General features: G+C 62.8%; 59 protein-coding genes (1 of these 59 cut by a window edge). 29 read left to right on the top strand and 30 right to left on the bottom strand.

Annotated elements, in window-relative coordinates:
- Positions 1-113 precede the first annotated feature (113 nt).
- Entirely contained in the window at positions 114-944 is an 831-nt protein-coding gene (locus M1D87_RS11730) for an AraC family transcriptional regulator (RefSeq protein ID WP_123084370.1), read from the top strand.
- A gap of 49 nt (positions 945-993) precedes the next feature.
- Here the strand turns inward: M1D87_RS11730 and M1D87_RS11725 are convergent, their stop codons facing one another.
- The gene (locus M1D87_RS11725; protein WP_061550749.1) at positions 994-1,479 is read right to left on the bottom strand and encodes a glycine zipper domain-containing protein; all 486 of its coding nucleotides are present in this window, start codon (positions 1,477-1,479) and stop codon (positions 994-996) included.
- A 199-nt stretch (positions 1,480-1,678) separates the two neighbouring features.
- The gene (locus tag M1D87_RS11720) at positions 1,679-2,374 is read right to left on the bottom strand and encodes a DUF2238 domain-containing protein (protein ID WP_123084372.1); all 696 of its coding nucleotides are present in this window, start codon (positions 2,372-2,374) and stop codon (positions 1,679-1,681) included.
- Between the two features lie 218 nt (positions 2,375-2,592).
- Here M1D87_RS11720 and M1D87_RS11715 point away from each other — a divergent pair, with 218 nt between their 5' ends.
- A complete protein-coding gene (locus tag M1D87_RS11715; RefSeq protein ID WP_123084373.1) occupies positions 2,593-3,792 on the top strand; it encodes a zinc-dependent alcohol dehydrogenase in 1,200 nt (399 codons plus the stop codon).
- A gap of 297 nt (positions 3,793-4,089) precedes the next feature.
- Here M1D87_RS11715 and M1D87_RS11710 read toward each other — a convergent pair whose 3' ends face one another.
- Positions 4,090-4,323: a PLD nuclease N-terminal domain-containing protein gene (locus M1D87_RS11710; protein ID WP_047932459.1), complete on the bottom strand. Its 234-nt coding sequence runs from the start codon at positions 4,321-4,323 to the stop codon at positions 4,090-4,092.
- A gap of 186 nt (positions 4,324-4,509) precedes the next feature.
- Between M1D87_RS11710 and M1D87_RS11705 the strand changes: the two genes are divergently transcribed.
- The 8 genes from M1D87_RS11705 to M1D87_RS11670 all read left to right on the top strand — a co-directional run bounded on the left by M1D87_RS11705 (position 4,510) and on the right by M1D87_RS11670 (position 8,693).
- Entirely contained in the window at positions 4,510-5,013 is a 504-nt protein-coding gene (locus tag M1D87_RS11705; RefSeq protein WP_013972207.1) for a CinA family protein, read from the top strand.
- A gap of 22 nt (positions 5,014-5,035) precedes the next feature.
- Entirely contained in the window at positions 5,036-5,542 is a 507-nt protein-coding gene (locus M1D87_RS11700) for a hypothetical protein (RefSeq protein WP_039612825.1), read from the top strand.
- Between the two features lie 9 nt (positions 5,543-5,551).
- Entirely contained in the window at positions 5,552-5,995 is a 444-nt protein-coding gene (locus tag M1D87_RS11695; RefSeq protein ID WP_004376294.1) for a DUF421 domain-containing protein, read from the top strand.
- Positions 5,996-6,143: 148 nt separating this feature from the next.
- On the top strand, positions 6,144-6,608 hold the full coding sequence (locus M1D87_RS11690) for a hemerythrin domain-containing protein (protein WP_123084374.1): 465 nt from the start codon (positions 6,144-6,146) through the stop codon (positions 6,606-6,608).
- Positions 6,608-6,853: a hypothetical protein gene (locus tag M1D87_RS11685; protein ID WP_023661906.1), complete on the top strand. Its 246-nt coding sequence runs from the start codon at positions 6,608-6,610 to the stop codon at positions 6,851-6,853. Before M1D87_RS11690 ends, M1D87_RS11685 begins: the two co-directional genes overlap by 1 nt.
- A gap of 45 nt (positions 6,854-6,898) precedes the next feature.
- Positions 6,899-7,042 (top strand): hypothetical protein, encoded by a 144-nt coding sequence (locus M1D87_RS11680; protein WP_024086842.1) that lies wholly within the window; start codon positions 6,899-6,901, stop codon positions 7,040-7,042.
- Between the two features lie 86 nt (positions 7,043-7,128).
- A complete protein-coding gene (locus M1D87_RS11675) occupies positions 7,129-8,238 on the top strand; it encodes a mechanosensitive ion channel family protein (protein ID WP_123084375.1) in 1,110 nt (369 codons plus the stop codon).
- A 26-nt stretch (positions 8,239-8,264) separates the two neighbouring features.
- Complete coding sequence (locus M1D87_RS11670; protein ID WP_061302420.1) at positions 8,265-8,693, top strand: hypothetical protein; 429 nt, start codon at positions 8,265-8,267, stop codon at positions 8,691-8,693.
- A gap of 18 nt (positions 8,694-8,711) precedes the next feature.
- Here the strand turns inward: M1D87_RS11670 and xth are convergent, their stop codons facing one another.
- A complete protein-coding gene (gene xth / locus M1D87_RS11665; RefSeq protein WP_013972201.1) occupies positions 8,712-9,506 on the bottom strand; it encodes an exodeoxyribonuclease III in 795 nt (264 codons plus the stop codon).
- Positions 9,503-9,745: a hypothetical protein gene (locus M1D87_RS11660; RefSeq protein WP_003257678.1), complete on the bottom strand. Its 243-nt coding sequence runs from the start codon at positions 9,743-9,745 to the stop codon at positions 9,503-9,505. The genes xth and M1D87_RS11660 overlap by 4 nt, the downstream gene beginning before the upstream one ends.
- Positions 9,746-10,037: 292 nt before the next feature.
- Between M1D87_RS11660 and M1D87_RS11655 the strand changes: the two genes are divergently transcribed.
- Entirely contained in the window at positions 10,038-10,268 is a 231-nt protein-coding gene (locus tag M1D87_RS11655; protein ID WP_003257675.1) for a hypothetical protein, read from the top strand.
- 472 nt (positions 10,269-10,740) lie between these two features.
- Here M1D87_RS11655 and M1D87_RS11650 read toward each other — a convergent pair whose 3' ends face one another.
- Complete coding sequence (locus M1D87_RS11650; protein WP_038409376.1) at positions 10,741-11,355, bottom strand: hypothetical protein; 615 nt, start codon at positions 11,353-11,355, stop codon at positions 10,741-10,743.
- A gap of 912 nt (positions 11,356-12,267) precedes the next feature.
- Between M1D87_RS11650 and M1D87_RS11645 the strand changes: the two genes are divergently transcribed.
- Positions 12,268-13,056, top strand: coding sequence for a formate/nitrite transporter family protein (locus M1D87_RS11645; RefSeq protein WP_013972199.1), 789 nt, complete (start codon positions 12,268-12,270; stop codon positions 13,054-13,056).
- A 171-nt stretch (positions 13,057-13,227) separates the two neighbouring features.
- Here the strand turns inward: M1D87_RS11645 and M1D87_RS11640 are convergent, their stop codons facing one another.
- The gene (locus M1D87_RS11640; RefSeq protein ID WP_232880839.1) at positions 13,228-13,662 is read right to left on the bottom strand and encodes an FCD domain-containing protein; all 435 of its coding nucleotides are present in this window, start codon (positions 13,660-13,662) and stop codon (positions 13,228-13,230) included.
- A 294-nt stretch (positions 13,663-13,956) separates the two neighbouring features.
- On the opposite strand from M1D87_RS11640, the gene M1D87_RS11635 reads away from it, so the two are divergent.
- The gene (locus tag M1D87_RS11635; RefSeq protein ID WP_123084376.1) at positions 13,957-15,609 is read left to right on the top strand and encodes a SulP family inorganic anion transporter; all 1,653 of its coding nucleotides are present in this window, start codon (positions 13,957-13,959) and stop codon (positions 15,607-15,609) included.
- Between the two features lie 237 nt (positions 15,610-15,846).
- Here M1D87_RS11635 and M1D87_RS11630 read toward each other — a convergent pair whose 3' ends face one another.
- The 10 genes from M1D87_RS11630 to pedF form a co-directional block, all read right to left on the bottom strand.
- Positions 15,847-17,574, bottom strand: a complete 1,728-nt coding sequence (locus M1D87_RS11630; RefSeq protein WP_013972182.1) for a PAS domain-containing hybrid sensor histidine kinase/response regulator — start codon at positions 17,572-17,574, stop codon at positions 15,847-15,849.
- Positions 17,558-18,721, bottom strand: a complete 1,164-nt coding sequence (ercA, locus tag M1D87_RS11625; RefSeq protein WP_025339550.1) for an alcohol dehydrogenase-like regulatory protein ErcA — start codon at positions 18,719-18,721, stop codon at positions 17,558-17,560. The genes M1D87_RS11630 and ercA overlap by 17 nt, the downstream gene beginning before the upstream one ends.
- 89 nt (positions 18,722-18,810) lie before the next feature.
- A complete protein-coding gene (gene pqqD / locus M1D87_RS11620; protein ID WP_061302426.1) occupies positions 18,811-19,083 on the bottom strand; it encodes a pyrroloquinoline quinone biosynthesis peptide chaperone PqqD in 273 nt (90 codons plus the stop codon).
- 52 nt (positions 19,084-19,135) lie between these two features.
- Positions 19,136-19,207, bottom strand: coding sequence for a pyrroloquinoline quinone precursor peptide PqqA (gene pqqA, locus M1D87_RS11615; RefSeq protein ID WP_003253598.1), 72 nt, complete (start codon positions 19,205-19,207; stop codon positions 19,136-19,138).
- A gap of 346 nt (positions 19,208-19,553) precedes the next feature.
- A complete protein-coding gene (exaC, locus tag M1D87_RS11610; protein WP_024086835.1) occupies positions 19,554-21,074 on the bottom strand; it encodes an acetaldehyde dehydrogenase ExaC in 1,521 nt (506 codons plus the stop codon).
- A 162-nt stretch (positions 21,075-21,236) separates the two neighbouring features.
- Positions 21,237-23,021, bottom strand: a complete 1,785-nt coding sequence (gene pedH, locus M1D87_RS11605) for a PQQ-dependent alcohol dehydrogenase PedH (protein WP_024086834.1) — start codon at positions 23,019-23,021, stop codon at positions 21,237-21,239.
- Between the two features lie 162 nt (positions 23,022-23,183).
- Positions 23,184-24,122: a quinoprotein relay system zinc metallohydrolase 1 gene (locus M1D87_RS11600; RefSeq protein WP_371033693.1), complete on the bottom strand. Its 939-nt coding sequence runs from the start codon at positions 24,120-24,122 to the stop codon at positions 23,184-23,186.
- Between the two features lie 39 nt (positions 24,123-24,161).
- Complete coding sequence (locus tag M1D87_RS11595; protein WP_123084379.1) at positions 24,162-24,929, bottom strand: quinoprotein dehydrogenase-associated SoxYZ-like carrier; 768 nt, start codon at positions 24,927-24,929, stop codon at positions 24,162-24,164.
- A gap of 178 nt (positions 24,930-25,107) precedes the next feature.
- Complete coding sequence (locus M1D87_RS11590; RefSeq protein ID WP_061302428.1) at positions 25,108-25,983, bottom strand: substrate-binding periplasmic protein; 876 nt, start codon at positions 25,981-25,983, stop codon at positions 25,108-25,110.
- Positions 25,984-25,988: 5 nt separating this feature from the next.
- Positions 25,989-26,450 carry a cytochrome c-550 PedF gene (pedF, locus tag M1D87_RS11585; protein WP_013972175.1) on the bottom strand — a complete coding sequence of 154 codons (462 nt, stop codon included), beginning with the start codon at positions 26,448-26,450 and terminating at the stop codon, positions 25,989-25,991.
- A gap of 254 nt (positions 26,451-26,704) precedes the next feature.
- Between pedF and exaA the strand changes: the two genes are divergently transcribed.
- Both exaA and M1D87_RS11575 read left to right on the top strand, forming a co-directional pair.
- Positions 26,705-28,600 carry a quinoprotein ethanol dehydrogenase gene (gene exaA, locus M1D87_RS11580; protein WP_123084380.1) on the top strand — a complete coding sequence of 632 codons (1,896 nt, stop codon included), beginning with the start codon at positions 26,705-26,707 and terminating at the stop codon, positions 28,598-28,600.
- Between the two features lie 67 nt (positions 28,601-28,667).
- A complete protein-coding gene (locus M1D87_RS11575) occupies positions 28,668-29,327 on the top strand; it encodes a pentapeptide repeat-containing protein (RefSeq protein ID WP_123084381.1) in 660 nt (219 codons plus the stop codon).
- 179 nt (positions 29,328-29,506) lie between these two features.
- Here M1D87_RS11575 and M1D87_RS11570 read toward each other — a convergent pair whose 3' ends face one another.
- Together M1D87_RS11570 and M1D87_RS11565 are read right to left on the bottom strand one after the other, a co-directional pair.
- The gene (locus M1D87_RS11570; RefSeq protein WP_003257635.1) at positions 29,507-30,145 is read right to left on the bottom strand and encodes a response regulator; all 639 of its coding nucleotides are present in this window, start codon (positions 30,143-30,145) and stop codon (positions 29,507-29,509) included.
- A complete protein-coding gene (locus M1D87_RS11565) occupies positions 30,145-31,419 on the bottom strand; it encodes a HAMP domain-containing sensor histidine kinase (protein ID WP_123084382.1) in 1,275 nt (424 codons plus the stop codon). The genes M1D87_RS11570 and M1D87_RS11565 overlap by 1 nt, the downstream gene beginning before the upstream one ends.
- A 151-nt stretch (positions 31,420-31,570) precedes the next feature.
- Between M1D87_RS11565 and M1D87_RS11560 the strand changes: the two genes are divergently transcribed.
- The 6 genes from M1D87_RS11560 to M1D87_RS11535 all read left to right on the top strand — a co-directional run bounded on the left by M1D87_RS11560 (position 31,571) and on the right by M1D87_RS11535 (position 36,885).
- The gene (locus M1D87_RS11560; RefSeq protein ID WP_123084383.1) at positions 31,571-32,764 is read left to right on the top strand and encodes an ABC transporter substrate-binding protein; all 1,194 of its coding nucleotides are present in this window, start codon (positions 31,571-31,573) and stop codon (positions 32,762-32,764) included.
- Positions 32,765-32,794: 30 nt separating this feature from the next.
- Positions 32,795-33,784 (top strand): YVTN family beta-propeller repeat protein, encoded by a 990-nt coding sequence (locus tag M1D87_RS11555; protein WP_123084384.1) that lies wholly within the window; start codon positions 32,795-32,797, stop codon positions 33,782-33,784.
- Complete coding sequence (locus tag M1D87_RS11550) at positions 33,781-34,521, top strand: ABC transporter ATP-binding protein (protein WP_013972168.1); 741 nt, start codon at positions 33,781-33,783, stop codon at positions 34,519-34,521. Before M1D87_RS11555 ends, M1D87_RS11550 begins: the two co-directional genes overlap by 4 nt.
- Positions 34,518-35,309 carry an ABC transporter permease gene (locus tag M1D87_RS11545; protein ID WP_013972167.1) on the top strand — a complete coding sequence of 264 codons (792 nt, stop codon included), beginning with the start codon at positions 34,518-34,520 and terminating at the stop codon, positions 35,307-35,309. The genes M1D87_RS11550 and M1D87_RS11545 overlap by 4 nt, the downstream gene beginning before the upstream one ends.
- A gap of 292 nt (positions 35,310-35,601) precedes the next feature.
- Positions 35,602-36,162: a PQQ-dependent catabolism-associated CXXCW motif protein gene (locus M1D87_RS11540; protein ID WP_061550777.1), complete on the top strand. Its 561-nt coding sequence runs from the start codon at positions 35,602-35,604 to the stop codon at positions 36,160-36,162.
- A gap of 57 nt (positions 36,163-36,219) precedes the next feature.
- On the top strand, positions 36,220-36,885 hold the full coding sequence (locus tag M1D87_RS11535) for a response regulator transcription factor (RefSeq protein ID WP_013972165.1): 666 nt from the start codon (positions 36,220-36,222) through the stop codon (positions 36,883-36,885).
- Positions 36,886-37,056: 171 nt separating this feature from the next.
- Here M1D87_RS11535 and M1D87_RS11530 read toward each other — a convergent pair whose 3' ends face one another.
- The 4 genes from M1D87_RS11530 to M1D87_RS11515 all read right to left on the bottom strand — a co-directional run bounded on the left by M1D87_RS11530 (position 37,057) and on the right by M1D87_RS11515 (position 42,643).
- Positions 37,057-38,952, bottom strand: coding sequence for a PAS domain-containing hybrid sensor histidine kinase/response regulator (locus M1D87_RS11530; protein WP_039613282.1), 1,896 nt, complete (start codon positions 38,950-38,952; stop codon positions 37,057-37,059).
- Positions 38,921-40,084 carry a nitric oxide-sensing protein NosP gene (gene nosP, locus M1D87_RS11525; RefSeq protein WP_013972164.1) on the bottom strand — a complete coding sequence of 388 codons (1,164 nt, stop codon included), beginning with the start codon at positions 40,082-40,084 and terminating at the stop codon, positions 38,921-38,923. Before nosP ends, M1D87_RS11530 begins: the two co-directional genes overlap by 32 nt.
- Before the next feature lie 269 nt (positions 40,085-40,353).
- The gene (locus M1D87_RS11520; protein ID WP_421091545.1) at positions 40,354-41,538 is read right to left on the bottom strand and encodes a porin; all 1,185 of its coding nucleotides are present in this window, start codon (positions 41,536-41,538) and stop codon (positions 40,354-40,356) included.
- 217 nt (positions 41,539-41,755) lie between these two features.
- On the bottom strand, positions 41,756-42,643 hold the full coding sequence (locus M1D87_RS11515) for a MerR family transcriptional regulator (RefSeq protein WP_061550780.1): 888 nt from the start codon (positions 42,641-42,643) through the stop codon (positions 41,756-41,758).
- Between the two features lie 154 nt (positions 42,644-42,797).
- On the opposite strand from M1D87_RS11515, the gene M1D87_RS11510 reads away from it, so the two are divergent.
- The 7 genes from M1D87_RS11510 (at position 42,798) to M1D87_RS11480 (ending at position 48,303) form a co-directional block, all read left to right on the top strand.
- Positions 42,798-43,244, top strand: coding sequence for a PAS domain S-box protein (locus M1D87_RS11510; RefSeq protein ID WP_003257626.1), 447 nt, complete (start codon positions 42,798-42,800; stop codon positions 43,242-43,244).
- Between the two features lie 102 nt (positions 43,245-43,346).
- On the top strand, positions 43,347-43,769 hold the full coding sequence (locus M1D87_RS11505; RefSeq protein ID WP_015270038.1) for a nuclear transport factor 2 family protein: 423 nt from the start codon (positions 43,347-43,349) through the stop codon (positions 43,767-43,769).
- The gene (locus M1D87_RS11500; RefSeq protein WP_013972160.1) at positions 43,766-44,518 is read left to right on the top strand and encodes an SDR family NAD(P)-dependent oxidoreductase; all 753 of its coding nucleotides are present in this window, start codon (positions 43,766-43,768) and stop codon (positions 44,516-44,518) included. The genes M1D87_RS11505 and M1D87_RS11500 overlap by 4 nt, the downstream gene beginning before the upstream one ends.
- Before the next feature lie 6 nt (positions 44,519-44,524).
- On the top strand, positions 44,525-45,772 hold the full coding sequence (locus M1D87_RS11495) for an NAD(P)/FAD-dependent oxidoreductase (RefSeq protein WP_013972159.1): 1,248 nt from the start codon (positions 44,525-44,527) through the stop codon (positions 45,770-45,772).
- The gene (locus M1D87_RS11490) at positions 45,769-46,578 is read left to right on the top strand and encodes a DUF1365 domain-containing protein (protein ID WP_123084387.1); all 810 of its coding nucleotides are present in this window, start codon (positions 45,769-45,771) and stop codon (positions 46,576-46,578) included. Before M1D87_RS11495 ends, M1D87_RS11490 begins: the two co-directional genes overlap by 4 nt.
- A complete protein-coding gene (locus tag M1D87_RS11485; protein ID WP_015270035.1) occupies positions 46,553-47,815 on the top strand; it encodes an SAM-dependent methyltransferase in 1,263 nt (420 codons plus the stop codon). The genes M1D87_RS11490 and M1D87_RS11485 overlap by 26 nt, the downstream gene beginning before the upstream one ends.
- On the top strand, positions 47,815-48,303 hold the full coding sequence (locus tag M1D87_RS11480; RefSeq protein WP_123084388.1) for a DUF2878 domain-containing protein: 489 nt from the start codon (positions 47,815-47,817) through the stop codon (positions 48,301-48,303). Before M1D87_RS11485 ends, M1D87_RS11480 begins: the two co-directional genes overlap by 1 nt.
- Here M1D87_RS11480 and M1D87_RS11475 read toward each other — a convergent pair.
- Genes M1D87_RS11475 through M1D87_RS11465 form a run of 3 tightly spaced genes read right to left on the bottom strand, consistent with a single transcriptional unit; the run spans position 48,241 to position 50,511 of the window.
- Positions 48,241-48,423, bottom strand: coding sequence for a DUF2256 domain-containing protein (locus M1D87_RS11475; protein WP_082044671.1), 183 nt, complete (start codon positions 48,421-48,423; stop codon positions 48,241-48,243). The genes M1D87_RS11480 and M1D87_RS11475 overlap by 63 nt on opposite strands.
- Positions 48,420-49,946, bottom strand: coding sequence for a cryptochrome/photolyase family protein (locus tag M1D87_RS11470; protein ID WP_123084389.1), 1,527 nt, complete (start codon positions 49,944-49,946; stop codon positions 48,420-48,422). Before M1D87_RS11470 ends, M1D87_RS11475 begins: the two co-directional genes overlap by 4 nt.
- Before the next feature lie 43 nt (positions 49,947-49,989).
- Positions 49,990-50,511 (bottom strand): chalcone isomerase family protein, encoded by a 522-nt coding sequence (locus M1D87_RS11465; protein WP_054572907.1) that lies wholly within the window; start codon positions 50,509-50,511, stop codon positions 49,990-49,992.
- A 159-nt stretch (positions 50,512-50,670) separates the two neighbouring features.
- Between M1D87_RS11465 and M1D87_RS11460 the strand changes: the two genes are divergently transcribed.
- Complete coding sequence (locus tag M1D87_RS11460) at positions 50,671-51,441, top strand: SDR family NAD(P)-dependent oxidoreductase (RefSeq protein ID WP_123084390.1); 771 nt, start codon at positions 50,671-50,673, stop codon at positions 51,439-51,441.
- A 26-nt stretch (positions 51,442-51,467) separates the two neighbouring features.
- Here M1D87_RS11460 and M1D87_RS11455 read toward each other — a convergent pair whose 3' ends face one another.
- The 4 genes from M1D87_RS11455 to M1D87_RS11440 all read right to left on the bottom strand — a co-directional run.
- Positions 51,468-52,022: a helix-turn-helix domain-containing protein gene (locus tag M1D87_RS11455; protein ID WP_013972152.1), complete on the bottom strand. Its 555-nt coding sequence runs from the start codon at positions 52,020-52,022 to the stop codon at positions 51,468-51,470.
- Positions 52,023-52,275: 253 nt separating this feature from the next.
- A complete protein-coding gene (locus tag M1D87_RS11450; protein ID WP_232880825.1) occupies positions 52,276-53,634 on the bottom strand; it encodes an aspartate aminotransferase family protein in 1,359 nt (452 codons plus the stop codon).
- A gap of 69 nt (positions 53,635-53,703) precedes the next feature.
- On the bottom strand, positions 53,704-54,477 hold the full coding sequence (locus M1D87_RS11445; RefSeq protein WP_015270028.1) for a gamma-glutamyl-gamma-aminobutyrate hydrolase family protein: 774 nt from the start codon (positions 54,475-54,477) through the stop codon (positions 53,704-53,706).
- 84 nt (positions 54,478-54,561) lie between these two features.
- Positions 54,562-54,847: the 3' portion of a glutamine synthetase family protein gene (locus M1D87_RS11440; protein WP_123084392.1), read on the bottom strand. The gene runs 1,061 nt beyond the window's last position; 286 of the gene's 1,347 nt are visible here — the last part of the coding sequence; the start codon falls outside the window, past its right edge; it ends in the stop codon at positions 54,562-54,564.

The raw sequence follows: 54,847 nt of genomic DNA, 5'->3' as shown, positions 1-54,847 counted from the left end.
GGTGATTAACCAGCTTGTCGATCAAGCCTGGAGTCAATACTAGGGAAGACGACTATCCTTTCGGCTTCAGATCGTCGAATCTATGCAACCGATCGTCCAAACCTGAGCGCCCAATGGACCGACTATCGACACTGCTCAAGCACTTCAACCTGCATGCGTCCACCTTCCACCACGGTGGTTTTTGTGGAACGACCCGCTTTGATGGGCAGCAAAGTTCCGGCCACGCGCACCTGCTTCGTTCGGGTCGCCTGACCTTCAGTGACAAACGTGGTCAGCTCATGGAGCTGGCGGAGCCAAGCCTGATACTTGCGGTACGTCCGCAGGAGCATCAGTTGCTGGCGATCGAAGCAGACGAAGCGGAGTTGGTGTGCGCCACCTTGCAGTTCGATGGTGGCGCCAACAATCCGCTGACCCAGGCCTTGCCGGACTTCATCATCAAGCCGTTGGGCGAATTGCAGGGCCTCGATGGCACCCTCGAATGGCTGTTCGAAGAAGCCTTCGGCGACGAGTGTGGACGGGATGTCATTCTCAATCGGCTGTTCGAGTTGATGGTGATTCAGCTACTTCGCCATCTGATCGCCAGCCGCAGCATTGCTTCGGGGATGATGGCCGGGCTGGCCAATGCACAGCTGTCCCGTGCGCTCGTGAGTATCCATAACGAGCCACAGCACAATTGGACCGTGGCAGAGTTGGCTGACCGCTCAGGCATGTCGCGCGCGAGCTTTGCTGCGCACTTTCGCGAGACCGTGGGTATCACTCCTGCCGATTACCTGGCGAACTGGCGAATCAGCCTTGCCCAGAAACGGCTGCGCGAAGGCCGCCCCATCGCCCTGATTGCCGATGAGGTCGGCTACGAAAGCCCGTCTGCGTTGGCCCGCACCTTTCGCCGCAAGGTGGGTGCAAGCCCGAGGGAGTGGCTACAGCAGAGCACGCATGATGCCTAGCCGAGAGACCGCTGCGGCCAGCCCCGGCGATGGGCCAGTAACGCGGGGATCAGTCGTCGTAGCGGTGATTGTTGCGCCAGCCATAATGATGGCCACGGTCGTGGCGGTGACGGCGCCAGCCCCGGTCGTCGTCATCGTCATCATAATCACGGTAGCGATGCCCGCTCTCGTCATCGTATTCCCGGCCCATGTGGTTGCCCAAGGCACCACCCACACCGCCACCGGCTGCTGCGCCGATCATGCTGCCAGTGGTGCCGCCCATCTTGCGACCCACCACGTTGCCGCCAGCTGCACCCAGTGCGCCGCCAATGGCCGCCTCGCCACGGCTGTGCTTGTCGGCACCCACCGCACCACCGGCCGCGCCACCCAGGCCGGCGCCGATTGCCGAGCCGGTGCTGCCGCCGATCGACTGGCCGACTACCGAGCCCAATACTCCACCCAATGCGCCACCTATACCTGCTTCGGTATTTCCGCCTGCCGACGCAACGCCGCTCAGCAGGCCAAGTGACAACAACAGAATCGAGGAGTACTTCATTTGTGAAAGCCTCAGAGGGATACGGAGGCGATCCTGAGGCTCTGGACAGGGGCTTACAATGGAAATCCGACGAGTGACACGACTTGGAAAAATTCTCCAAGTTATTGTTTTCCCGATGGAAACTTAAGGGATTTTCAACGGTCACAGGCTGATTGCAAAAAGCCTTTCCAGTGGTGGAGAAGCCTTTTATTTCTACCCGTTACCCGTGCTCCCCCTCCAAACTCACTACCCTTCTGCCCCAGACCTTGCTTGCCCCAACCCGCTGGATCAACAAGGTGACAAGTGCACCAAGCAAAGCCAGGGCCATGTCCTTTTGTGCATCCCAAGGGTCTTGCTGGGTCGCGACAAAGGCTTGTGCCTGGTCATCACCCAGGTATTGGCCACCTATCCACTCCAGCAGCTCGTAAAGCGCCGATGTGGCGAGGACGAAGGAAACAGTACACAACGCCAACCAACCGCCTCGCAACCGGGCCTGGCGCTGGAGCAGCTCCCTGATCGGCAGGACGAACAAAAGGCCGTAACTCAGATGCACCAGACGATCGAACTGGTTGCGCTGCCAGCCCATCCAGGCATTCAGAGAGTGGTCGGTAAGCGCACGCAGCCAAGCGTCATAGGGGACTTTGGCATAGGTAAAATGCGCTCCTAGCTCGTGAATCGCCAGCATCATCACGATTGCCAGGTAAGCATGCCGAGAAAAGCGCCAATAACGGCTGGTCGCAGCCAAGGTGAGCAGAAGCGCCAGCGGCAAAACGTTTTCGAGCCACCAATCCGCACGATCAAGCGGCGCAACCCCCGAGGCAAGCATCAGCAACATGGCCGATGTCAGCAAGCCCGCGGCTTGGCGTGGCGTGGCCGAAGGGGCAAAGCTTGTTTGCAATGCGGGATTCCTGTTCATGGTTTTACGCTCGGCTTGAGCACGGTTGAGCCTCGCAGGGCAGCTAAAGTTTCCTCCGGGCGCCGGCTTCACCTGATGCCATGCCACCTCAACGACAGTTCTTCATGATGTTGGTGGGGCCAGTAGCACTGAAAATTACCGATGGATGATTCCACCTGAACTTTACCTCCCTCCTTGGCTTCCCCTGCATAGACCACCCGGACCCAGGAGATTAACCAATGAGAGCACTGACATACCACGGAACCCAGGACGTCAGGGTCGACAACGTCCCCGACCCACTTATCCAGGACGAGGACGATATAATCCTCCGGGTCACCGCTACCGCCATCTGCGGCTCCGACCTGCACCTCTACCATGGCAAGATTCCACAGACCGAGCCGGGAGATATCTTCGGCCACGAGTTCATGGGTATCGTCGAGGATACCGGCCGCGGGGTAACCAACCTGCAGGTCGGTGACCGCGTGGTGATTCCCTTCGTGATCGCCTGCGGCAGCTGTTTCTTCTGCCAACTCGACCAGTTCGCCGCTTGCGAAACGACCAACACCGGCCGTGGTGCAATCATCAACAAGAAAGGCATCCCGCCAGGGGCCGCGCTATTCGGCTATAGCCATCTGTATGGCGGTGTGCCCGGTGGCCAGGCGGATTTCGTGCGAGTGCCCAAGGCCAACGTCGGCCCGTTCAAGGTGCCTACCGCCCTGCCGGACGACAAGGTGCTGTTCCTCTCGGATATCCTGCCCACAGCCTGGCAGGCCGTCACCAATGCGCAGGTCGGCTCAGGCTCGACAGTTGCGATTTATGGCGCCGGGCCGGTCGGCCTGCTGAGCGCAGCCTGCGCGCGCATGCTGGGCGCCCAGACGATCTTCATGGTCGACGACAATGACTACCGCCTGGCGTTTGCCCGCGATGCCTACGGCGTGGTGCCGATCAACTTCGAGCAGGATGACGACCCGGCCGACACCATCATCCGCCTGACCCCCGGCATGCGCGGCGTGGACGCCGTCATCGATGCGGTCGGTTTCGAGGCCAAGGGCAGTACCACCGAAACGGTACTGACCACTCTGAAGATCGAGAGCAGCAGCGGCAAGGCGCTGCGCCAGAGTATCGCCGCGGTGCGCCGGGGCGGCGTGGTCAGCGTGCCTGGGGTCTATGCGGGTTTTATCCACGCCTTCATGTTTGGTGATGCCTTCGACAAGGGCCTGACGTTCAAGATGGGCCAGACCCACGTGCAGAAGTTCCTTCCTGAACTGCTCGAACATATCGAGGCCGGGCGTCTGAAGCCGGAACTCATCGTCACCCACCGCCTGGCCCTGGAAGAAGCGGCTTTGGGTTACAAGTTGTTCGACCAGAAACAGGACGACTGCCGCAAGGTCATCCTCGTGCCGGGCGCTGCTGCCGGTACATTGGGACCTGACCATTAGCAGGGACCCTGTGGGAGCGGCTTTAGCCGCGAACACCGGCGCAGCCGGTGCCATGCACCGCGTTGGATTCTTCGCGGCTAAAGCTGCTCCCACAGGCTACGCGGACCGCTTGCGAATTCAGTTCTTCCAGCCGACCCGATCAACGCTTGCGTTGCGTTTCATCACGAGCTGTCTTCTGCGCAGTGGAATCATGGGACGTGCCAGTTGACCCATCAGGACGCTGCGCATCATTGTCCCGTTCCTCTTCACCTCGGGTTCCGCTGCGAGGTGCCTCCGATCCTTTCTTCATCTCCCCCCCTACCCCTTGCTATGTTCAGGCGACGACGGACCGGTACCGCGTTTGATCCCACGCGGCCCAAACACGCCCCAGATGGCCAGGCCGACAATGGGCAACGCCAACAGCAACAGTGCCCACATCGCCTTCGTCACGTCGCTCTTGTCACTGCGGAAAACACTGACGATGGCCCACAGATCGAGCAACACGATGATCGCTGCAACAGCGATCCAGAAATATGTCACAGGCTCGGTCATGATCGCTTCTCCTCTGTTAGTCCGGCCGCAGCGCGAGGCCCGCACCGCCGCCCTCCTACCTAGAGGAAGCCGGCAAACGGAACAAAGTTCAGGAAGCTTTCCCCACCATTGATGGGTGGCACACAAGCAATGAACCAATCCCGCAGGAAACACGTCCACCAAAAAACAACGCACGAGTGACCGGCCATGACGACCGACCCCGTACTCGAGGCCCTTGATTACCTCAAGGCCCACAAGCTGGTACTGACCACCGCAGAATCCTGCACGGCCGGTGCCATGGTTGCGCTGTTGGCAGCAGTGCCGGGGACCGGCGAGGTTCTGGAAAGCGGCTACGTGGTGTACTCGCCAAGCGCCAAGAAACGCCTGCTCGGCGTCAGCCCACAGACTATCGAACGCTACGGCCTGACCAGCGAGGCGGTAGCCTGGGAGATGGCCCTCGGCGCATTGAAAGACAGCGACGCCACCGTCGCCATCGCCAGCACGGGTGTCGCCGGGCCACAGCCGCAGGATGGCATCGCCCCGGGCACTGTGTGCTTTGCCTGGGCCTTTGCCGGCGAGCCTTTGGCGGTATTCACACGCAGCCAGCGCTTTTTTGGCGAGCGCGCGGATGTAATCCGCCAAGGCGCGCTCTACGGCTTGTCGCACCTGGCCCATTACCACCAACGCTGGCTGCGCGGTGAGCGCGCCTGAGGGCTACGTGAGGGCTAGGTGCATGGACGAAGACGAGCTGGCTTCAAGGCACCATCCCGTCGAGGAAGACATGCGGATGCAGCAGCGGGTCTGGCGTTTCGAACGTGTGGGATGGTACGCGCTGGTGCTGGTCGTGCTGCTGGGCCTGGCCGGGCTGTTCGGCAACGGTCCGCTCAGTGACGCCCAGGTCATGAGCGACGACGGCCGGGTGCATGTGGAGTATCAGCGCCTCAGCCGCAGCGGCACCACCGACAACCTGCGCATCACGGTTCGCGGCAATGCCGGGGAGCCTGTGATGTTGCTGCTCGGGGGGACCTTGCTACGCGAAGCCAGCATCGAAACGCTGCAGCCAGAGCCGCAAGTATCGCTTTCCCATGGCAGGTCGCTCCTGCTCCAGCTTGGCACCAGCAAAGAGGGTATCGCCACCCTCTACCTGACCCTGCGCAGCGAACATGTCGGCACTCTCGAAGGTGTTGTCAGCGCCGGCCCAGGCAGCGCAGTGCGTTTCTCCACCTTTCTCTACCCGTAGGAGCGCGACATGGACTCCATTCTTCGTGCGACCGGCATGTACATCGCGCTGATGCTGCTGTTTCGCGTGGCTGGCAGGCGCTCGCTGGCAGACCTCACCACCTTCGACTTCGTCCTGCTGCTGATCATCGGCGAAGCAACCCAGCAGGCACTGCTCGGCGAAGACTTCTCGTTCACCAACGCCATGCTGGTGATCGCCACGTTGATCGTCCTGGATGTCGGCCTGTCGCTGGCCAAGCTCAACTCCAAGCGCCTGGCCCGTCTGGTCGACGGCCACGCGACACTGGTCGTGGATCACGGGCGCTTTCTCCACCACCGAATGCGGCGGGCACGGCTGACCGAAGACGACATTCTCGAGTCCGCCCGGGACAGCCAGGGAATCGAAAGCGTCGGGCAGATCAAGTTCGCCATCGTCGAGCGCAACGGCAAGATCTCGATCATCCCGCAGGAGTGACCCTGCCTGGCCGGCGCAACCTGCGCGGATTCCGGTGAGAGCCGCCTTTCGCGACAGCAGTACGCTCATCATCCGCTTTGAACCTTGGCGCGCGGCCCCTACTCCATCGAAGGCAATCGTGATTTTTTCAGCCCCGAAGAGGTGTCGCATGAACGCTATCGATTTGTTGATCCAGGACCATGAGCTGGTGAAGAAGCTGCTGGAGGAACTCTCCTCCACCACTGAGCGCGCGGTGAAAAAGCGCACCGAGTTGCTCGAACGCATCAAGCAGGAGGTAAGCATCCATACCGCCCTGGAAGAAGAAATCCTGTACCCGGCCATCAAGCAGGCAGGCGGCAAGGAAGAAGCGAAGATGTATTACGAAGCCAAGGAAGAGCACCGCACCGTCGACTCCCTGGTGCTGCCGGACCTGCTGCAAACCGAGACCGGCACCGTCGAGTTCGCCGGACGGGTCAAAGTGATGAAGGAACTGCTGGAACACCATATCGAGGAAGAAGAAAGCGAGCTGTTTCCGACCGCCCGCAAGTTGCTGGGCAAGCAGCAACTGGATGAGCTCGGCCAGGCCATGGAAGCGCAGAAAAAACTGCTCAAGGGCGAACAGCGTGCTGCGTGATGGAAGCCTGGATCGACTTTCTTGAATGGCCTGCCATGGCCCTGACGGTACTTGCCGCCTGGTGCATCGGCTCACGGCGCCCAGGCCGGCGCAAGCTGGGTTTCTGCTGCTTCATTGCCAGCAACGTGCTGTGGGCCGCCTGGGGGTGGCAGGCGCAAGCCTGGGCGCTGATCATCCTGCAGGGTTGCCTGTGCGCCATGAACCTTCGGGGCTGGAAGAAAAACACTGCCGTGGAGCCGGGCTGAACGCCCGGACACATGCCTGAAAGCCCAACGGCGAGGAGCCAGACCATGATCGACCCCAACCAACCCGACCCGTACGTGGACGAAGTACCCCACAACCCGGGCGAGCCTGTGCCTGAACAGGAACAGGAGAAGGAAGCACCCGACTGGCCCGAAGGCCAGGTGCCGCCAGAGGAGCAGTCCGACGGCTGAGGCTCACCTGGCGAGCGGCATTGCCTGCTTCGCCGGCAATGCCGCTCCACCAGTCACCCAATCCTATGGAAGGAGGCAAGTGTCTCATGAGTGATCGCATCATCGCCTTGTTCACCGATACCACACTGTTCGGAGTTTCCGTTCTCAATTTGTTGCTGGCACTGACGGTAGCGCTGCTGACGTTCGTCGTGGCGCGGGCGGCCATCAGTTTCATGCTGCATCGGGTCAGGCGCTGGTCCGAGCATGACGGCGCGCTCAGCCAGGTGCTGGCCAAGGTGCTCGCCGGGACCAGCAATTTTCTGCTGTTCCTTGCCTCGCTGCTGGTGGGCCTGAGCATGCTCGACCTGCCCGAGCGCTGGCTGACCCGGGTCGGTAGCCTGTGGTTCGTGGTCGCGGCATTGCAGATCGGGCTGTGGGCCAACCGCGCCATCGGCCTGGGCCTGAGTCGCTACTTCGCCCGGCATCGCACCGACGGCTTGAACCAGGGCAGCGCGCTGGCCACGCTGTCGGCATGGGGTGCGCGGGTACTGTTGTGGTCAGTGGTGCTACTGGCGATGCTGTCCAACCTGGGGGTGAACATCACCGCCTTCGTCGCCAGCCTGGGGGTAGGCGGTATCGCTGTTGCACTGGCCGTGCAGAACATCCTCGGCGACCTGTTCGCCTCGTTGTCCATCGCCGTCGACAAGCCGTTCGAGGTGGGCGACTTCATCGTCATCGGCCCGCTGGCCGGCACGGTAGAGCACGTGGGGCTGAAGACCACACGCATCCGCAGCCTGGGCGGCGAGCAGATCGTCATGGCCAATGCCAGCATGATCAGCAGCACCATCCAGAACTACAAGCGCCTGCAGGAACGACGGATCGTGTTCGAGTTCGGCCTGTCGTACGACACGCCAACCGAGGCCGTGAAAAAGGCACCCGCCATCGTCGAGGAAGCGATCAAGGCACAACAGCAGGTGCGCTTCGACCGTGCCCACCTGCGCGGCTTCGGCAAGGAGGCGCTGGAATTCGAGTGCGTGTATGTCGTCAAGGACCCGGGCTACAACCTGTACATGGACATCCAGCAAGCCATCAATTTCCACCTGCTCGAGCGCTTCTCGAAGGTAGGTGCAAAATTCGCCGTACCGGTACGCGCGATCAAGGTCACGGCCTTGCCAGAGGAATCGAAGCGCGGGCCTCAAAGTATTCACGTGGGGTAACCCGCCCCCGTGCATGTCAGCGCGCCATGCATTCCGTCGATTTCACGGCACGCCCGTGGGTGATCCAGGCCGAACAGAAGGTGACCAACCCGCAACGGAGTATCGCCATGAAGATCGTGAAGCCTCATTCGTTACTGCTCGCGCTGTGCCTGGGGCTCAGCGCACCTGTGGTGCTGGCAGCCACCGACCTGAACGATCAGCGTGCTCCTGGCACGCAGCCGCATGACAGCGGGCACATGAACAACCAAGGCGGAGCGACCGGCTCCGGCACGCCTGCGGATGCCATGGGGACAGGTTCCGGCGGAACCGATGGCAATGACACTGACAATACCGGTGGCGATGGCACCACCGACCGATCCGGTAGTGACCGCAGTGGATCGGAACGCGGCACCGGGACGGGTAGCGGGACCGGAGGCTCTGGTGGTTCGGGCTCCAGCGGTGGTTCCGGTAGTTGAAGGTTCGCTCGAACTGCCCTATGGCCGGCGACGCGTGCCCAGCTCGATCCAGACGGGCGCATGGTCGCTGGCCTTGGGTTCGTTACGCACCCAGGCATCGACACCAGCCCGCTTCAGGTAGGGCGCGAGCTCTGGGTTGAGCAGCAGGTGGTCGATACGCAACCCGGCGTTGCGTGCCCAGTGGTTGCGGAAATAATCCCAGAAGGTGTAAATGCGCTCGTCCGGATACAGATGGCGAATGGCGTCGAGCCAGCCTTGCTGGAGCAGTTTCTGGTAGCACGCGCGTGATTCGGGCTGCAGCAGCGCGTCCTTCATCCAGGAGCGCGTGTTGTAGATATCCATGTCGGTAGGCACCACATTGAAATCACCCGCCAGCACCGCGGGATGGCCACTGTCATGCAGCCCTTTCACATGGGCGATCAGGCTTTCGAACCAGCGGAGCTTGTAATCGAATTTCGGCCCCGGTTGCGGGTTGCCGTTCGGCAGATACAGGCAAGCCACCAGCACTCCCTGTACCGCTGCCTCGAGGTAGCGGCTCTGGTTGTCGTCCTCCATGCCAGGCAGGCCACGACGTACTTCCAGCGGTTCGCTGCCCCGTGCCAGAATGGCCACGCCATTCCACGAAGGCTGCCCTTGGTAGAGGCAACCATAACCCGCCGTTTCTAGCGCCTGGCGAGGAAACTGCTGATCCGCCGCCTTGAGTTCCTGCAGGCAGGCGATGTCGGGCTTTTCCCGCTCCAGCCAAGCCAGCAGTGCCGGCAGCCGGCTACGAATGCCGTTGATGTTGAACGTGGCAATCTTCAGCGCTTTCATGCGTCGGGGTCGCTGACATGGGCCTGCACGGCATCTTCCAGGGCGCGCACATGGGCGTCATCGGCCAATGCCTTGAGTGCCAGCCAGTCGTCCCAATCGATGGCGCCATCGTCACGCAGCGCCTCGGCGGTGCGCAGCAGTTCATGGTGGTAGGCATCCGGCGACTCACGGCGGTAACTGATGTCGTCGTATTGGGCGTACCAGGCTTCGAGCTCAGGGATGCTGCGTTCAATGCTCATAAGGGAGCCCTCACGGTGTCCTTTGCATTAAGAACCTCAACCATGCAGCGACGTTCAAATCCAACGCTGATCGCTACGTTCAATGATCAAGCGGATCGATATCCTGGATCACTGAGCATCGTTTTTCATTGAATCACCGCGCCGTCACCATTAGCTCCACAAGCAACATCTGGAGCGGGTACATGGCCTCCCCCATTTTCAACTCAATGAGACAAGGCGCTGATGTAGCGGACCTTGGCGATAGCGTTTCCATCGTTTCGTGCGCAGCCATCGACGCCCTGGGGCTTGCACCATGAACTGCGGCCCATTCTGGGTGATCGTTTTCTTCGTGCTCATCAACAACGGCTGCTCGCTGCTGGGCTTCGGTGAAGGCTCGGTGGGAGGTGTGGCGCGGAGTATCGAGTCGCGAACGGAAATCACCATCGCCACCACGCTGCAACGAGCGCAAAAAACCAATGCAGGCGGCCTGCCGCCTGACGATGGGCAGCTGCTACCGGCGATATTTCTATTGGTTCGCGCCTGACCCGTCAGCGGATGGGGCTGGTTCGCAATCTTGGTAGAACTGAAAGTCCTGAAATTTCTCGACTGCCTGTTCCGGCCCTTTCGCGGGCACGCCCGCTCCCACAGAACTGCACATAACTCATTGAATTAACCGGGACTCTGTGGGAGCGGCTTTAGCCGCGAACACCGGCGCAGCCGGTGCCATGTACCGCGTTGGATTCTTCGCGGCTAAAGCCGCTCCCACAGGGTACGCGCACTGTTTGCGGATTCAGTTCTCTACGCGACAGCGCAGCCCAAAGGACTGGGCGATCTCCCACAGAACTGCGCGGGACCTTGTGGGAGCGGGCGCGCCCGCGAAGAGGCCAGATCAGGCGACACATCACTTCAGGCCTTTACCAACCGCCAGCCGAACCGCCCAGAGGCTGCGCATGAAACGAGCTCGCCGCGAACCAGGTTTCCCGGTTCGCGGCGTAATTGAAGCGTTACTCAGGCAATCAGGTAGGAATACCAGCCAGTCGCCAGACAGGCGCCGGAACCGGTTCGGCCTGGCTGCGTTTGCGTGCCCACTGGGTCAGGGCAGCCATCATGGCAAAGCCCAGCAAGATCAGTACCGGATAGGCCAGCAGCAACTCGGTCAGCGAGTATTTCCAGGCCAGTGGGCGGCCAACACCCAGCATCGCCGCATACAACCAGGACACACCCGACAGTGCGCCGGAGAACAGTGCGAACATCCGCACGCCGAAATTAAGGTCGAGCAAGTTGCCCGCTTTGAGCAGGGCAGGCAATACATAACGATGCAACAGCATGCCATTGAAGGTCAGCAACATGACAATAATGACCTTCGCTTGAAGTTTCGGATTGGCAAAATAGTTCATACCTTTATCAAGGTAGTCAATTCCAATCACTGCGGCGCCCGTGAGCCACAAGAATATCAGGGCATTGGCCACGGACTTCTGCAAGCTCGTCATATGCTTACTGTCATGCCCGGCTTCTTTATGACCTTTCAACAAGTTCCTGACCATCTCGGCGTCACTGGCGAATACCAGGCCGATGGCAATGCAACAGGCCAATAAATGAACGTAAATTACAGACAACCGCACCAGCTCCATGGATTCTTTCTGCCCGAACAGGCTAATAATTGTATTAATCTCCACGACGTTTTCTCCACGTAATGCGTTAGCGCTAGATGACCTTGCAATAGGCGTGCGAACGATTTAATCGCAGTGGCAAAGCCAAATTCGAATCGTTAAATGAAAAAGCAGATAATTATTCAATACACACGGTGGCTCACCCGAAGAACCTCGGTTGGGCATGGCGTTGCTCCACTATTCAGGAAAAAAGAAGCCCCATGAGCATCCCTGCGATGCTAATGAGGTTGAACGTCCATAAGTTCTGGGGGAAAGGCGCGAGGTGCAATCACATTGAAGGCACCTGCTGGCAAATAGGAGTCAGCGTCACCCAAATCGTTCATTTCTCGAACAAAACGACCGACAGGCGGTACACTAAATCAAGTTAGTTAGTTTGCTAATTTTTTGTAATTTGACCGAGTGGAAAGTTTTATCGACAACTGGATCCAAACTTCGCAAGTGACTTTGAATGCTCTATTCCGCTGTTTCGCAGATCTCGGTTTCCAGATGACCGTGCCTAAAGTGCCATCAGTCAGGCCCGGCAAGCTACATTCCGATCATAACGGGCGGTCGGAAACCCGTCTGTCATCTTCAGCCTGCCAGCGGGCTCAATTTGCCCTGGGAGCCCCCAAGTGATGTTCCAGGCCTGGTTTGCCGGGAAGCAGATCCATGCGCGCTGACCTGCAAGCCTCATCGACGCGGTCTATCAGATCATCCATTCCATCGATTTGACCGCGTCAAATTGCCTCATGTAGCTTGCCGCCCTCTTCGCCGCTGGCTCAAAGGTGCGCGTTACACCTTTGCACCAGTTGCGTAGCCTACCCCCGTACTGATCAAGCCCCACCACGGCGTGCGCGCCAGTCGCGTCGCCGTCACCGTGTTCGAGTTTCCGAAATGTCCGTCAATAGCCCCACCCGTATCACCGAGCTCGTCATCGAGAGCGGCGTCAAGAAAGCCCACCTATCCACCCATGCGACACTGGTCCTGGGGTTCCTCGCAGGTGCATTCATTTCGCTAGGGTTTCTCCTGGCTATCCACGTCAGCACCATGATCCCGGTACAGTGGGCCTCGTTCGGCACACTGCTGGGCGCCGCGGTATTTCCCATCGGCCTGATCCTGGTGATCCTGGCCGGTGGCGAACTGCTCACCGGCAACATGATGAGCTTGCCCTTGGCGATGTTCGCTCGGCGTATCGGCCCAGGCGCCGTGGCGCGCAACTGGCTGCTGGTGACCGTCGCCAATCTGTTCGGTGCACTGTTCGTTGCCGGGTGCTTCGGTCACCTGCTGGGCCTGACCGAGGGGGCCTACCTGAACAAGGTGTTGGCGGCTGCGACCAGCAAGACCAACGCCGACTTCCTCCACGCCTTCGTGTCCGGAATCGGCTGCAACTGGCTGGTGTGCCTGGCAGTGTGGCTGTCGTATGCCAGCCGTGAAATGAGCGGCAAGATTCTCGGCATCTGGTTCCCGATCATGGCGTTCGTCGCCATCGGTTTCCAGCACGTGGTAGCCAACATGTTCCTGATTCCGGCAGCGATCTTTGCCGGCTACCTGAGCTGGGGGCAGTTGGTGGAGAACCTGATGGCCGTGTTCCTGGGGAATGCGGTGGGTGGGGCGATCTTCGTGGGGTTGGCGTACTACGTGTCCTACGGTGTGCCTTCGCAGGAAGCGTGCGAGGTGCAGTGAGGCATTGCGGTCAGGCACGCTTGTGCAGGTGATGTGCGCTGCACAAGCCTGCTTGACCGTTCGTCACTATCCTTGGGCCACGCAGGGCGACACGATGTTCGGCCGGATGCTGACGGCGGTCATGTCATCGCCGACTCAATGGAACCCGGACGGCGATCAAGGCATCCGCCATCAACCTTGGGCCAGCGACTTGCGCTCCAACCACTCCACCATCAACTCCCCCCATGCAATATCCGCTTGCAGGGCCGCCTTGGCCTTTGCCGAATCGCGCTTGCGCAAGGCTTCGAGTACTTCGAAGTGCTTGTGCTTGGCGCTGGCCAGTTCCGCTTTGGGCACTTCGGCATGGAAGGTGCTGAGCAGCGGCCCCATCATCACCCACATGTTCTCCAGGGTCTTGAAGATCACCGGCATGCGTGCGGCGGCAATCAGACCGAAGTGGAACTCGCGGTTGAGCAGCGAAGCCTGTTTATAGTCGGTGAACGGTTGGCTCACCACCACACTCGGCGCCGCCGGAGCACTCTCCTGCGCCTGCGGGCCACAGCCGACCAGCAATGCCGCCAGCGACAAGGCGAACAGCGCCCTTTTGCCCGTTACGGGCAGTTTCACGTTCATGATCTCCATAACCGGCGTCATTTCCTGAAGGCGTGGGCGTTGAGGGAATGGTTGCGCTCGACGAATGCCGACGACTCCTCGGGCGAATTCTTGGGAATTGCGGGGGCAAGAGAAATAGCGCCGCGAACAAATCAATATTGTGCACTGTTCACGAATATGAACGCTTGAGGGTGCAGATGCCGCGCCTGCCCTGCTCCGCCTCGTTCAGCTCGATCAGTTCGTTCAGAGGCACAACAGGCCCATGGCATGCTAAATACTATGTGCATGCACCTTATCAAGGAGCCTGCAATGATCGCGGTTCGCGAAGCCTGGAACGCCGGCCTGTTCAAGCGTGAACACTGGATGCGCAACCTTGTCTCCGGCCTCATCGTCGGGGTTGTTGCGCTGCCCCTCGCCATGGCCTTCGCCATCGCTTCCGGGGTCAAGCCGGAGCAAGGCATCTACACGGCGATCATAGGCGGGCTGCTGGTTTCCTTGCTGGGCGGTAGTCGATTACAGATCGCCGGACCGACCGGGGCCTTCATCGTGATCCTCGCCGGGGTGACGGCGAAGTACGGAGTGGAAGGCCTTCAACTGGCCACGATGATGGCTGGCGCCATACTGCTGGTGCTTGGCATTACCCGCCTGGGTGCAGTCATCAAGTTCATTCCCGACCCGGTGATCGTAGGTTTCACCGCCGGCATCGGCATCATCATCTGGGTTGGGCAATGGCGTGACTTCTTCGGCCTGCCCGAAATCGAAGGTGGGCACTTCCACGAAAAACTGTGGCATCTGTTGCTAGCCCTGCCGGACCTCCACATTGCCACGACGCTGCTCGCGACATGCAGCCTTGCTTTGCTGATCCTGGCCCCAAGGCTGCCCGTGCTGAAACGCCTGCCCGGGCCACTGGTAGCCATGGTGTTCGCGACGCTGGTCCAATCCCTGTTTCATTTTGACGGTGTGGCTACCATCGGCACCGCCTTCGGGGCTATCCCACAAGGTTTGCCGTCACTGACCTGGCCCGAAGTCTCCCTGGCGCGGGTGATCGAACTGATCGGGCCAGCCTTTGCGATCGCCATGCTGGGGGCCATCGAATCGATGCTCTCTGCTGTTGTCGCCGACGGCATGGCAGGGACCAGGCACGACTCGAACCAGGAACTGATCGGCCAAGGGGTCGCCAACCTGGTAGTGCCGCTGTTCGGGGGCTTTGCCGCCACAGGTGCCATTGCCCGGACAGCGACCAACATCCGCAATGGTGCTACCGGGCCGTTGGCCGGCATCATCCATGCGCTGACACTGGTACTGATCATTCTGTTCCTGGCGCCCCTGGCGTCGAACATTCCACTCTGCGCACTGGCAGCGATCCTGTTCGTCGTCGCCTACAACATGAGCGAGCTGAAGCATTTCAAGCGCATGCTGCAGCGCGCACCGCGAGCCGACATCGCCATCCTGCTCGTCACCTTCACCTTGACGGTGTTCAGCGACCTGGTGATCGCCGTGAATATCGGCGTCATCCTCGCCATGCTTCAGTTCATGCGCCGCATGGCATCGTCCGTCGAAGTCCAGCAGGTAGTCGAAGAGGAACTGGCCAATGAACTGCACAGCAACGGCCAGAAATCGCTGCCCCCCGGCGTGCTGGTGTACACCATCGAAGGCCCGCTGTTCTTTGGCGCCGCTGAAACCTTCGAGCGCGCTCTGTCACAAACGCATACCGACCCTGAACTGCTGGTAATTTGCCTGAAGCGGGTGCCCTTCATGGATATCACCGGGCTGCAGACCCTGGAGGAAGTGATCCAGCAACTGCATGAACGCCAGATCGTTGTGAAACTGTGCGAAGCCAACGGCAAGGTGCTTGGCAAGCTCGAAAAGGCCGGAATCTTGCGCCTGCTTGGCCCCGGGCACTATCACCAAACGCTCGGTACCGCCCTGCTGGAGGCAAAGGCACCGGCGGCACACAACTGATTTGTGATCCACCAGCAGTAAAGCGGCGTTATTCTTGTCCAGTCGCTTGTATTGAAAGGCCATACAGAGTCCCATTTCAGGAACAGCCACCTGGCACTGCGCGCCCCCCCCCTGTAGGAGCAGCCTTGTGCTGCGAAGAGGCCGGTACAAGCAACAGATATGCATAATCAGTACGGGCCTCTTCGCAGCACAAGGCTGCTCCTACAGAGGTACGCGCAAGGCCATGGGGTTGAGACTTCAGCCCAGCAACTGGCTCAACACCGCACGCAACTTCCCCGGTTTGACCGGCTTGTTCAGCAACGGCGCACCGAGCTTGTTCAAGGAGCGTCGGCACTGATCGCTGCGGTCGGCAGTGATGATCACCGCAGGAATGGCGGCGCCGAAATGTTCACGCAAGTGCCTGACCACCTCGCAGCCGACAACACCGTGGTCCAGGTGAAAGTCCGCCAGGATCAATTCCGGTGCCCGCCCCTGCAAGGCCAGCAAGGCCCCGGCCTGGTCGGTCGCGGTAACCACTTCGCAGCCCCACTGCCCGAGCAGCGCGCCCATGCTCTCGAGGATGCTCACTTCGTTGTCCAGTACCAGCAGGCGGCGGCCCGGCAACGGGTTGCCGGCGCCAGGCTGCGGCGCGGCCTGGTGGATAGGCAGCGGCATGGCTTCGCCGATCGGCACGTCGATACTGAACATCGAGCCACGCCCCGGCCATGAACGCACCTCGACGCGATAGCCGAGAATCTTGGCGATCCGCTCGACGATCGCCAGCCCCAGCCCCACACCCTTGCGATCGGCGGCACGGCCTACGTCAAGTTGGTTGAACTCGAGGAAAATGGCCTGCAGCCGATCGGCCGCGATGCCCCGCCCGGTATCCCACACCTCCAGGCGCAAGTGATCGCCGCGGCGCCTGGCGCCCAGCAGAATCCTGCCCTCATCGGTATAACGGCAGGCGTTGCTGAGAAAGTTGCGCAGGATACGCGTCATCAGCCGCAGGTCGGTGCTGATGGCGTAGTCGGCAATGCGCGCACGCAACTTCAGGCCTGCCGCATCGGCCACCGTGCGGAACTCCGAGACCAGTGGCCCGAACAGCTCGTCGAGGCGGTACAGCGCCACGTCCGGCTTGACCGCCGCCTGGTCGAGCCGGGAAATGTCCAGCAGGTCGGTCAACAGGTCTTCAGCGCCCTCCAGCGCCTGATGGGTACGCTCCACCAGCCCTTTTTCCGCTTCTGGCAGCGGTCTTTCGCGCAAGGTCGAGATCAGCAGCCGCGCTGCATTCAGCGGTTGCAGCAGGTCATGGCTGGCGGCAGCGAGGTACTTGTCCTTGCTGCGGTTGGCGGTTTCCGCGGCGTCGCGGGCATCGCGCAGGGCGCGGGCGATCTGTTTGCGCTCGGCGATCTGCTGTTGCAGGTTGCGGTTGGCCTCCAGCAGCTCATCGGTACGGGCAGCCACCCGTTGCTCGAGCTCGTCATTCAGTTGCTGCAGGCGCTGCTGGGCCAGCTTGCGTTCGGTGATGTCGGCGACAAACCCTTCCACCAGCCCTTCCTGACCTGGCTTGAGCAACAGGTTCATCAACACATCAAGGTGGCTGCCGTCCTTGCGCCGCAAGCGGGTTTCATAACCGTGCAGGCTGCGTTCACGGGCGAGGGTCGCGGTGATGGCGTGCAACTCTTCGGCCCCGCCGACAAACAGGTTGGCGGCAAGGTCCGTCAGCGGAAACAGCAACGCTTGCGGGTTGTCGTAACCGAGCATGCGTGCCAACGCCGGGTTGGCGGCACGCATGCCGTCTTGCAGGCTGGCCTGGAAAATCCCGTGCACGGCGTTTTCGAACAACCATTTGTAGCGGTTGCGCTCAGCCTCCAGTTCGTCCAGGCGCGCCGCCAGCTCCGGATAATGGCTCTTGCGCGCCGAGTGGTCGCCCAGCCCCAGCAGCCCGGCCAGCGCCCGTTGCTGCTCGTCAGAGGGCCTCGCCATAGACCACCTCGACATCACGCTGGCTCGACGCACGCGGGTTGGTGAGGATGCACGGGTCGTCCATCGCATGTTGCGACAGGAACGGGATATCGGCCGTGCGCACCCCATGCAGGCCCAAGGTTTCGTGGAAGCCGATGGCATGCTTCAGGGCGATCAGGTGCTCCACCAGGCGTGCGCAGATCTGCCGGTGGTTGAGGCCGCGGCAGTCGATACCCAGCACTTCGGCAATCACCTTGAAACGCTCCGGTGCCGAGCTGTAGTTGAACGCCACCACGTGCTCCACCAGCACCGCATTGCACAGGCCATGCGGCAGGTCGAGGAACCCGCCCAGGCTGTGCGACATGGCGTGGACCGCACCCAGGATCGCATTGGAAAACGCCAGCCCCGCCTGCATGCTGCCCAGCATGATCTTCTCGCGCAGGGCAATATCGGTGGGGTTGGCGATCATTTCCACCAGGTTGCCGTTGATCAGGCGCATGGCCTCCAGCGCATGGGGGTCGGTCAGCGGGCCGTGGCCGGTGGAAACGAAGGCTTCGATGGCATGCACCAGCGCGTCGATACCGGTGCAGGCCGACAAGAACGGGTCCATGCTCAGGGTGGTTTGCGGGTCGATCAGCGACACGTCCGGCACCACCGCCTTGCTGACGATGGAGAACTTCATGCGCTCCTGCTGGTTGGAAATGATCACGAACTGCGACACGTCCGCCGAGGTGCCGGCCGTGGTCGGGATCAGGATCAGCGGCGGGCTGGGCACGCGGATCATGTCCACGCCTTCGAATTCGAGGATGCTGCGCCCGTGGGCGACCACGATGCCGATGGCCTTGCCGCAATCCATCGGGCTGCCGCCGCCGACCGCAACGATCACATCACAGTGGTTTTGCCGGTAGATCTCGGCGCCAAGCATCACCTCTTCCACACGCGGGTTGGGCGATACGGCGCTGTACAGGCAGTAGTCGATGCCCTGGGCCTGCAGGCTGGCCTCCACGTCCGCCACCCAACCGGCGGCAATCACACCGGGGTCGCTGACCACCAGCACCTTGCGCGCACCGAAGGTCTTGGCGTAATTGGCGACATTATGCCGGCAGCCGGCACCAAAGATGATCTCGGGCGAAACGAACTTGCGAAGCGGGCTGAAACTCTGGCTCATCGGGAAGCCTGTTCTTATTGTTCTGGAAGGTAACCGCCAGCGTAAAGCATCCCGCAGCGAAAGCAACCAGACCAAAGCCTGGCCACGGCTCATTCGATCCAGTACTTGGCACGGGCCACCTCCAGGAACGCCAGGATGTCCTCGTCCAGCCCCGGCACCCCGGGGAAGCGCTGTGCAAGGCGGTCGATAACCGCCGCCACGCTGCGCCGGCCGTCCAGCAACTCGAGCACCCAGCCGGCACTGGCATTGAGTTCGATGGTGCCCTCCGGGTACAGCAGCACATGGCAGGCCTGGCGCGGCTCCCAGCGCAGGCGGAAGCCCTTGCGCAAGGCCAGGGCTTGTTCGCGATCGATCAAGTTCACAACGGGCATGCTCAATGAAGAACCGGCCATCGCGCTTATGGCCGGACAGGCATCAACGATTGGCGAAGTACATCGTCACTTCGAAGCCGATGCGCAGGTCGGTAAAGGCGGGTTTAGTCCACATGGGGCATTCCTCTTGTTGGTGCCGGGCGATTCCGGTATAGGCATTAATGCACGAGGGGCGACGGGGCCGAATGCTACTTTGGGACAGGTTTGCGGGGTGCGTTGGTAGGGGTAACACGGAGCAGCTGTGGATTTGTGCATGGCAGTGCCGGCCTCTTCGCAGCACAAGGCTGCTCCTACAAAGGACGCGTCAGACGAGCGATATTGGTTCTCTGCGCGAAAGCGCAGCCCAAAGGGCTGGGCAATCTCCCACAGGGATTGCGCAAGATCCATGGCCTGCGCTGTCCCTGTAGGAGCTGGCTTGCCTGCGATGGGCTGCAAGGCAGCCCCCGAGGCCAGCTCAGGCTTTAGAAGAAGCCCAGCGGGTTGATGTCGTAGCTCACCAGCAGGTTCTTGGTCTGCTGGTAGTGATCAAGCATCATCTTGTGCGTCTCGCGGCCCACCCCGGACTTCTTATAGCCACCGAACGCGGCATGCGCCGGGTACAGGTGGTAGCAGTTGGTCCACACGCGCCCGGCCTTGATCCCGCGGCCCATGCGGTAGGCACGGTTGATGTCACGGGTCCACAGCCCCGCGCCCAGGCCAAACTCGCTGTCGTTGGCGATCGCCAGGGCTTCGGCTTCGTCCTTGAAGGTGGTCACGCCCACCACCGGGCCGAAGATCTCCTCCTGGAACACGCGCATCTTGTTGTTGCCCTTGAGCAGGGTCGGCTGGATGTAGTAACCGCTGGCCAGGTCGCCGTCGAGCCGCTCGGCAGCGCCACCGGTGAGCAGCTGCGCGCCCTCCTCCCGGGCAATCTGCAAGTAGGAAAGAATCTTGTCGTATTGCTGCTCCGAGGCCTGGGCGCCGACCATGGTCGCGGTGTCCAGCGGGTTGCCACGGGTGATCTTGGCGATCTTCTTCATCACCTCGGCCATGAACGGCTCGTAGATCGATTCCTGGATCAGCGCCCGCGACGGGCAGGTGCACACTTCACCCTGGTTGAAGAACGCCAGCACCAGGCCTTCGGCTGCCTTTTCGATGAACGCGGGCTCGGCCTGCATGATGTCTTCGAAGAAGATGTTCGGCGACTTGCCGCCCAGTTCGACGGTGGACGGGATGATGTTCTCGGCCGCGCACTTCATGATGTGCGAGCCCACCGGGGTGGAACCGGTGAAGGCGATCTTGGCGATGCGCTTGCTGGTGGCCAGGGCCTCACCGGCTTCGCGGCCAAAGCCCTGGACGATGTTCAGCACGCCTGCTGGCAGCAGGTCGGCGATCAGCTCGGCGAAAATGGTGATCGACAACGGCGTCTGCTCCGCCGGCTTGAGCACCACGCAGTTGCCGGCGGCCAGGGCCGGGGCGAGTTTCCAGGCGGCCATCAGCAGCGGGAAGTTCCACGGGATGATTTGCCCGACCACACCCAGCGGCTCGTGGATATGGTAGGCCACGGTGCCTTCGTTGATCTCGGCGGCGCCGCCTTCCTGGGCACGGATGCAGCCGGCGAAGTAGCGGAAGTGGTCCGCCGCCAGCGGCACGTCGGCGTTGAGGGTTTCGCGCACGGCCTTGCCGTTGTCCCAGCTCTCGGTAACGGCCAGTACTTCGAGATTCTGTTCGATGCGGTCGGCGATCTTCAGCAGTACCAGGGCGCGGTCCTGCACCGAGGTCTTGCCCCAGGCCTCGGCAGCGGCATGCGCAGCGTCCAGGGCCTGCTCGATGTCCTGGGCGCCGGAGCGCGGGAACTCGGCAATCGGCTGGCCATTGACCGGCGAGCTATTGGTGAAGTACTGGCCGCCCAGCGGCGGCACGAATTCACCGTTGATGAAGTTGCCGTAGCGTGGTTTGAAAGACACGACGGCGCCTGGGGTTCCGGGTTGTGCGTAGATCATGCTGAGCCTCTGTGGGTCGATGCCTGTCCGGCGACAGGCGATGAGCCGATGGTAAAAAGCCCCGCCTGCCGGGCGAATGCATCGTTGGCAGCGGGGCTCTCGTCATTTGGTAGTAGGGCCGCTTGCCACAGGGTCCCTGGCAGCAAGCGGCAGGTTGCAGGCTTAGCGACTGGCGCTTGCCGTTTGCAGTTGCTTGGGCAGCTTGAAGGTCCAGAGCATGCCGCCCTGGTTGAAGTCCTTGACCCGCTTGGCCACTTCACCGCCCCACAGCGGCACCGCGCCGCCCCAGCCGGAAACCACCGAAACGTACTGCTCGCCGTCCATTTCCCAGGTCACTGGCGAACCGAGCACGCCGGAACCGGTCTGGAACTCCCAGACCTTGTCGCCAGTCTTGGCGTTAAACGCCTGCAGGAAGCCTTCCGGCGTGCCGGTGAACACCAGGTTGCCCTTGGTGGTCAGCACCCCGCCCCACAGTGGCGCATAGTTCTTGTGGCGCCACACTTCCTTGCCGCTGACCGGGTCGATGGCGCGCAACACGCCAATGTAGTCTTCGTTGAGCGGCTTGATGGTGAAGCCGGCACCGAGGAACGCCGCGCCTTTCTTGTAGGCGATGCCTTCGTTCCAGATGTCCATGCCCCACTCGTTGGACGGCACATAGAACAGCCCGGTGTCCTTGTTGTAGGCCATCGGCATCCAGTTCTTGGCCCCGAGGAACGCCGGGGCGACGAACACCGAGCTGCCCTTGGCCTCGCTACCCGGCGCCCCCGGCCGGCTGGCCTCGTTGTAGATTGGCCGGCCGTCCTTGTCCAGGCCGGTGGCCCAGGTGATCTTGTCGACGAAGGGGAAGCCGCGGATGAACTTGCCGTTGGTGCGGTCCAGCACGTAGAAGAAGCCGTTGCGGTCAGCGGTAGCGGCGGCCTTGACCTCCTTGCCGCCGTCCTTGTAGTTGAACGAGATCAGCTCGTTGACGCCGTCGAAGTCCCAGCCGTCATGCGGCGTGCTCTGGAAGTGCCACTTGATGGTGCCATCGTCGGGGTTCAGGGCCAGGCGCGACGAGGAATACAGGTTGTCGCCCGGGCGCAGGTGCGAGTTCCACGGCGCCGGGTTGCCGGTGCCAAACAGGATCAGGTTGGTTTCCGGGTCGTAGTAGCCGCCCAGCCAAGGCGCCGCACCACCGGTCTTCCACAGGTCGCCAGGCCAGGTCTTGCCCGCCTCGCCGCCGGAAATGCCGTTTTCGATCGCCTTGCCGTCCTTGTACACGTAGCCCATGTGCCCCTCCACGGTCGGGCGCATCCACAGCAGCTCGCCGTTTTCCGGGTTGTAGGCCTGGATCTTGCCCACCACGCCAAACTCGCCGCCGGCGACGCCGGTGATCAGCTTGCCGTTGACGATCATCGGCGCGGCGCTGATGGAGTAGCCTTCCTTGTGGTCGGCCACTTTCTTGCTCCATACCACCTTGCCGGTGTCCTTGTTCAGCGCCACCAGCTTGGCATCGAGGGTGCCGAAGAACACCAGGTTGCCGTACAGCGCCACGCCGCGGTTGATCACGTCGCAGCACGGGCGAATGTCATCGGGCAGGCGCGCATCGTATTGCCACAGTTTCTTGCCGGTACGGGCGTCCACGGCGAACACCCGTGAGTAGGAGCCGGTCAGGTACATCACCCCGTCCTTGACCAGCGGCTGGGCCTGCTGGCCGCGCTGCTTCTCACCACCGAAGGAAAATGCCCAGACCGGCCGCAGGTCCTTGACGTTGTCGGTATTGAGCAGGTTCAGCGGGCTGTAGCGCTGGCCCTGCACGCCCAGGCCATTGGTCACGATCTGCTGCGGGTTCTTCGGGTCCTGGAGAATTTCTTCATTGCTGACAGCGGCGTGGGCTGCACCGGCAAGCAGCATGGCGCTGAGCACCAGGCTCAAGGCGAACACGGGACGACGTGTGGATCGGGTCATGACGGCTACCTTTGGTTTTTTTGTTGTATCCGGGAAAACTTCCCGGTGTGTCGGGAATTCTTGGTCCCGACCTGCTTGCCAACAATTGCCCGCAGTGCTGAGTTTTCTAGTTCCTTGGTAGCAGTGAACTTGCGCGGCCCCACAGGGGGCTGTGTTACACCCTCAGATAGGGGGCTTGGCGTCGACACGCCGCAGCTGCTGGCGTTCGTAATGGGGGTACAGGTGGCTGACACTGCGAATCAGCTCGTAACGGGTCAGGCTGATAGCGGCAAACCGCTCGGGTATGGGGCTGCGGATCATCTCGGCCATGTCATCACCACGCGCCGCGCCGTCGCGCATCAGCCCGTCCAGCCAGCCCAGGTAATCACGCATCTGGGCAAACGGCCGGGCATCGCTGGCCAGCGGGCCATGACCAGGCACCAGCTGCTTCCAGGGCAGCGCTTGCAAGGTGTCCAGCTCCTTCAGCCACACCTCCAGCCCCGGGCTGTTGGGCGTGGTCAATGCGCGCTCGTAGAACACCAGGTCGCCAGCGAACAGCACACCGGTGCTTTCATCCAGAATCGCCAGGTCGGCACCGGTGTGCCCGCCCAGCGCCAGCAGCCGCAGGCGGTGCCCACCCACCTCGTGAATACCTGGCTCCAGCACGCGGGTCGGCAGCACCACCTCGGTACCGCGCATCCAGTCGCCAACCAGGCGGTACATGTTCTCGGCCATGGCCTCCCCCTGCTGGCGCAACAGCTCGCCGGTACCGGCCAGGGCGCCGATGGGCACATCGGCAAAGGCCTGGTTGCCCAGCACATGGTCGGGGTGATGATGGGTCAGCAGCACTTCGACCACCGGCTTGTCGGTGGTGGCGGCAATGGCCTGGCGCAATGCTTCGCCGTAGCGTTTCGACGGCCCGCTGTCGATCACCACCACCCCGTTGTCGGTGACGATGAACGCGGTGTTGACGATATTGCCGCCGTTATCCTTGGCGAAATTGTCGGTGCTGCCCTCCAGCAGCCAGGTGCCTTCGGCGATCTGCCGGGGCTTGAGCCGATAGTCCAGGTCTGCCCAGGCCGGCAGGCCCAGGCACAGTAGCAACAGCAGAATGCAACGCATGACGGGCGCCTCTGGTCAGGGATGGAGTCGGCAACGCGTTCAGGGCACTGCCGCCTCGAACTGGTTGCCGCTGTTGTCCTGCAACAACAGCCGGGTCGGCCCGGGGCCCTGGATGTCGAAGCCCAGGTTGGGGTTTTCGCTGACCGCCGGGTACAGTTCCAGGCTGGCCAGGCGCTGGCCGTCCGCGCCTTGCAACTCGGCATGGTTGAGGAAGAATTCGGGAATGCCGCTGACCAGGCCGTTGTCCATCGGGTGAGCCACCTGCAGGCGCAAGCGGCTGCTGTCGCCGCGCGGGTAGCGCCCGCCCAGGACTTCACCGAGGTGCTCCTCCCAACCGGGCTGGGTGCGTACCACGCTGGGCGCGGTACAACCGCCGCCAGCGGCATCGATCAAGGCCGAGCCGACATGCCACAGGCCGTCGCGCGTCAGCACCGCAGCGCGCAGCGGTGTGGCCTGCTCGATGCGGATGCGGATCGACAACCAGGGCAGCACGCGCTCGCCGGGCTGGAAGTCGACAATGCGCGGCAGCGGGTTGAGTTCGGCCCAGGCGAGAATCCGCACCACCTCGCCGCTGAAGGCCCGGGCGTCGATCTCCAGCGGCACCTGGCGTGCGTCCTCGGCAAACGGCGGCGCCAGCAGCTTGACCCGGTCATCAAACACGAACGCGGCCTGGCCCAGCAGCTGCTTGTGGTAGAAGTCCCACATCACCGACGGCACCGGGTCCTTGTGGTTACTCGGCTCGCTGGTCTGGGCCTGTGCGGCCCAGGGCATCCAGCAGGCCAGCAGGAAAGTCGCTCGCCAGTTCATCGCCCACTCCTTTTGATCAACGCAAACCTGGCTGACAGTGCACGGTCCTTGTGGGAGCGGGTTCACCCGCGAACACCGGCGAAGCCGGTGCCATATACCGCGTCGCATTCTTCGCGGGTGAACCCGCTCCCACAGGGGGATGTGTTGCTTTTACAAACTCACAAGCCTGCAAAGCTTGTTACTGATACATTTCCGGCACCTGGTAACGCAGGCCATAACTGGCATAAATCGCCTTCATCCGCCCATCACGAATCAGCGTCTCAAGCGCTTCCTCCACCGCATAGGCCAGCTGCCTGTTGCTTTCATGCACCGCCATGCCGATCTCCCAGGCCTGCTTGCCAAGGTTCGGGTAGGCGTTTTCCGCCAGGGCCAGCTGAGGGTCGGCGGCTTGATGCAGTTGCCAGTCAACTTCGCCGCGCATCGCCATTACCGCGTCCACCTGGCCGGCCTGCATGGCGCCGAAAGCTTGCTGCACATTGGGGTAATGATGGGTCTTGGCACTGAGCATGCCGTTGAACACAGAAGTCAGGTAGAACGACGGCACGCTGTCCACCTCGACCCCGATCGGGTGCTGCTGGAACACCGCGACACTGGCCACCGAGGGCAGGCGGCGGCGATCATAGGCGACCTGCCAGCGCTCCTCCTGATAAGGGCCGAACATGACCACCTGGGCGTTTTCCAGCTCGCCTACCTCGTTGCGTCGCTGCGCATAGGCATGGTCGTATGGCACCCGCATCATCAGGTCGGCCAGTTGCTGGTGGCGCAACGGGCTGCCGCGCCAGATGTAGTCGCGCAGATCGTCGTCGAGCTTTTCCCCGGGTGGCGCCCAGATCAGCTGCAAGCGCACCCCCAACGCCGTTGCCAGGGCCTGCGCCAGCTCCACGTCGACACCTCGCGGCTGGCCGTGGTCCTCGAAACTGTAGGGCGCAAAGTCCTTGTACACAGCCACCTTCAATTCGCCGGCGGCGATGATCGCATCGTAGTTGCGCACCTGCGCCTGCGCCGCCGCGCAGCACAGCAGCAAGCCACTGAACAGCACCGCCAACAGACGCATGGCCGTCATTCCTCGACGTGCACGCTGTCCAGGTAGGTGCGCACCGCCCACAGGGCCTCCTGGCTCAGGTAGTCGGCCATCTTCGGCATGTACACCCGGCCGTCGCGGACCGCGCCGTGGCGTACCCGCTCGACGAACCACTCATCCCCGGCCTCGCCGGCATCGAGCATGCGCAGATCCGGGGCGATGCCCCCCGACTTGGCCTCCAGGCCATGGCAGGCGGCGCAGTTCTGGTTGTAGGCCGAGGCACCGATCTCCACGGCCTTGTCGTGCTCGGGAGAGCTGCGGTACGGGTTGACCGCTGCCCAGCCATCGCCGTCCAGGGTCACGCCAGCGTCCTTGATCGGGGTCAGGCCCTTGGTTTCCACGGCCTGGGGCACCACATTGCCATGTGCCCAGGCAGTGCCGGTCAGCACTGCACTGGCAAGCAGCCCGGCAGCCAGCAAGACGTTGCGTTTTGTTGTCATTTTTATGCCCTCACGATTGCACGCAAGGCCTCAACCACAGAGGCCGTGTCGCCATCTTAGAAACAGCCCGCAGGCGGCCGAATGCTGCTTTGGTGGCCGCGCCTTACTCCCTTGGTAGTAGGGCTTGTGGCGAAGGGCCAAATGAGGTGCCCCGTGGGAACTATTCCCGGCAAGGGCGGGATTTTTTCCGTATCCCGCAAGGCCCGCCCCGTCCCACCCTGTGCAGGCCAAAACCTCCACTGGGAACTGCAACCATGACAACAAGAACGCTACCCGCCCTTTCCCCTCTGGCCCTGAGCGTGCGGGCCTTGCTGCTGGCCGGTAGCCTGGCCCTGGGCAGCGTGGCCACGGCAGCCACCACCCCTGCGGCACCTGCCAGCAAGAACGTGACGTGGGAAGACATCGCCAACGACCACCTGACCACCCAGGATGTGCTGCAGTACGGCATGGGTACCAACGCCCAGCGCTGGAGCCCATTGGCCCAGGTCAATGACCAGAACGTGTTCAAGCTGACCCCGGCGTGGTCCTATTCCTTCGGCGACGAGAAACAACGCGGCCAGGAATCCCAGGCCATCGTCAGCGACGGCGTGGTCTACGTTACCGGCTCCTATTCGCGGGTGTTCGCCCTCGATGCGAAAACCGGCAAACGCCTGTGGACCTACAACCACCGCCTGCCGGACAACATTCGCCCCTGCTGCGATGTGGTCAACCGCGGCGCAGCGATCTACGGCGACAAGATCTACTTCGGCACACTCGACGCGCGAGTCATCGCCCTCGACAAGCGCACCGGCAAAGTGGTGTGGAACAAGAAGTTCGGCGACCACGCCGCCGGCTACACCATGACCGGCGCCCCGGTGCTGATCAAGGACAAGACCAGCGGCAAGGTACTGCTGATCCACGGCAGCTCCGGCGATGAATTCGGCGTGGTCGGCCAACTGTTCGCCCGCGACCCGGACACCGGTGAAGAGGTGTGGATGCGGCCCTTCGTCGAGGGCCACATGGGCCGCCTGAACGGCAAGGACAGCACGCCGACCGGTGACGTCAAGGCGCCGTCCTGGCCGGACGACCCCACCACCGAAACCGGCAAGGTCGAAGCCTGGAGCCACGGCGGCGGCGCGCCTTGGCAAAGCGCCAGCTTCGACCCCGAGACCAACACCATCATTGTCGGCGCCGGCAACCCTGGCCCCTGGAACACCTGGGCGCGCACCTCGAAGGACGGCAACCCGCATGACTTCGACAGCCTGTATACCTCAGGGCAGGTCGGCGTCGACCCGAGCACCGGTGAAGTGAAGTGGTTCTACCAGCACACGCCCAACGATGCCTGGGATTTCTCCGGCAACAACGAGCTGGTGCTGTTCGACTACAAGGGCAAGGACGGCAAGCTGGTCAAGGCCACCGGCCACGCCGACCGCAACGGCTTCTTCTACGTGGTGGACCGCAGCAACGGCAAACTGCAGAACGCTTTCCCCTTCGTCGACAACATCACCTGGGCCAGCCACATCGACCTCAAGACCGGGCGCCCGGTGGAAAACCCTGGGCAGCGCCCGGCCAAACCGCTGCCGGGAGAAACCAAGGGCAAGCCGGTGGAGGTCTCGCCACCCTTCCTTGGCGGCAAGAACTGGAACCCCATGGCCTACAGCCAGGACACCGGCCTGTTCTACATCCCCGGCAACCAGTGGAAGGAGGAGTACTGGACCGAGGAAGTGAACTACAAGAAGGGCTCGGCCTACCTGGGCATGGGCTTCCGCATCAAGCGCATGTACGACGACCACGTCGGCACCCTGCGCGCCATGGACCCGACCACCGGCAAGCTGGTTTGGGAGCACAAGGAGCACCTGCCGCTGTGGGCCGGCGTGCTGGCGACCAAGGGCAACCTGGTGTTCACCGGCACCGGCGACGGCTTCTTCAAGGCCTTCGACGCCAAGACGGGCAAGGAGTTGTGGAAGTTCCAGACCGGCAGCGGCATCGTCTCGCCGCCGATCACCTGGGAACAGGACGGCGAGCAGTACATCGGCGTGACCGTGGGTTACGGCGGCGCGGTGCCGCTGTGGGGCGGCGACATGGCCGAACTGACCAAGCCGGTGGCCCAGGGTGGTTCGTTCTGGGTGTTCAAGATCCCAAGCTGGGACAACAAGACTGCACAGCGTTGACTTGCAGCGGGGAGCGGGCCTGCGCCCCTCCCCGCTTCTGCCTTTCTCCTGCCAAGAGCCTTTCGCCATGAACTACCTGCCACTTGCCTTGCTGATCGTGCTGGCCCCTGCCATGGCCGAGAATGCCGACGACGCTGGCAACGATACCCCCCTGACCATCAACGGCTGCGTGATTGCCGAAGCCAGCCAGTGCCCGGGGGCCGACCTGCGGGGCGCCAACCTGGCCAACCAGGACCTGCGCAAGATGAACCTGGCCGGCGCCGACCTGCGCGATGCGGACCTGCGCCATGCCCGGCTGGACCTGGCCAACCTGGAAAAGGCCAACCTGCAAGGCGCCAACCTGACCCGCGCCAGCCTGCAGCAGAGCAACCTGCGCCTGGCCGACCTGAGCCAAAGCCGCCTCGTTGCGATTCAGGGCTGGGGCCTGTTTGCCCAGGGTGCGCAATTTGCCAAGGCCGACCTCAGCGCGGCCTACCTGCAGTTCGCCAGGTTGTCAGGGGCAAAGATGCAGCAGGCCAACCTGCGCGCGGCAGACCTGGAAATGGCCTGGCTGAGCAAGGCTGACCTGCAAGGGGCCGACCTTGGCGATGCCAACCTGCAGGAGGCCAAGTTTGGCCAGAGCAACCTGGCCCGCGCCGACTTGCGCGGGGCGCGCCAGCATTACGGGAATTTTCAGGAGGCCAACATGGAGGGGTGCAAGGGGTGCCCCGAGACCTGGGACAATTGAGCCCGATATTCCCGCCTTGCGCAGCCCCCTGTAGGAGCGGCCTTGTGTCGCGATGGGCTGCAAAGCAGCCCCGACGATTGCTGCGTTGACGCTGAAGCCCCTGGGGGCCGCTTTGCGGCCCATCGCGACACAAGGCCGCTCCTACAGGGCTCTGCGCAGAGTCCAGATAGCAGAACACCTCACCCCGCCACCCGCACCACCCCCAGGTCAATCCCCAGATGCACCAGCTCGGCATGGGAGCTGACCTGCAACTTGCTCTTGAGCAAGGTCAGGTGGTTGGACACGGTCTTGGCACTGATGCACAACTGCTCGGCAATCCCTCGCACCGGGGTGCCCTTGGCCAGCATCACGAAAATTTCCAGCTCACGCTGGGTCATGCGCTGCAAGCGCGGGTCACTGGCATTCTGCTGTGACGTGCAGGCCAGCTGGGTGGCCAAGGGCTGTTCGATATAGGCATGCCCGGCCAACACCCGCTGCACCGCCTCGATCAGCACTTCGGGCGCCGAGTTCTTGGTCAGGTATCCCGAGGCACCAGCATCCAGCGCCTGGCGCACCAGCGGCAGTTCGTCATGCATGCTGAAGAACAGCACCCGCAACTGCGGCAGGCGCTGACGCAGGCGCCGGGTGGTTTCCAGGCCGCTGATGCCTGGCAGGCCAAAGTCCATGATCACCAGGTTGGGCACCTGTTCCTGAACCCGCGCCAGCGCCTCTTCGCCACTGGCAGCCTCACGCACCTGTACCTTCGGCAGCACCGCTCGCAGCAGGCTGGCATAGCCCTGGCGGACCACGGCGTGGTCATCGACCAACACGATATTCATCACACCTCCATGGGAATGTTCAGGGCCAGCGCCCAGCCGGCACCCGGTCGGCTGAGGATGCGCAGTTCACCGCCCAGGCTGCGGGCGCGCTCGGCCATCGAGTGCAGGCCTACCCCGGGGCGCTGGGGCTGGCTGGCACCGCAACCGTTGTCGCGAACCAGCAGGCGCAAGCCCTTGGCGCTGCGTTGCAGGCGCACCCGCACCTGGCTTGCGCCGGCGTGACGGGCGACGTTGGTCAACGCCTCCTGCAGCAAACGATACAAATGCGTGCGACTCGGCCCGGGTAGTGCCGGCAAATGCTCGCCTACCCGCAGGCGGCAATCGATACCCTGGCTGGCCTGCCATTGGCTCACCAGCAGGCCGAAGGCTTCGGCCAGCGGCATGTGCTGCAACGCCAGCGGGTACAGGTCATGTACCAGGGCGCGGAAACCTTGCTGCAGGCGTTCACAATCGAGCTCCAGGGTGCGTGTCGTCTGCGCCACCGCGGTTGGCTGGTCGGCGACCATGCGCAGCAGGCAGAGCTGGGCCCGAATACCCGCCAGGTATTGCCCGAGGTCGTCGTGCAGGGTCTGCGCCAACTGGGTGCGTTCCTGCTCCTGCACCGCCAGCAGGGCCTGGGTAAGTTGGGTATTGTCGCAGCGGGCCTGCTCCAGAGACGCGGTCATGCGGTTGAAGTGCTCCGCCAATTGGCGCGCCTCCGGCAGGCCGGCCTCGCGCAGGCGTGCGGTCAATTGCCCACCCGAGACCTGGCGCAAGGCCTGCAGCAGATCGTCCAGCAAGCCCATGCCCCGCCGCACCGCCCAACGGATGGTCAACAAGCTCAGCAGCAACGCCAGGCCGCACAGGACCAACAACTGCTGCAGGGATTCACGCACCTCGTCGATTTCATCCCGTGCATCCACGGCGATCATTACCCGGCGACCATCCCCCAGCTCCAGCAGCCGGCTGCTGTCGTGGCGCTGCCCAAGCAGTTGGCGGCCCAACCAGGCATCCAGGCCGGTTGCTTGCGGCAGCCGCGCAGGTTCATCCGCCGCCAGCCAGTGCACCCGCACATGGCGCAGGCTTTGCGTCAGCCGTGGTTGCAGGCTCTGCGGGTCGCGCTCGGCAGTGTCGCCGAGGTATGCCACCACGGCTTGCGCCGACTGCAGCTCCCGCTCCACGTCAGCCACCGCCTGGCGCAACAGCACCACGGCACAGGCCAGCGTCAACATCGCGAAGCAACAAGTGACCCAGAGGTTGATCCGCCACAGGGCCGAAAGGTTGACAAGGCGCATGGGCAGTTCTCCTCGGGGTTGCTGCGGCCATCGTAAAACCCGCGCCCATGTGGTGAATTACTACCTTGGTACCGGGCGAGCGCTACTTTCTGCATATTCCCCCCTCCCGGCGCGCTTTCTATGCTGGCGCCATCTGCCGTGGAGTTGCCTTATGCGCCTGCCTGCCCACCTTGCCATGACCTGCCTGCTGGCCCTGGCCGCGACGCTTTCTGCAAGCCCGGCACCCGCCGCGCAGGCCCCGGGCGGGGAACCGTTGCAGGTGCGCATTGGCTATCTCGGCTATCGCCCCGATCCCGGCCCGCTGCTGTCCAACATCATTCCCGAACCCACCGATACCGGGCTGCAGGGCGCCGAACTGGCGATTGTCGACAGCAACAGCAGCGGGCGTTTCCTCAAACAGGAATTCCACCTGGCCAATGCCACGGTCGAAAGCCCCGAAGCCCTGCTGCAGGCTGCCAAGGCCCAGCATGACCAGGGCCTGCGGCTGTTCGTGGTAAATGCCCCCGCCGCCAGCCTGCGCGCGCTATCTGCCGCCCTGCCCGACAGCCTGCTGTTCAACGCCGGCAGCCCGGACGACAGCCTGCGCACCAGCCAGTGCCTGGGCAATGTGCTGCACAGCCTGCCCAGCCGCGCCATGCTGGCCGATGCCCTGGCGCAGTTCCTGGTAATGCGCAAATGGCAACGGGCGCTGTTGGTCGTCGGCCAGACCGACGATGACCGGGCCTATGCGGCGGCCCTGCGCCGCGCCATGAAGCGCTTCGGCATGCAGCTGGTCGCGGAGAAAGCCTGGACATTCGACAACGACCAGCGCCGCAGCGCCCAGGCCGACATGCCGCTGTTCACCCAAACCGCCGAGTACGACGTGGTGCTGGTGGCCGACGAACGCGGCGACTTCGGCGAGTACCTGCCCTACCAGACCTGGTATCCGCGGCCGGTAGCCGGCACCCAGGGCCTGACCCCCACCGGCTGGCACAAGACCGTTGAAACCTTCGGCGCGGCGCAGTTGCAAAAGCGCTTCGAAGCCCAGGCCGGGCGCTGGATGAACGACCGCGACTTCGCCGCCTGGATGGCCGTGCGCAGCGTCGCCAGCGCAGTGAGCAAACTGCGCCAGGCCGAGCCCCGCGCCCTGCAGCAACTGCTGCTCAGCGAGCAGTTGCCGCTGGACGGCTTCAAGGGCCGCAAGCTCAGCTACCGCCCGTGGAACGGCGAGCTGCGCCAGCCGATCCCACTGGTGCAGCCGCGGGCCCTGGTCAGTACCTCGCCGCAGGAGGGCTTCCTGCACCCGTTCAACGAAATGGACAGCCTGGGCTACGACAAGCCCGAAGTGACCTGCGGCTACCCCTGACCCGATAACCACAACAAGAAGGATTTCGCCATGCGTCGCTCCCCGTTTCACCGGGCACTGCTTTACCCCAGCCTGCTGTCGGGCGCCCTGGCGCTTGCCGGCGGGCACGCCGTGGCCGCCACCGCCTGGGTATCGAACGAGAAGGACAACAGCATCAGCCTGATCGACCTGCAGACCCTGCAAGTCACCGAGACCCTGCCAGTTGGCCAGCGCCCGCGCGGCCTGCTGCTGTCCCACGACAACACGCTGCTGTACATCTGCGCCAGCGATTCGGACCGGGTGCAAGTGATGGATGTGGCTACCCGCAAGATCATCAAGGAACTGCCCTCCGGCAAGGATCCCGAGCAGTTCGCCCTGCACCCCAACGACCGCTGGTTGTATGTGTCCAACGAGGACGACGCGCTGGTGACGGTAATCGATACCCAGACCGACAAGGTGCTCGGGCAGATCGACGTCGGCATCGAGCCCGAAGGCATGGCAGTCAGCCCGGATGGCAAATGGGCGGTCAACACCAGCGAAACCACCAACATGCTGCACTGGATCGACACCAGCACCCAGACACTGGCGGATAGCACCCCGGTGGACCAGCGGCCGCGCTTCGTCGAGTTCAGCCAGGACGGCTCGCGGCTGTGGGCCTCGGCAGAAATCGGCGGCACGGTGACCATCCTCGACGTGGCCAGCCGCCAGGTGCTGAAAACCCTGAATTTCCAGATCAAGGGCGTGCACCCGGACAAGGTCCAGCCGGTAGGCATCAAGCTCAGCGCCGATGGCAAGTACGCGTTCGTCGCCCTGGGCCCGGCCAACCATGTGGCGGTGGTCGATGCCAAGACCTACGAAGTACTCGACTACCTGCTGGTGGGCCGGCGGGTCTGGCAATTGGCGTTCACCCCGGACCAGAGCCAGTTGCTGGCCACCAACGGGGTCAGTGGCGACGTTTCGGTGATCGATGCAAAAAACCTCAAGGTACTCAAGTCGGTGAAGGTCGGCCGCTACCCTTGGGGCGTGGTGGTGACGCCATGAATACCCTCGAAGTCAGTGACGTGAGCTTTGCCTACGGCCAGCGCGAGGCGCTCAGGCAAGTCGGCTTCAGCCTGGCGCCCGGGCGCTTCGCCGCCTTGCTGGGCCCCAATGGCGCCGGCAAGTCGACCTTGATCGCCCTGCTCACCCGCTTGTACGACCTGCAGCATGGCGACATCCGCGTGTGCGGCTGCTCGCTGCGCAACGCCACACGCCCGGCCTTGCGCCAGCTGGGCGTGGTGTTCCAGCAAAGCACCCTCGACCTTGACCTGAGCGTGGAGCAGAACCTGCGCTACCACGCCTCGCTGCACGGCCTGTCGCGGCGCCAGGGCAATGTTCGGGTCGATGCCGAGTTGGCCCGCCAGGGCCTCGATGAGCGGCGGCGCGAACCGGTCCGGGCGCTGAACATCGGCCATCGGCGCCGGGTGGAGATCGCCCGCGCGCTGCTGCATGAGCCGCGTTTGCTGTTGCTCGACGAGGCCAGCGTCGGCCTCGACCCGGCCAGCCGCCTGGCGCTCAACCAGCACCTGCGGCTGCTGTGCCGCGAGCAGCGCCTCAGTGTGCTGTGGACCACCCATCTGCTGGACGAAGTGCAGCCCAGCGATGACCTGCTGATCCTGCATCAAGGGCGCCTGGTGGCCAGCGGCACGGCCGATGCCCTGAGCCTGGAGCACGGCGGTGACCTCGACCATGCCTTTGCCCGCCTGACCAGCGCCCCCACAGGAGCCAATGCCCGATGAACGCTTACTGGCAGTGCTTCAACGGCATTCTCCTGCGCGAATGCCTGCGTTTCGTCCTGCAACGCACCCGTTTTCTCAGCGCCCTGGTGCGCCCGCTGCTGTGGCTGCTGGTGTTCGCCGCCGGCTTTCGCGCGGCCCTGGGCATTGCGATCATCGAGCCCTACGACACCTACATCCCCTACGAGGTGTACATCATTCCGGGCCTTGCCTGCATGATCCTGCTGTTCAACGGCATGCAGGGCTCGCTGTCGATGGTCTATGACCGGGAGATGGGCAGCATGCGCGTGTTGCTGACCAGCCCGTTGCCGCGGCCCTTCCTGCTCGGCAGCAAGCTGCTGGCGACCTCGTTGATCTCCCTGCTGCAGGTGTACGCCTTCCTTGCCATCGCCTGGTTGTATGGCGTGCAGCCACCGGCTGCGGGCCTGTTGCTGGCGCTGCCGGCGTTGTTGCTGGTGGCGCTGATGCTCAGCGCCCTGGGCCTGTTGCTATCGAATGCGATTCGCCAGCTGGAGAACTTTGCCGGGGTGATGAACTTCGTGATATTCCCGCTGTTCTTCCTGTCCTCGGCGCTGTACCCGTTGTGGAAGATGCGCGAGGCCAGCCAGTGGCTGTACTGGCTGTGTGCAGTGAACCCGTTCACCCATGCCGTGGAGCTGGTGCGTTTTGCCTTGTATGAGCGCTTCAACCCGCTGGCGCTGGCGGTATGCCTGGGGCTGACCGTGCTGTTCACCCTACTGGCGATCCTCACCTTCAACCCCCAGCATGCGGCGCTGCGCAAGCCGCGCTGATTGGCAGCTGTCTCCCTCCGGCCCCTTCGCCGAACCCGTTGAAGGAACACGGTCCGTGTGGGAGCGGGTTCACCCGCGAAGAAGGCGACGCGGTGCATGGCACCGGCTTCGCCGGTGTTCGCGGGTAAACCCGCTCCCACAGGGATCGCGCATGCATTCAGATATTGGGCAGGATCAGGCCAGAGGCGCCCGGCTTTCTACTACTTTGGTACTGCCTTTGCTGTCTGATCGTCGCATTCACAATGCACCGCCACTGGCATGTAATGGGCCTATAACAAAAAGGACAACCCCCATGCCACGTGCCCTGCCCCGGCTGCCACGCCCATTGCTGGCGGCGCTTTCCCTGAGCTTGACGCTAGGCGCTGCCCAGGCCGATACCACGCCGCTATTCTCTGCCGACGGCTACCGCACCACCCTCTACCGCAGCCCGACACCACAGCAGGTCGAGGGCGGCCAGGTCATCGACACCGCCATGCTGCAAGGCCTGCTGGGGCACACCCCCAAGCCGGTGCTGATCGACGTCTATCGCCGCCAATGGCTGCAAGGCCGCTTCATCGAAGATGAACCCCACGCCAACATCCCCGGCAGCCGCTGGCTGGCCAACACCGGCGACGGCGAGCTGAGCCCGGCGTGGCACGATTACTTCGTGCGCAACCTGCAACAAGCCACCGCCGGGCGCACGGAGCAACCGCTGGTCTTTTACTGCCGCTCCGATTGCTGGTTAAGCTGGAACGCGGTAAAACGCGCGAAAGCCCTGGGCTATAAGAATCTGTATTGGTACCGCGATGGCCTGGACGCCTGGCAACAGGCCAACCTGCCGCTGCAGCCAGCGCAGCCGGAACCCTTCCCCTGAATTCATCGCCTGCAAACGCGTGCCCGCTCCATCCAATAAAAACGAGGTGAAAAGGCCATGTACAAAATTCTGATTGCCGACGATCACCCCCTGTTTCGCGAAGCCATCCACAACGTTATCAGCGATGGCTTCCAGGGCAGCGAAGTCATGGAAACTGCCGACCTGGACAGCGCCCTGGCGCTGACCCACGAACATGACGACCTCGACCTGATCCTGCTCGACCTGAACATGCCCGGCATGCATGGCCTCAATGGCCTGATCACCCTGCGCAACGAGGCACCGACCACGCCGGTGGTGATCGTCTCGGCCGAGCAGGAAAAGCAGATCGTGCTGCAGGCCATCACTTATGGCGCGGTGGGCTTCATCACCAAGTCCTCGCCACGTTCACAGATGATCGAAGCGATCGAGCAGATCCTCAACGGCAATGTCTACCTGCCGCCCGACATCATCCGAGCCCAGAAAAGCAGCACCAGCCGGCGCCTGAACGATGCCCCGAGCTTCCCGCCGGAGATGCTCCAGGCCCTGACCCGCAAGCAGTTGCTGGTGCTCGAGCGCATGACCAAGGGCGAGTCGAACAAACAGATCGCCTACACCCTGGATATCGCCGAGACCACAGTCAAGGCCCACGTTTCGGCGATCCTGCGCAAGCTCAACGTGCACAACCGGGTGCAGGCCATCCTCAGTGCCGGTGATATCGATTTCGGTGATTACCTGCGGCGTTGATCTGTCCCTGCTCATTTTCCAAGGCTACCTCATTGCCCTGTAGGAGCAGCCTTGTGCTGCGAAGAGGCCGGCAAGGCAAAAATCTTCTCTAGCAGTAATGGACTCTTCGCAGCGCAAGGCTGCTCCTACAGGTACTGAGCAGCCTTTGGGTCCGATTGTCTGGCATCACGGCTAGCCCTGGCTGCCCAGCAAATGGCTCATCGCCGCCTTAAGCTTCATCGGCCGCACCGGCTTGTGCATCAGGGTGTGGCCCTGCTCGCGGATCTGTTGCTTGAGCTCGTTGCTGTAGTTGGCGGTGATCATCATCGCCGGCAAGGGCTGGGTACGGCGGGCATTGATCCGCGCCACGGCGTCGACGCCATTGCAGTCGTTGTCCAGGTGGTAGTCGGCGATCAGCAGGTCGGCCTCGGCATGGTAGTTGTCCACCTGGCGCGCAAGGTCTTCCTCCGACAGCGCGGTGACCACCCGGCAGCCCCACCCCTCCAGCAGGGTGCGCATGCCGGCGCAAATCGCGGCATCGTTATCCAGTACCCACACCCGCGCCCCGCGCAGGCGTTCGAGCATCGGCTCGCTGATTGCCTGGCTCGGCTGGGCCTTGGGCGCGGTGGTGCTCAGCGGCACTTCGACCGCGAATACCGAGCCTTTGCCAAGCCATGACCGCACCCGAATCCGGTGGCCAAGAATGCCGGCGATCTTTTCCACGATCGCCAGGCCCAGGCCCAAGCCACGGTCCTGGTCCGGACGCTGCACATCACCGCGCCTGAACTCCTGGAACATTTCTTCCAGGTGCTCTTCGGCGATACCGATCCCGCTGTCCCATACTTCGATCCGCAAGCCGCCACGCTGGCGCCGGCAGCCCAGCACCACGCGCCCACTGCGGGTATAGCGAATGGCATTGCTGAGCAGGTTGCGCAGGATCCGCGCCAGCAGCTGGATGTCACTGCGCACCACGGCGGAACAGCCCACGAAATGCAGTTCAAGCCCTTCGCTGCGCGCCACCTGGGCGTATTCGGCAGCGAGGTTGTCCATCAGTTCGCGCAGGGCGAACGGGGCGACATCGGCCTTGATCACGCCAGCATCGAGCTTGGAAATATCCACCAGGGTACCTAGCAGGTTCTCCACATCCTCCAGCGAGTTGCTGACATTACGCACCAGGTGGGCACTGTTGTGCGGCTCGCGGTGTTCGAGCAAGGCGCTGGTGAACAGCCGCGCCGCGTTCAGTGGCTGCAGCAAGTCATGGCTGACGGCGGCAAGGAACTTGGTTTTCGACAGGTTGGCCTGCTCGGCCTCACGCTTGGCCTCGCGCAGGCGCGATTCCACCCGGCTGCGCTCCTCGATTTCGCGCAGCAGCTGCTCGTTGAGGCTGGTCAGCTCGGCCGTGCGCTCGCGTACCCGTTGCTCCAGGTGCTGATACGCCTGGTGCAGCGCCTGTGCGGTATTGCGTCGCTCGGTGATGTCGCGGATCAACACGAAGATGCCCACCACTTCGCCATTGGCCAGGCGGTTCGGCACGTAGGAGCGCAGCATGTAGCGTTCCTGGCCGTTGATGTTGGTTTCGGCAAACTCGAAGGTTACGCTCTCCCCCGCCAGCGCCCGCGCCACGTAGGCCTCCAGGCGCTGGTAATGCTGCTCGCTGTGGGCTTCGCGCAGGCTCTGGCCCAGCATCACGCCGCGAGGCCAGCAATACCATTCTTCATAGACCTTGTTGGTGAATTCGTAGACCAGGTCGGCATTCAGGTAAGCGATCAGCGCCGGCACATGGTCGGTGATCAGGCGAATCTGGTGCTGGTGTGCCGTCTCGGCGCGCTGCCGGGCCTCGCTGAGCAGGTGGTTGACGGCCTTGAGCTCGGCCATGGCCTGGTTCAGCGCTTCGGTGCGTTCGCGCACCTGCTCGGCCAGCACCACCGAATGCTGGAACGCGGCATAAGGGTCGTTGCCACGCGTCACACCCGACTCGATACGCTCGATCAAGGCGCCGTTGATACGCTGCAGCTTGTGGTTCTGGTGCTGCAGCCGGGCGACCTCGGCCTGCAGTTCAGCGACCGACAGGAGGCCGGTTGCGGGCAATGGCGACTCCGGTGAAGGTCTGGTTGATGTGCATGCCATCGAACTGTTCTCCGTAGGTGTTGAAGCCGATCACCCGCTGCTCGCGCAGGAACGCACCGACCGCTTCCAGCCCGTCCCGGGCTTCCAGCTCCAGCCGCCGCAGGAAGCAATCGCAACCAATGGTCAGCAGCAGCGGGCCGAGGCGCTGCTGCAAGCCGTCGAACAACTGGTGCAGGTTCGGCAACAGCGGGCCCGGGGTCATGGCGGTAAGCACGATGCCGTTTTCCACAGCGCAGTAGAAACTCAGGCTCAGGTCCGGGTGCACCTGCTGTATCGCCCGCACGTAATACTGGTCGTGGATGCGCACGGCCAGCGGATGGGCAGCGAACACACGATGATCGAGCTCGGCCACCGGCACGCCGATGTGCCGGGCGTATTCCTCGGCAGCTGGCTCGGCATTCAGCTCGAAGACCCGGCGCTGGGCACTGTCGGCGCCGGTGACCACCAGCTTTTCCTGGCGCGGCAGGATGTGGTGGGTGGTGAACACTTCGAAGTCGAGCCAGGTATTGACCAGCACCACCACCGCCGCGCCGTGGTGGAACGCGCCGCCGAAATACACGTGGGTGCGGGTCAGGTAGTTGTCGTCGCCGGCCGAGCCGCCAAAATGCGGGATATCGCCCAGGGCCGCACTGAGGGCGGCGAGCACCATTTCCTCACGGCTGGACAAGCCGTCGAGCAGGGTCAGGGCAAAGCTGTGGCCCTTGATCGGCGCCAAGTTATTGCTGCGGCAGGTGCCGACCAGGCGCTCGACCATCTGCTGGGCGTCGATCAGGCTGAAGCGCTCCATTTCGTCGATCAGCTCGGTGGCGATGGAAAAGTGCCGATGATCGAACCCCACTGCCGTTATGCAGTTGCGGCCATAGCCCTGCGGGGTGATTTCCCCGGCGCTGGTGCAACCGACCAGGCGGATGCCGCCAAAGCCCTGCTCCAGGGCTTCGCCCAGGGCCTGCAGGTCGTATTCGGCGGAGCAGAAGAACAGCACGAAGCCCAGGTGCGGGTGCAGCAACTGCGCCGCCAGCTCCTGGGCTGCCTGCCGGGCGTCGGTTGCCTGGGACATGGCGCTGACCACACCGTCGTTGTGAGCCTGCTGCATCGTGGTCTCCGGCGCGGGGTGGCTGAGTGATGAGTGTACGAAGACGGTCATCGAGGACGAATGCTACTTGGGTAGCGGGTGGGCGGTTCCATGGACGTAATTTCACCGGCATGCGCGGGACCATGTAGGAGCGGCCTTGTGTCGCGAAAGGGCTGCAAAGCAGCCCCAGCAATTTGTGCATCGCTGCTGAAATCCTGGGGCCGCTTTGCGGTCCTTTCGCGACACAAGGCCGCTCCTACAATTGACCGTGTTGCCCGGCCTGGCAAGGCTTACCAGGTCAACACCGCCCCCACCGCAAAGGTATCGGTGTCTTCGTTCTGGTCACTGGTTTCATGGCCGTCGATGGAGAACTGGTTGTACTCGGCAACCAGCTTGAGGTTGTCGTTGACGTCATGGAACAGCGCCACGCCACGGGTTTCATAATCCGCACCACTGCCCACCGCGCCGTTGCCATCGTCCTTGGTCTTGCCATACGACAGCGCCACCCGGTTCTTGCCGACCTTGTAGGAGCCCTGCAGCAGGTAGCCGTCGCTGTCGACATTGCGCAAGGTCGGTTCGCCAGCGTTGTTGGTGAAGAACGGGTTGATGCCCTTGGCCTGGAACCCCGAGCCGGTCAGCGACAGCCCCCCCATCTTCGCCTGCACACCGTAGCCGACACCTTTGGAGGTGACCGACTGCACCGCCGGGTCGGTGTTGTCGGAGGTCTGGTAGCTGCCGTTTAGCCAGCTGTAGATCTGCGCCCCACCCAGGTCGAACTGGTAGGTGATCTCGCTTTCGGTACGCGGGTTTTCCTGGTAGGCCTTGCCGGTCGGGCTGCTGTCGTTGGTGTCCACCGGGTCCATGATGCCCACCGCCACCCGCAGGCCGTCCATCACTGAGGTGCGGTAGGTGATCTGCGAGGTGGGGAACGGGTACGGGTAGCCGCTACCGATGTTGCCGAACGAGACCCCGCCGCCGTCAACCAGCCCCAGGGTGTCACTGACCTGGCCATAACCGGCCAGCAGTTCGTCGAGCAGGATATTGGAACGGGCGAACAGCCCGAAGTCCTTGCCGATCAGCACCTCACCCCACTCGGGGTTGGCCACGGTGCCGTAGAACTGGCGCACGTCGATGGCGGTGTCGGTGCCGTTGGTTTCGCTGTCGTTGATGGTCACCCAGAACGAGGCTCGCGCGCCGAGCTTCAGGTCATCCACCTGCTTGCCCATGTTGAAGCCCAGGTAGTTGGGCAGAAAGCCCATCTTCACCCGTGACTGGCGGCGATCGAACTGCTCGCCCTGCCGATCGACATCGCTGTTGACGTAGAAGGCGTTGATATAGCCGTCGGTGGAAAACGTCGTCTGGTCCTTGTCGTACAGCATGATCTCGGCCTGGGCCAGGCTGCTCAGGCAAAGGGTCGACAGGCTGACGGTAACAGCCGCCAGCAAACGTGGGGACAGATTCTTATTGTTGTACATGGCGCGCTCCGAAACGGGGACGGGATGTCGGAGGCGATTATCAGAAGCTGGCAAACAGCCAGAAACGCTGCCTTGGAGGGGGCTGCCAGGTGCTTTGGGCCTGCGCGCGCGGCGTGATGATTCCGGCCCAGGACCGGGTTACGCCCAGAGGCAAGACTTCTGGCGTAACCCACAGGAGCAGGCGAGGATCAGTACGGCAGACTACAGCGGGCCCCTGTCAAAGGTCCAGGGCACCACTGAGCAAGGCGTTCAGCATGGGTGCGACGTCAGCGCGCTGCTCGTCCAGCAGACACAGCGGGAGGCCTTGCCAGGCTGGTTGTAAATCGGCCAATCCCTCGCCAATCAAGGCCAGCGGACAAACGATTGCCATTTGCAGCGAACGCAGCCGCCTGGCCAAGGCAGGGTCCACCGGCACCTGGACCTTGATCACCACTGCTGCGGGCTGCATTGCTGCACACAGCATGGGTATTTCTTCCAGCGGCTGCCCGCAACCGAGCACTTCGATGCGTTGCTGCTCGCTGCTCAACAGCAGCCCGGTGCACAACACCTGCAGTTCGGCTTGCCCCTCGGTGCCGGCCAGCAGCACGCGCGGTGCATCGGCCTGGTTCATCTGCAGGCGCATCAGCAGGCGGGCGCGCAGGAACATGTCCAGAAACAGCCATTGGCTACGCTGGCCCGGCGCAATGCCTGAGGCCAGGCCATGCCAGACCGGCATCAGCACCTCACGCAGCACGGTGGCCTTGGGCAGGACGGTGAACAACTGCCCATGGATGCTTTCCAGCGCTTGTGTATCGAATGCCTTGGTTGCACGCTCCACGGCAGAGCGCCAGTCGTCGAACGCCGAGTGCTGCTGCACCGGCGCATCCGGCTGGCCTGCGAGCATGCCGCCTACCTTGCTGATGGGCACCCCATTGCCGGTCCAGTGCAAGATGTCGCGTATGCGCTGGACATCGCGGGCGGTATAAAGGCGATGGCCACCCTCGGTGCGCTGCGGGCTTATCAACCCATGGCGCCGCTCCCATGCCCGCAAGGTCACCGGATTGATGCCGGTCAGGCTGACCACATCGCGCATGGGTAGCAAATCGGCTGGGGTGGCGTCAGTCATGATGAGGGTTTATCTGGGGGGTGGCACATTCTAAACCCATATGCACCTTCTGCGGCGAGCCTCCTTGGGTCATCATGCAACAAACGGCGCCGAGGCCTTCTGCACGCAGGCCAGGCTGCGCACTTCGCATCCTAAATGCCTGTAGGTGGGCCCCATGATCAACGCGAAACTCATGCAACTGATGGTCGAGCATTCCAACGATGGCATCGTCGTCGCAGAGCAGGAGGGCGACGACAGCATCCTTATCTACGTCAACCCCGCCTTCGAGCGCCTGACCGGCTATCGCGCCGAGGACATCCTGTATCAGGACTGCCGTTTTCTGCAGGGCGACGATCATGACCAGGCCGGCCTAGCCAACATCCGCGAGGCGATCCGTGGAGGCCTGCCGTGCTGCCAGGTGCTGCGCAATTACCGCAAGGACGGGAGCTTGTTCTGGAACGAGTTGTCCGTCACGCCGGTGTACAACGAGGCGGACCAGTTGACCTACTACATCGGCATCCAGCGCGATGTCACAGCGCAGATTTTCGCTGAGGAAAAGCTACGCGAGCTGGAGGCCGAGGTGGCTGAATTGCGCCGACAACTGGGCCAGGCTGAGCGCTGAACAAAACCTATACAAGATCGTTGACTTGTATAGATTTACGCTTAGACTTCAGATATACCTGTACAACAAGCCATTTCTGTACAGGATTTCCTGGAGTCCAGCATGTCAGCGTATCTGCAGCAATTCGCCGAGCACTTCAGCAGACTCGACGGGGGCAACCTCGGCACCCTTGAAAAGCTGTACAGCGACGATGTCACTTTTCGCGATCCGTTGCATCAGATCCAGGGGCTGCGGGCTCTGCGAACCTATTTCGCGCAGTTGTACGCCAACGCTCACGACATTCGCTATGCCTTTTCCAGCATCGACGAAGTGATGCCCGGGCAAGGTTACCTGCGCTGGACCCTGCAGTTTCGCCACCCACGCCTGGCCCGCGGTCAGCAGATCAGCTTGCAGGGATGCAGTTACCTGCAATGGCATGACCGGGTCCATTTTCACCAGGACTATTTCGACGCAGCAGCCCTGCTCTACGAACATGTTCCGGTCATGGGCGGTGCGATTCGATGGCTCAAAGGCCGGATGGCATGAGCCGCTGCTGGCTGACAGGCGCAAGCAGCGGTATCGGTGCCGCACTTGCACAATGCCTGCTGGAGCAAGGCCACCAGGTTGCCTTGGGCGCACGACATGCAGATCGTCTCGCCCCATTGGCTGAACGTTTTCCCGGGCAGGTGCTGCTGGCCATTGGCGACCTGGACGACCCCGTACAGGTCGCCGGGATCGCAACCCGTATCGAGCAGGCCTGGGGAGCGCTGGACAGGGTGATCCTCAATGCAGGCACCTGCGAGTACCTGGAGCCGGACCATTTCGACCCTGCCTTGGTCGAGCGTGTGGTCCGTACCAATTTCCTTGCTGTCAGCTACTGCCTGGCAGCGGCCCTGCCCTTGCTTCGCGCCGGTCAACGCCCTCATCTGGTGGTCATGGGCAGTTCGGTGACCTGGCTGGCCTTGCCCCGTGCCGGCGCCTATGGCGCGTCCAAGGCAGCCGTGCGTTATCTGGTGGAATCGCAGCGCATCGACCTGGCCCGCGAAGGCATCGCCGTCACCCTCGTCAACCCGGGCTTTGTCGACACGCCATTGACCCGTCGCAACGATTTCCCCATGCCGCAGCTGTGGTCGGCGCAGCGCGCAGCCAGCCATATTGCCAAACGCCTTCCCGAGCGCCCGCTGGAAATCAACTTCCCCCGGCTTTTCATCCTGGTATTGCGCCTGCTTGGCGCACTGCCCGCGCGCCTGCGCCTGGGGCTTGGGCAACGCCTTGCCCGTCATGAACAGGAATGATGATCCATGCGTATAGCAATCATCGGCAGCGGCATTGCAGGGCTATCCTGCGCTCATCTGCTGTCACGCAAGCATGAAGTGACGGTTTTCGAAGCCGAGAAATGGATCGGGGGCCACACGCATACCCTCGATGTGATCTGGCAGGGTGAACGCCATGCAATAGATACCGGCTTCATCGTCTTCAATGACTGGACCTACCCGCACTTCATCCGCTTGCTCGACCACCTGAAGGTCGCCTCACGGCCGACCGAAATGAGTTTCTCGGTGCATGATCCGGTCACTGGCCTGGAATACAACGGGCACGACCTGAATACCCTGTTCGCCCAACGCCGCAACCTGGTGTCCCCGGGGTTCTGGGGGATGCTACGGGATATTCTGCGTTTCAATCGTCAGGCGCTCGCCGACCTGGATAACCAGCGTATCGATGCCAACGCGACCCTGGGCGCCTACCTCCGGGCTCAGCGCTATGGACAGCGCTTCATCGACCATTACATCGTACCGATGGGGTCGGCGATCTGGTCGATGTCCCGCGCGGACATGCTCGGCTTCCCACTTGCGTTCTTTGTGCGGTTTTGTCGCAACCACGGCTTGTTGTCGGTCAACCAACGCCCACAGTGGCGCGTGATCGAAGGGGGTTCGCGCAGCTATGTCAGTCCGCTGTGCCGGCCGTTTGCCGGGCGCATCCGCCTCGACTGCAAGGTTTTCCGGGTCAGCCGCGACGAAGGTGGCGTCACCCTGACGAGCGCTGCAGGTACCGAGCGCTTCGACAATGTGGTGTTCGCCTGCCACAGCGACCAGGCGCTGGCTTTGCTCGAAGCGCCGAGCGTGCAGGAACGGGAAGTGCTCGGCGCCATCGGTTATGCCAGCAACGATGTGGTGCTGCACACCGATACCCGTCTGCTACCCCGCCGCAAGCGCGCCTGGGCCAGCTGGAACTACCGTCTCGGCGGGCCGCAGCAGGCGCCTGCCGCGCTGACCTACAACATGAACATTCTGCAAGGTATCCAGGCACCGACGACCTTCTGCGTGAGCCTCAACCAGACCGCGCTGGTGGATCCGGCGCAGATCATTGCCCGCTTCCAGTACGACCATCCGCAATACAGCCTTGCGGCGTGCGCCGCGCAGGCGCGCCAGGCGCAGCTGCAGGGCCAGCGCCACAGTTACTTCTGCGGCGCCTACTGGGGCAACGGCTTTCACGAAGATGGCGTGGTCAGTGCGTTGAAGGTGGCCGCGCATTTCGGAGAGCACCTGTGAACAGCAGCCTTTGCGTGGGCTGGGTCAGCCACCGGCGCCTGGCGCCGCGCCCCCACGCCTTCCGCTACAGGATCGGCATGTTCTACCTGGACCTGGACGAGCAAGCCTTGCTGACAGGCCTGTCACGCTGGCTGTGGCGCTGGCGCCTGGCGCCGCTGAGCTGGAAGCAGGCAGATTACCTGCCAGCCCAGACCCGCCGGGGCGAGACCCTGGCCCAGGCTGCACGCTTGCTGGTGCGCAGCGCGACGGGAGAAATGCCTGAGGGGCCGGTGCACCTGCTCACGCAATTGCGTTGCTGGGGGCTGTCGTTCAACCCGGTCAGTTTCTATTTCTGCCATGACCGCGACGGACGACTGACGGCAATCCTGCTGGAGGTGCGAAACACACCATGGCGTGAACGCTTCCATTACGTGCTGCCGGTGCGCGGAAACCTTGCCGGGCCCTTCAGCGTCGCCAAGGCCTTCCATGTGTCGCCGTTCATGCCGCTGCACATGGACTATCGCTTGCGCTTCGCCCTGGACGCTGAACATGTGCGCATCCACATGGAGAACTGGCAAGGCGATAGCAAGGTGTTCGAGGCCGACCTGGCCTTGCAACGCCAGGCGCTGGATAGAGCCGCTGTGCACCGATACGTACTGGCCTTCCCATGGATGAGCCTGCGCACCGTCTCGGCCATTTACTGGCAGGCATTGCGCCTGCTGTTCAAACGCACACCCGTCCATGACCACACGGCCAGCCAGCATGACCTGGCGCTCGGCCATTCCTGCGAGGACCCTGATGATGTCGAACCCCACCCTGAGCGTTAGCAAGTTCGCAGGCCTCGGGCCATTGTTCGGCGGGCTGGCACGAAATGCCGTGCTCGCCCGGCTGGGCAGGCTGCGCCATGGCCACCTGCGCCTGCTCAGCCACGGGCAGCAGTGGAGTTTCGGTGACGCCCACAGCCCGTTGCAGGCCGAGGTGGAGATCCTTGATGACATCACCTGGGGCCTGATAGCCGGCAATGGCTCGATCGGTGCTGGCGAAGCCTACATTCACGGCTATTGGCGCAGTCCCGACCTGGCACTGGTGACTCGTCTGTTCGTCGCAAACCTTGAGGTACTTGACGCGCTCGAGGGGGGCCTGGCCCGCTTCGGCCGCCCTGCCCTGCGGTTGCAGCACAAACTCAACCGCAACAACAGGCGCGGTGCCCGCCGCAATATTCTGGCGCACTACGATCTGGGCAATGCCCTGTTCGAGCGGCTGCTCGACCCCACCATGATGTATTCGGCAGCTCAGTTCGAACACCCGGGGCAGACACTGGAGCAAGCACAGCTGCACAAGCTGGAGCGCATCTGCCAGAAGCTGGAGCTGAGCCCTGCCGACCACCTGCTGGAGATCGGCTGCGGGTGGGGCAGCCTGGCAATCCACGCCGCCACCCGATATGGCTGCAAGGTCACCACCACCACGCTTTCCGAGGCGCAGTACAGCCATACCCTGCAACGCGTTCAGGCCCTGGGGCTGGAGCAGCGGGTGAAAGTGCTTCGCGAAGACTACCGCGATCTTCAAGGCACCTTCGACAAACTGGTCTCGATCGAGATGATCGAGGCTGTCGGCCACCGTTACCTGCCGGTGTATTTCCGCCAGTGCGCCTCGCTACTCAAGCCCGACGGCCTGATGCTGCTGCAAGCGATCACCATACGCGACCAGCGCTATGAGCAGGCGCGGCGGTCGGTCGATTTCATCCAGCGCTACATCTTCCCCGGTGGCGCCCTGCCTTCGTTGAGCGTGATGCTGGAAACTGCCAGCCGGCACACCGCACTCAACCTCTTGCACATGGAAGATTTCGGCCAGGACTATGCCCACACATTGCGGCATTGGCGAGAAAACCTGCGCCAGGCACGCGCAGCGCTGACGGACCTGGGCTACGACGACATGTTCCAGCGCCTGTGGGAGTTCTACCTGTGTTACTGCCAAGGCGGTTTCGAGGAGCGCACCATCGGTGTCGCGCATCTGCTCTGGGCAGCGCCCCAGGCACGGCGCGCGCCCTTGCCTGGCAGTGCCTGATGAGCCGTGGCTGGCTGCTCGCCAATGCCTTGTGGCTACAGGCCGGCTGGTGGCTATGCGTACTGGGGGCCGAAAAGCCCTTCCTGTCGATGCTGGTGATTGCTGGCCTGGCCGTGCATCTGAGCCTGTGCCCGGCCGTCCACGCAGAGGTCAAGGCGCTGTTGCTGGTAACGCCGGTCGGGTGTGTGCTGGATAGCGTGCTGGGCGCGCTGGGCGTGTTCAGCTTCGACACCTGGCCATTGCCGCTGTGGCTTGCGCTGCTGTGGCTGGTACTGGCCAGCGGCATGCGCCACAGCCTGGCATGGGCCGACAGGCACTGTCAGCTCGGTGCACTGCTGGGTGCAGTTGGCGGCCCGCTGGCCTATGTAGGCGGAGCGGGGCTGGCAAATGTCGACTTGCCCATGGGCCCACTGGTAACCGGCCTGCTACTGATGCCGATATGGGCCGTTACCCTCCCCCTGCTTGTGCGCCTTGCGGTGCGGTGCTGACTTGCGGCATCGTTCGGAGCAGTAGCGCACCTGCTCCCAGCAACGTGACCAGCGCTTGCGCCAGTTGAACGGCCGCCCACACACCACGCAGACCTTGCTGGGCAAAAGACCCTTTTTCATATCGGCTGCGCCGCATCGAGTCGCGCCAAAAGTGACTGGCCACGCTGCCAGATGGCATCGCGACGGTCAGCCGACATGCCATCGAGGTTTCGATAGACCAGCGCCAGACGCGGGTTGGCCGAAAGCAGGTGGCGATGACGGATGAGAAAATGCCAGTACAGGGCATTGAACGGGCAGGCGTCCTCCTCGGCCACCTGGTCAACCCTGTAACTGCAGGCCTTGCAATGATCGGACATGCGCTGGATGTAGCGACCGCTGGCGCAGTAAGGCTTGGAGCCCAGGTAGCCGCCGTCGGCGTACATCACCATACCAAGCGTGTTGGGCAGTTCGACCCAGTCGAAGGCATCCATGTAGACAGCCAGGTACCACTCACAGATTGCGGTGGGCGCGATACCGGCCAACAAGGCGAAGTTGCCGGTGACCATCAGGCGCTGGATATGGTGAGCGTAACCCAAGCGAAGGGTCTGCCCGATGGCCTGCTCCATGCAGCGCATGCGGGTGCGACCGGTCCAGTAGAATTCCGGCAACGCTCGCTCGTTACCCAGGTAATTGAGCGCGGCATACTCCGGCATGCGCAGCCAATAGATGCCGCGTACATATTCACGCCAGCCGATCAGCTGGCGGATGAAGCCCTCTGCTGCATTGAGCGGCACTCGCCCCTCGCGCCAGGCCTTGTCGACCCCGTCGCATAGCAAACGCACATCGAGAAGCCCGATATTGAGTGCTGCACTGATGCGCGCATGGAACAGGTACGGCTCGCCCTCGGCCATCGCATCCTGGTAGTCACCGAAAGCCGCCAGGCCGAAATCCAGAAAGTGTTGCCAGAGCTGCTGTGCCTCGGCATGGGTCACCGGGTAGTCGAAACCGTCGATGGCTCCGTAGTGGTCGCTGAAGCGTTGCCGTACCAGGGCTATTACTGCAGCTGTGATGTCGTCCTGTGCGAAATGTGCGGCGAAGGGGCCACGTAGCTGGCGAGGCAAGGCCTTGCGGTTGTCGCCATCGAGATTCCAGGTTCCACCTGCCGGGCTGCCGTCAGGCTCCAGCAGCAGGCCAGTGCGCTTGCGCATGCCACGGTAGAAGTGCTCCATGCGCAGTTGGCCGCGCTCCCGGGCCCAGCGCGCGAAAGCTTCGCGAGAGCATAGAAATCGCGTGTCGCGATGCCACACAAGCGGCAGTGCGGCATCGCGCAACGCCTGCTCCAGGCGCCACTCTCCGCACTCGGTCAGGTGAATATGCGTGGCTCCCAGGGCCTGCTGCCAGCGCCGCAACTCGCCAACGATGGTTCCGCTGTTGCCGTCATCATCGAGTTGCACATAATGCACCTGCCAACCGCGCTCGCGCAGTGCCAGTGCGAAGTGCCGCATGGCGCTGAAGATCAGGACGATCTTCAGCGGATGATGCGGCACGTACCTGGCCTCCCCTTCCACTTCCGCCATCAGCACAGCATCGCGGGCAGGATCGAGGGCGTTGAGGCTTGCCAGGTCGAAGGACAGCTGGTCACCCAGTACCAGACCCAGGCGCATCTTCAGGCTACCCCTGGCTGGTCAGCGTTACCGCTATGCAGATTCATGGCATGCCCCCCAGCAGACGCTGACGCAGTTGTTGATCCCTGGCCCGCGGATCGAGCCAGATGGCGAAGAACGCCCGTGCAAAAACGGGGTCGGCGACCGCCCGGCTGAGTTTGCCATCGACGTAGAAGCGGCAGCCCTGCCCCGGCATGTACAAGCCGGTGATGCGCATGCCTGGCCGTACATCCACAAACGCCTGCTGCATGGCCTGGGACCACGCCGCGCGCCGCTGCGGCGTCAGGTTTTCAGGTGCCAGGCGGTACATTTCCTCGAGGCTGGCCTGTACCAGCGTGTCCCTGGACAGGCTTCGGTGATAGGCCAGCTCAAGGGCAAAAGGCCGGCTCCAGTCCTGGACCGGACCTGCCGCCCAGAGCTGTGCGGTGTAAAGGCGCAAGCCAAACCAGCTGAACTCACCGACGCCCAGCCGTTGCGCTGCCGGCAGCTCCGCTCGCCAGTCCGCCGCCTCCGACAGGGCAGTCAATAGCAGGCAAAGCCAGGCCCAACGAGTTGTGTGCCCCATACTGACCTCGAGCACGTGAAAATACCTGTACAATATTAGAAACTATGTACAATTTTTTATGAGGTTGTACAACTTTTACTTGCGGGTCTCAGGGCCTTGTTTCGGCAGAGCCAGTGACAGTGGCATACCTGCGTCGGGGCCGGCAAAGGAGGCAGTTCAATGAGCCTTGTCAATGACCTTCATACCCCCGCCAACGTGCTGGTCTGCGGAGCCAGCCAGGGGATCGGCCTTGCACTGTGCACCCAGCTGCTGGCGCGCGACGACATCGGATGGGTGTTTGCCGTCTCGCGACATGCCACCAGCAGCCCTGCGCTGGATGCTTTGTTCGCCGAGCACCCACGACAGTTGGTTCGCATCGACTGCGACGCGTGTTCCGAAGTGGCACTGCAAACACTGGCGGCGCGGGTGGGCGCCTGCTGCAACCACTTGAACCTGGTATTTTGCACGCTTGGCGTGCTGCAAGCGCCACCCGCACGGGCCGAAAAAGCGCTGACACAGGTAGATATGGCGGGGCTGCTGGCCAGCTTCACGACCAACTGTTTCGCCCCTGTCCTGCTGCTCAGGCACTTGCTGCCCTTGTTGCGACAGCAACCGATGACCTATGTGGCGCTGTCGGCGCGGGTCGGGTCGATCAGCGACAATCATCTTGGCGGGTGGTACAGCTATCGCGCCAGCAAGGCCGCGCTCAACCAGCTTATGCGTACCGCGAGCATCGAGCTCAAGCGACTGAACCCCGCTTCCACGGTACTGTTGCTGCATCCCGGGACCACCGACACCCGCCTTTCCCAACCCTTTCAGGGCAATGTGGCGCCAGGAAAACTGTTCTCGCCGGCGTTTGCAGCGACATGCATTCTAGCGCTGGTGAGCCGACACGGCCCGGAACAGAGCGGTACATTCTGGGCGTGGGACGGGACACCGATTGCCTGGTGACTCCAGAGCCAGCCTGGCTTCCCCTCTCAGCTGAATACCCAGAGCACGCGGGTGAGCTTGTCTGTCAGGTTGGCGTAACGAAAGCTCGCGTGGGGTTGCAGCTGAAAACTGTCATTGGCGCGCAGCGTTACCGGCTCGCCGCCATCCAGCCAGACGGTCAGTTCGCCTTCGAGCACGAAGCAGCCCTGCTCCGAGCTGTCATCCAGGTACTCCTCGCCACTGCTGGCCCCCGGCTCCAGGTGGCTGTCGAGCATGGAGAACGCGCCCGTTATCGTGGGGGATGCCAGCACATCGGTGATGCCACCGGCCAGGTGAAGGGTACGACGCTCGTGAGGACGGGTGACCCAGTCGAGCTCGCGGGGCTGGTCCAGCTTGTAGAAATAGGCCGTGGAGACGCCGAGCTCTTCGCTGATAGCCGTGAGGTCGGCCACGGTTGGGCGGGATACGCCCCGTTCGACCTGGGACAGAAAGCCCACCGAACGGCCGATGCGCTGCGCCAGTTCGCCCAGTGTCAGGCCCTTGAACTTGCGCAGGTCGCGAATCAGTACGGCCAGGCCTTCGATCTCTTCGTGCACTTTCATGGTTGAATCGCGACTTTCGGATGGGAAAATTGATGCCCTGAAAAGTACATGATTCATTTCACAAAGCAAGATGCTTCGCGGCATTGCAAGATGCCAGCGACGATATGCCTGCGACTTTCTAGCCCAGACTCTAGAAGTTGGTGCGATCCCTGTGGGAGCGGGTTTACCCGCGAACACGGACGAAGTCCGTGCCATCCACCGCGGCGCCTGCTTCGCGGGTAAACCCGCTCCTACAGGTATCAGACCCAGACGCTCAGCGAACAGCCTCGTACGTCAGGTCCAGACACTTGCGGGCTTTTTCCACCAGTTCGTCGATCTCCTCGATGCTGATCACCAGCGGCGGCGCGATGATCATGGTGTCGCCCACGGCACGCATGATCAGGCCGTTGTCGAAGCAGTGCTGGCGACAGATCATGCCGACACCTTTGCCTTCATAGCGCGCGCGGGTGGCCTTGTCCTTCACCAGCTCGATCGCACCGAGCATGCCCAGGCCGCGTACCTCGCCTACCAGCGGGTGGTCAGCCAGCTCGCGCAGGCGTTGTTGCAGGTAAGGCGCGGTCTTGTCGTGCACCTGCTCGATGATCTTTTCGTCACGCAGGATCCGCAGGTTCTCAAGGCCGACCGCAGCCGCCACCGGGTGGCCGGAATAGGTGAAGCCGTGGTTGAAGTCGCCGCCTTCGCTGATGACTTTGGCCACTTCATCTCGCACGATCACGCCGCCCATGGGGATATAGCCGGAGGTAAGGCCCTTGGCGATGGTCATCAGGTCGGGCTTGAGGTCGTAGTAGTCGCTACCGAACCACTCGCCTGTACGGCCGAAGCCGCAGATCACTTCGTCAGCGACAAAGAGGATGTCGTACCTGGCCAGGATCTGCTTGATCTTCGGCCAGTAGGTCTGCGGTGGAATGATCACCCCGCCAGCACCCTGGATCGGTTCGGCGATGAAGGCGGCAACGTTGTCCACGCCAACTTCGAGGATCTTTTTCTCCAGCTGTTCGGCCGCCCACACGCCGAAGTCGGCCTCGGTCATGTCGCCGCCTTCGCCATACCAGTATGGCTGCGGGATATGCACGATATCCGGGATCAGCCCGCCCTGCTGGTGCATGCCGCTCATGCCGCCCAGGCCCGCGCCGGCCACGGTGGAGCCGTGGTAACCGTTGATGCGGCCGATGATGACCTTCTTGTTCTTCTGGCCCTTGAGCGCCCAGTAACGGCGGACCATGCGCAGCACGGTGTCGTTGCCTTCGGAGCCAGAGCCGGTGAAGAACACGTGAGTCATGCCTTGCGGGGCCACATCGGCGATCGCCTTGGCCAGTTCCAGCGCGGGCGGGTGCGCGGTCTGGAAGAACAGGTTGTAGTACGGCAGCTGCTTCATCTGCTGGCTGGCGACGTCGGCCAGCTCATCGCGCCCATAGCCCACCGCCACGCACCACAGGCCCGCCATGCCATCGAGAATCTTGTGGCCCTCGCTGTCCCAGAGGTACACACCTTTGGCCGAGGTGATGATGCGCGGGCCTTTCTCGGCCAGCTGCCGAACATCGCTGAACGGGGCCAGGTGGTGGTCGCGGCTCATGGCTTGCCAGGCAAGGGTCTGCGAATTCTGCTCACTCATTGACTTCACTCCATCAAGTTGCGCAGCCGTGCTGCACAGGTACTTTTTTGTAATTGGGAAAGATCGCTGTCAGGCGGTCTTCAACAGCATCTGGCGCAGTACCGAGCGATGCCGGCAGGCCTTGCCAAAGGACTGGAAGATGGTCAGGTAATGCGGGTTGTCCATGACCTGGTACTCGGGGTGCCATTGCACGGCCAGGGCAAAGCCTTTGCTGTTCTCGACCGAAACAGCTTCCACCAGGCCATCGGGCGCCAGCGCCTCCACCCTCAGCCCGGGGGCCAGTACATCGATACCCTGGCCGTGGATGGAATTGACATCGATGACCGCCGGCAAACCCATGCGGTCGAGCATGCCGCCGGGCTCTATATGCAGGGCGTGACGCGGGCCGTATTGCTTTTCGATGGGCTCACCCTTGCTTTCGCGGTGGTCCATGAACATGCCGGTCTCATGCACTTTCTGGTGCAAGGTGCCACCCAGCGCCACGTTCATTTCCTGGAAACCACGGCAGATGCCCAGCACCGGCACTCCGGCGGCGATGGCCGCACGCATCAGTGGCAGTGTGGTGGCATCACGCAGCGGATCGTGATGGGTGCCCGCTGCACTGGCCGGTCCGTTGTAGTGGAACGGTTCGATGTTGGACGGCGAACCGGTGAAGATCAGCCCATCCACCACGTCGAGAATATCGGCGCTGTCCATCAGGTCTGCGAGGCTGGGTATCACGATGGGCAGCCCACACGCTGCCTTGGCCGCCGCGCGCGCGTACTTCTCGCTGATGGTCTGGGTTGCATGCAGCTCGATCATGCTGGTGCATGCGGTAATGCCGATAACGGGCACACGTGGCATATCTTCCTCCGGCAAATCCATATTGCGCGTTGTATTGAAACGGTAGAAAGGCAGGGTGCAGCGGCGCTGTCCCGACCCCGGCACCTACAGGAACCAGCGGTATTCGCGGGCATCGATGTGGCGCATGAAGTCCAGTTGCTCCTGGTATTTGTTTTCGCAGTAGACCATCACGAATTCACTGCCCAGGCCCTCGTTCACCTCCGGGTGGTGACGCATGGCGGCCAGGGCACTGAAGGCATCCTTGGGGAACTCGATGCCGCTCTGGCGGTTGTCGTTCAGCGGGGCAATGGGCTCGACGCCACGCTCCAGGCCATGCTCCATCCCGGTCAGGATGGCCGCCAGCACCAGGTACGGGTTGGCATCGGCACCG

Source organism: Pseudomonas sp. SA233 (genome assembly GCF_054792385.1).
The sequence above is the reverse complement of the archived record's forward strand: the minus strand, read 5'-3'. Positions and strand labels throughout refer to the sequence as shown.

Bases quoted from the DNA above. Each gene is read 5' to 3' on its own strand.
- M1D87_RS11495 (WP_013972159.1), top strand. From the start codon at position 44,525: ATGCGTATAGCAATCATCGGCAGCGGCATTGCAGGGCTATCCTGCGCT.
- M1D87_RS11680 (WP_024086842.1), top strand. From the start codon at position 6,899: ATGATCGACCCCAACCAACCCGACCCGTACGTGGACGAAGTACCCCAC.
- M1D87_RS11575 (WP_123084381.1), top strand. From the start codon at position 28,668: ATGAACTACCTGCCACTTGCCTTGCTGATCGTGCTGGCCCCTGCCATG.
- M1D87_RS11670 (WP_061302420.1), top strand. From the start codon at position 8,265: ATGCATTCCGTCGATTTCACGGCACGCCCGTGGGTGATCCAGGCCGAA.
- exaC (WP_024086835.1), bottom strand. From the start codon at position 21,074: ATGATCTACGCACAACCCGGAACCCCAGGCGCCGTCGTGTCTTTCAAA.
- M1D87_RS11545 (WP_013972167.1), top strand. From the start codon at position 34,518: ATGAACGCTTACTGGCAGTGCTTCAACGGCATTCTCCTGCGCGAATGC.
- M1D87_RS11460 (WP_123084390.1), top strand. From the start codon at position 50,671: ATGAGCCTTGTCAATGACCTTCATACCCCCGCCAACGTGCTGGTCTGC.
- M1D87_RS11515 (WP_061550780.1), bottom strand. From the start codon at position 42,643: ATGACTGACGCCACCCCAGCCGATTTGCTACCCATGCGCGATGTGGTC.
- M1D87_RS11690 (WP_123084374.1), top strand. From the start codon at position 6,144: ATGAACGCTATCGATTTGTTGATCCAGGACCATGAGCTGGTGAAGAAG.
- M1D87_RS11565 (WP_123084382.1), bottom strand. From the start codon at position 31,419: ATGCGCCTTGTCAACCTTTCGGCCCTGTGGCGGATCAACCTCTGGGTC.
- xth (WP_013972201.1), bottom strand. From the start codon at position 9,506: ATGAAAGCGCTGAAGATTGCCACGTTCAACATCAACGGCATTCGTAGC.
- pedH (WP_024086834.1), bottom strand. From the start codon at position 23,021: ATGACCCGATCCACACGTCGTCCCGTGTTCGCCTTGAGCCTGGTGCTC.
- M1D87_RS11560 (WP_123084383.1), top strand. From the start codon at position 31,571: ATGCGCCTGCCTGCCCACCTTGCCATGACCTGCCTGCTGGCCCTGGCC.
- M1D87_RS11535 (WP_013972165.1), top strand. From the start codon at position 36,220: ATGTACAAAATTCTGATTGCCGACGATCACCCCCTGTTTCGCGAAGCC.
- M1D87_RS11465 (WP_054572907.1), bottom strand. From the start codon at position 50,511: ATGGGGCACACAACTCGTTGGGCCTGGCTTTGCCTGCTATTGACTGCC.
- M1D87_RS11630 (WP_013972182.1), bottom strand. From the start codon at position 17,574: ATGGCGAGGCCCTCTGACGAGCAGCAACGGGCGCTGGCCGGGCTGCTG.
- M1D87_RS11715 (WP_123084373.1), top strand. From the start codon at position 2,593: ATGAGAGCACTGACATACCACGGAACCCAGGACGTCAGGGTCGACAAC.
- M1D87_RS11650 (WP_038409376.1), bottom strand. From the start codon at position 11,355: ATGGAGCTGGTGCGGTTGTCTGTAATTTACGTTCATTTATTGGCCTGT.
- M1D87_RS11600 (WP_371033693.1), bottom strand. From the start codon at position 24,122: ATGCGTTGCATTCTGCTGTTGCTACTGTGCCTGGGCCTGCCGGCCTGG.
- M1D87_RS11635 (WP_123084376.1), top strand. From the start codon at position 13,957: ATGATCGCGGTTCGCGAAGCCTGGAACGCCGGCCTGTTCAAGCGTGAA.
- M1D87_RS11660 (WP_003257678.1), bottom strand. From the start codon at position 9,745: ATGAGCATTGAACGCAGCATCCCTGAGCTCGAAGCCTGGTACGCCCAA.
- exaA (WP_123084380.1), top strand. From the start codon at position 26,705: ATGACAACAAGAACGCTACCCGCCCTTTCCCCTCTGGCCCTGAGCGTG.
- M1D87_RS11445 (WP_015270028.1), bottom strand. From the start codon at position 54,477: ATGCCACGTGTGCCCGTTATCGGCATTACCGCATGCACCAGCATGATC.
- M1D87_RS11705 (WP_013972207.1), top strand. From the start codon at position 4,510: ATGACGACCGACCCCGTACTCGAGGCCCTTGATTACCTCAAGGCCCAC.
- M1D87_RS11500 (WP_013972160.1), top strand. From the start codon at position 43,766: ATGAGCCGCTGCTGGCTGACAGGCGCAAGCAGCGGTATCGGTGCCGCA.
- nosP (WP_013972164.1), bottom strand. From the start codon at position 40,084: ATGCAGCAGGCTCACAACGACGGTGTGGTCAGCGCCATGTCCCAGGCA.
- M1D87_RS11710 (WP_047932459.1), bottom strand. From the start codon at position 4,323: ATGACCGAGCCTGTGACATATTTCTGGATCGCTGTTGCAGCGATCATC.
- M1D87_RS11700 (WP_039612825.1), top strand. From the start codon at position 5,036: ATGGACGAAGACGAGCTGGCTTCAAGGCACCATCCCGTCGAGGAAGAC.
- M1D87_RS11590 (WP_061302428.1), bottom strand. From the start codon at position 25,983: ATGCGTCTGTTGGCGGTGCTGTTCAGTGGCTTGCTGCTGTGCTGCGCG.
- M1D87_RS11595 (WP_123084379.1), bottom strand. From the start codon at position 24,929: ATGAACTGGCGAGCGACTTTCCTGCTGGCCTGCTGGATGCCCTGGGCC.
- M1D87_RS11485 (WP_015270035.1), top strand. From the start codon at position 46,553: ATGTCGAACCCCACCCTGAGCGTTAGCAAGTTCGCAGGCCTCGGGCCA.
- M1D87_RS11520 (WP_421091545.1), bottom strand. From the start codon at position 41,538: ATGTACAACAATAAGAATCTGTCCCCACGTTTGCTGGCGGCTGTTACC.
- M1D87_RS11450 (WP_232880825.1), bottom strand. From the start codon at position 53,634: ATGAGTGAGCAGAATTCGCAGACCCTTGCCTGGCAAGCCATGAGCCGC.
- pedF (WP_013972175.1), bottom strand. From the start codon at position 26,450: ATGACAACAAAACGCAACGTCTTGCTGGCTGCCGGGCTGCTTGCCAGT.
- M1D87_RS11570 (WP_003257635.1), bottom strand. From the start codon at position 30,145: ATGAATATCGTGTTGGTCGATGACCACGCCGTGGTCCGCCAGGGCTAT.
- M1D87_RS11470 (WP_123084389.1), bottom strand. From the start codon at position 49,946: ATGCGCCTGGGTCTGGTACTGGGTGACCAGCTGTCCTTCGACCTGGCA.
- M1D87_RS11505 (WP_015270038.1), top strand. From the start codon at position 43,347: ATGTCAGCGTATCTGCAGCAATTCGCCGAGCACTTCAGCAGACTCGAC.
- M1D87_RS11645 (WP_013972199.1), top strand. From the start codon at position 12,268: ATGTCCGTCAATAGCCCCACCCGTATCACCGAGCTCGTCATCGAGAGC.
- M1D87_RS11555 (WP_123084384.1), top strand. From the start codon at position 32,795: ATGCGTCGCTCCCCGTTTCACCGGGCACTGCTTTACCCCAGCCTGCTG.
- ercA (WP_025339550.1), bottom strand. From the start codon at position 18,721: ATGAGCCAGAGTTTCAGCCCGCTTCGCAAGTTCGTTTCGCCCGAGATC.
- M1D87_RS11695 (WP_004376294.1), top strand. From the start codon at position 5,552: ATGGACTCCATTCTTCGTGCGACCGGCATGTACATCGCGCTGATGCTG.
- M1D87_RS11550 (WP_013972168.1), top strand. From the start codon at position 33,781: ATGAATACCCTCGAAGTCAGTGACGTGAGCTTTGCCTACGGCCAGCGC.
- M1D87_RS11480 (WP_123084388.1), top strand. From the start codon at position 47,815: ATGAGCCGTGGCTGGCTGCTCGCCAATGCCTTGTGGCTACAGGCCGGC.
- M1D87_RS11475 (WP_082044671.1), bottom strand. From the start codon at position 48,423: ATGAAAAAGGGTCTTTTGCCCAGCAAGGTCTGCGTGGTGTGTGGGCGG.
- M1D87_RS11720 (WP_123084372.1), bottom strand. From the start codon at position 2,374: ATGAACAGGAATCCCGCATTGCAAACAAGCTTTGCCCCTTCGGCCACG.
- M1D87_RS11725 (WP_061550749.1), bottom strand. From the start codon at position 1,479: ATGAAGTACTCCTCGATTCTGTTGTTGTCACTTGGCCTGCTGAGCGGC.
- M1D87_RS11675 (WP_123084375.1), top strand. From the start codon at position 7,129: ATGAGTGATCGCATCATCGCCTTGTTCACCGATACCACACTGTTCGGA.
- M1D87_RS11685 (WP_023661906.1), top strand. From the start codon at position 6,608: ATGGAAGCCTGGATCGACTTTCTTGAATGGCCTGCCATGGCCCTGACG.
- M1D87_RS11655 (WP_003257675.1), top strand. From the start codon at position 10,038: ATGAACTGCGGCCCATTCTGGGTGATCGTTTTCTTCGTGCTCATCAAC.
- M1D87_RS11455 (WP_013972152.1), bottom strand. From the start codon at position 52,022: ATGAAAGTGCACGAAGAGATCGAAGGCCTGGCCGTACTGATTCGCGAC.
- M1D87_RS11540 (WP_061550777.1), top strand. From the start codon at position 35,602: ATGCCACGTGCCCTGCCCCGGCTGCCACGCCCATTGCTGGCGGCGCTT.
- M1D87_RS11510 (WP_003257626.1), top strand. From the start codon at position 42,798: ATGATCAACGCGAAACTCATGCAACTGATGGTCGAGCATTCCAACGAT.
- M1D87_RS11730 (WP_123084370.1), top strand. From the start codon at position 114: ATGGACCGACTATCGACACTGCTCAAGCACTTCAACCTGCATGCGTCC.